The 57671-nt window shown below is 64.6% G+C and carries 37 protein-coding genes and 1 pseudogene (2 of these 38 cut by a window edge); 22 read left to right on the top strand and 16 right to left on the bottom strand.

The genetic code is table 11. The annotated features are described in order from the left end of the window. Positions 1 to 853 carry the 5' portion of an MFS transporter gene (locus ON00_RS00345; RefSeq protein ID WP_010402337.1) on the bottom strand. The gene continues 659 nt to the left of window position 1, outside the view, so the window shows 853 of its 1512 coding nt (coding positions 1-853); it begins with the start codon at positions 851 to 853; its stop codon lies beyond the left edge, outside the window. A 225-nt stretch (positions 854 to 1078) separates the two neighbouring features. On the opposite strand from ON00_RS00345, the gene ON00_RS00340 reads away from it, so the two are divergent. Further along, positions 1079 to 3979, top strand: a complete 2901-nt coding sequence (locus ON00_RS00340; RefSeq protein ID WP_010402335.1) for a TonB-dependent receptor domain-containing protein — start codon at positions 1079 to 1081, stop codon at positions 3977 to 3979. A 128-nt stretch (positions 3980 to 4107) separates the two neighbouring features. On the opposite strand, the gene ON00_RS00335 is transcribed toward ON00_RS00340, so the two are convergent. Next, on the bottom strand, positions 4108 to 4380 hold the full coding sequence (locus ON00_RS00335) for a helix-turn-helix domain-containing protein (RefSeq protein ID WP_010402334.1): 273 nt from the start codon (positions 4378 to 4380) through the stop codon (positions 4108 to 4110). 322 nt (positions 4381 to 4702) lie between these two features. Between ON00_RS00335 and ON00_RS00330 the strand changes: the two genes are divergently transcribed. Continuing rightward, a complete protein-coding gene (locus ON00_RS00330) occupies positions 4703 to 6049 on the top strand; it encodes a GntP family permease (RefSeq protein ID WP_010402331.1) in 1347 nt (448 codons plus the stop codon). Positions 6050 to 6085: 36 nt separating this feature from the next. After that, on the top strand, positions 6086 to 6763 hold the full coding sequence (locus tag ON00_RS00325; RefSeq protein WP_010402330.1) for a FadR/GntR family transcriptional regulator: 678 nt from the start codon (positions 6086 to 6088) through the stop codon (positions 6761 to 6763). Here the strand turns inward: ON00_RS00325 and ON00_RS00320 are convergent. Then, the gene (locus ON00_RS00320; RefSeq protein WP_010402329.1) at positions 6760 to 7680 is read right to left on the bottom strand and encodes an alpha/beta hydrolase; all 921 of its coding nucleotides are present in this window, start codon (positions 7678 to 7680) and stop codon (positions 6760 to 6762) included. The genes ON00_RS00325 and ON00_RS00320 overlap by 4 nt on opposite strands. Next, the gene (locus ON00_RS00315; RefSeq protein ID WP_245535610.1) at positions 7677 to 8204 is read right to left on the bottom strand and encodes a gluconokinase; all 528 of its coding nucleotides are present in this window, start codon (positions 8202 to 8204) and stop codon (positions 7677 to 7679) included. The genes ON00_RS00320 and ON00_RS00315 overlap by 4 nt, the downstream gene beginning before the upstream one ends. 245 nt (positions 8205 to 8449) lie before the next feature. Between ON00_RS00315 and ON00_RS00310 the strand changes: the two genes are divergently transcribed. The 3 genes from ON00_RS00310 (at position 8450) to ON00_RS00300 (ending at position 17694) form a co-directional block, all read left to right on the top strand. Continuing rightward, on the top strand, positions 8450 to 11488 hold the full coding sequence (locus tag ON00_RS00310) for a glycosyl hydrolase family 28-related protein (protein ID WP_010402327.1): 3039 nt from the start codon (positions 8450 to 8452) through the stop codon (positions 11486 to 11488). A gap of 49 nt (positions 11489 to 11537) precedes the next feature. Further along, entirely contained in the window at positions 11538 to 14564 is a 3027-nt protein-coding gene (locus ON00_RS00305; protein WP_245535609.1) for a TonB-dependent receptor plug domain-containing protein, read from the top strand. 82 nt (positions 14565 to 14646) lie between these two features. Continuing rightward, positions 14647 to 17694 (top strand): glycosyl hydrolase family 28-related protein, encoded by a 3048-nt coding sequence (locus ON00_RS00300; RefSeq protein ID WP_010402323.1) that lies wholly within the window; start codon positions 14647 to 14649, stop codon positions 17692 to 17694. Between the two features lie 90 nt (positions 17695 to 17784). Here the strand turns inward: ON00_RS00300 and ON00_RS00295 are convergent, their stop codons facing one another. Next, positions 17785 to 18210, bottom strand: coding sequence for a TetR family transcriptional regulator C-terminal domain-containing protein (locus tag ON00_RS00295; RefSeq protein WP_245535608.1), 426 nt, complete (start codon positions 18208 to 18210; stop codon positions 17785 to 17787). 12 nt (positions 18211 to 18222) lie between these two features. Next, positions 18223 to 18393 (bottom strand): annotated as a pseudogene (locus tag ON00_RS21115) (TetR/AcrR family transcriptional regulator); the annotation flags it as partial. A 134-nt stretch (positions 18394 to 18527) separates the two neighbouring features. Here ON00_RS21115 and ON00_RS00290 point away from each other — a divergent pair. From ON00_RS00290 to ON00_RS00275, 4 genes are all read left to right on the top strand, one after another. After that, entirely contained in the window at positions 18528 to 19682 is a 1155-nt protein-coding gene (locus ON00_RS00290; RefSeq protein WP_029622298.1) for an efflux RND transporter periplasmic adaptor subunit, read from the top strand. Positions 19683 to 19687: 5 nt separating this feature from the next. After that, positions 19688 to 22891: an efflux RND transporter permease subunit gene (locus ON00_RS00285; RefSeq protein ID WP_010402317.1), complete on the top strand. Its 3204-nt coding sequence runs from the start codon at positions 19688 to 19690 to the stop codon at positions 22889 to 22891. 2 nt (positions 22892 to 22893) lie between these two features. Then, positions 22894 to 24327, top strand: a complete 1434-nt coding sequence (locus tag ON00_RS00280; protein ID WP_010402316.1) for an efflux transporter outer membrane subunit — start codon at positions 22894 to 22896, stop codon at positions 24325 to 24327. Between the two features lie 152 nt (positions 24328 to 24479). Next, positions 24480 to 25871: an MFS transporter gene (locus ON00_RS00275; RefSeq protein ID WP_050810883.1), complete on the top strand. Its 1392-nt coding sequence runs from the start codon at positions 24480 to 24482 to the stop codon at positions 25869 to 25871. Here ON00_RS00275 and ON00_RS00270 read toward each other — a convergent pair. Continuing rightward, positions 25868 to 28162 carry a glycoside hydrolase family 3 N-terminal domain-containing protein gene (locus tag ON00_RS00270; RefSeq protein ID WP_010402314.1) on the bottom strand — a complete coding sequence of 765 codons (2295 nt, stop codon included), beginning with the start codon at positions 28160 to 28162 and terminating at the stop codon, positions 25868 to 25870. The genes ON00_RS00275 and ON00_RS00270 overlap by 4 nt on opposite strands. Before the next feature lie 180 nt (positions 28163 to 28342). Here ON00_RS00270 and ON00_RS00265 point away from each other — a divergent pair, with 180 nt between their 5' ends. The 8 genes from ON00_RS00265 (at position 28343) to ON00_RS00230 (ending at position 42297) form a co-directional block, all read left to right on the top strand. Then, positions 28343 to 29365, top strand: a complete 1023-nt coding sequence (locus ON00_RS00265) for a LacI family DNA-binding transcriptional regulator (protein ID WP_010402313.1) — start codon at positions 28343 to 28345, stop codon at positions 29363 to 29365. Further along, positions 29362 to 32307: a TonB-dependent receptor gene (locus tag ON00_RS00260; protein WP_010402312.1), complete on the top strand. Its 2946-nt coding sequence runs from the start codon at positions 29362 to 29364 to the stop codon at positions 32305 to 32307. The genes ON00_RS00265 and ON00_RS00260 overlap by 4 nt, the downstream gene beginning before the upstream one ends. Positions 32308 to 32382: 75 nt before the next feature. Continuing rightward, positions 32383 to 33786 carry a glucoamylase family protein gene (locus ON00_RS00255; RefSeq protein WP_010402310.1) on the top strand — a complete coding sequence of 468 codons (1404 nt, stop codon included), beginning with the start codon at positions 32383 to 32385 and terminating at the stop codon, positions 33784 to 33786. Beyond that, complete coding sequence (locus tag ON00_RS00250) at positions 33783 to 36863, top strand: discoidin domain-containing protein (protein WP_010402309.1); 3081 nt, start codon at positions 33783 to 33785, stop codon at positions 36861 to 36863. Before ON00_RS00255 ends, ON00_RS00250 begins: the two co-directional genes overlap by 4 nt. A gap of 65 nt (positions 36864 to 36928) precedes the next feature. After that, positions 36929 to 37609: a response regulator transcription factor gene (locus ON00_RS00245; protein WP_010402306.1), complete on the top strand. Its 681-nt coding sequence runs from the start codon at positions 36929 to 36931 to the stop codon at positions 37607 to 37609. Then, positions 37590 to 38933 carry a sensor histidine kinase gene (locus ON00_RS00240; protein ID WP_010402304.1) on the top strand — a complete coding sequence of 448 codons (1344 nt, stop codon included), beginning with the start codon at positions 37590 to 37592 and terminating at the stop codon, positions 38931 to 38933. Before ON00_RS00245 ends, ON00_RS00240 begins: the two co-directional genes overlap by 20 nt. A gap of 182 nt (positions 38934 to 39115) precedes the next feature. Next, positions 39116 to 41566, top strand: coding sequence for a TonB-dependent receptor (locus ON00_RS00235; RefSeq protein WP_010402303.1), 2451 nt, complete (start codon positions 39116 to 39118; stop codon positions 41564 to 41566). Positions 41567 to 41589: 23 nt separating this feature from the next. After that, entirely contained in the window at positions 41590 to 42297 is a 708-nt protein-coding gene (locus ON00_RS00230; protein WP_010402301.1) for an acid phosphatase, read from the top strand. A 27-nt stretch (positions 42298 to 42324) separates the two neighbouring features. On the opposite strand, the gene ON00_RS00225 is transcribed toward ON00_RS00230, so the two are convergent. From ON00_RS00225 to ON00_RS00215, 3 genes are all read right to left on the bottom strand, one after another. Continuing rightward, positions 42325 to 44058: an alpha-amylase family glycosyl hydrolase gene (locus ON00_RS00225; RefSeq protein WP_010402299.1), complete on the bottom strand. Its 1734-nt coding sequence runs from the start codon at positions 44056 to 44058 to the stop codon at positions 42325 to 42327. After that, complete coding sequence (locus ON00_RS00220) at positions 44055 to 45029, bottom strand: alpha/beta hydrolase (protein WP_245535508.1); 975 nt, start codon at positions 45027 to 45029, stop codon at positions 44055 to 44057. The genes ON00_RS00225 and ON00_RS00220 overlap by 4 nt, the downstream gene beginning before the upstream one ends. Positions 45030 to 45106: 77 nt before the next feature. Further along, a complete protein-coding gene (locus ON00_RS00215; protein WP_010402297.1) occupies positions 45107 to 47578 on the bottom strand; it encodes a TonB-dependent siderophore receptor in 2472 nt (823 codons plus the stop codon). Between the two features lie 158 nt (positions 47579 to 47736). Between ON00_RS00215 and ON00_RS00210 the strand changes: the two genes are divergently transcribed. After that, a complete protein-coding gene (locus tag ON00_RS00210; protein WP_010402296.1) occupies positions 47737 to 49095 on the top strand; it encodes an MFS transporter in 1359 nt (452 codons plus the stop codon). 2 nt (positions 49096 to 49097) lie between these two features. Here the strand turns inward: ON00_RS00210 and ON00_RS00205 are convergent, their stop codons facing one another. Then, positions 49098 to 50141, bottom strand: a complete 1044-nt coding sequence (locus ON00_RS00205) for a LacI family DNA-binding transcriptional regulator (protein ID WP_010402295.1) — start codon at positions 50139 to 50141, stop codon at positions 49098 to 49100. 176 nt (positions 50142 to 50317) lie between these two features. Next, positions 50318 to 51214, bottom strand: coding sequence for a LysR family transcriptional regulator (locus ON00_RS00200; protein ID WP_010402293.1), 897 nt, complete (start codon positions 51212 to 51214; stop codon positions 50318 to 50320). Between the two features lie 91 nt (positions 51215 to 51305). Between ON00_RS00200 and ON00_RS00195 the strand changes: the two genes are divergently transcribed. Then, a complete protein-coding gene (locus tag ON00_RS00195) occupies positions 51306 to 52163 on the top strand; it encodes an aldo/keto reductase family oxidoreductase (RefSeq protein ID WP_010402292.1) in 858 nt (285 codons plus the stop codon). A gap of 37 nt (positions 52164 to 52200) precedes the next feature. Here ON00_RS00195 and ON00_RS00190 read toward each other — a convergent pair whose 3' ends face one another. From ON00_RS00190 to ON00_RS00180, 3 genes are all read right to left on the bottom strand, one after another. Beyond that, positions 52201 to 52917, bottom strand: coding sequence for an ATP-binding cassette domain-containing protein (locus ON00_RS00190; protein WP_010402289.1), 717 nt, complete (start codon positions 52915 to 52917; stop codon positions 52201 to 52203). Further along, a complete protein-coding gene (locus tag ON00_RS00185) occupies positions 52914 to 53915 on the bottom strand; it encodes a hypothetical protein (protein WP_083834039.1) in 1002 nt (333 codons plus the stop codon). Before ON00_RS00185 ends, ON00_RS00190 begins: the two co-directional genes overlap by 4 nt. A 103-nt stretch (positions 53916 to 54018) precedes the next feature. After that, complete coding sequence (locus ON00_RS00180; RefSeq protein WP_010402285.1) at positions 54019 to 54930, bottom strand: AraC family transcriptional regulator; 912 nt, start codon at positions 54928 to 54930, stop codon at positions 54019 to 54021. A gap of 117 nt (positions 54931 to 55047) precedes the next feature. Here ON00_RS00180 and ON00_RS00175 point away from each other — a divergent pair, with 117 nt between their 5' ends. Both ON00_RS00175 and ON00_RS00170 read left to right on the top strand, forming a co-directional pair. Then, positions 55048 to 56166: a zinc-binding alcohol dehydrogenase family protein gene (locus ON00_RS00175; RefSeq protein WP_010402284.1), complete on the top strand. Its 1119-nt coding sequence runs from the start codon at positions 55048 to 55050 to the stop codon at positions 56164 to 56166. Then, the gene (locus ON00_RS00170) at positions 56163 to 56594 is read left to right on the top strand and encodes an antibiotic biosynthesis monooxygenase (protein WP_010402283.1); all 432 of its coding nucleotides are present in this window, start codon (positions 56163 to 56165) and stop codon (positions 56592 to 56594) included. The genes ON00_RS00175 and ON00_RS00170 overlap by 4 nt, the downstream gene beginning before the upstream one ends. Positions 56595 to 56736: 142 nt before the next feature. On the opposite strand, the gene ON00_RS00165 is transcribed toward ON00_RS00170, so the two are convergent. Then, positions 56737 to 57671: the 3' portion of a glycoside hydrolase family 27 protein gene (locus ON00_RS00165; RefSeq protein WP_029622296.1), read on the bottom strand. Its footprint extends 613 nt past the window's final position; the window shows 935 of its 1548 coding nt (coding positions 614-1548); its start codon lies beyond the right edge, outside the window; the stop codon is at positions 56737 to 56739.

Genomic DNA, 57671 nt, shown 5'->3' with positions numbered 1-57671 from the left:
GCAGCAACGCCGCCATGATCAAGAAGGGCAGCAGGCACAGCACCAACACCGTGGTCGTGGCGTCGGTTTTGGCGCTGATCCCGATAGCCGCCGCCGCGCGCAACACCAGCGCCCCCACCCCCGCCGCGAGGAGCAGCGACAGGCCCAGGATCACCGCGCTGGCCCCGAGCCCGGTTGCCAGCGCTACGCCCCGCGCGCGCCCCGCCCTCGCCTGCGGGCGCATCGTGGCGAGGATCGGCAGCGGCGCGAAAGCCCCCGCCGCGATCACCAGATAGGCCCAGGCCCAGTTGGCATGGTCCGCCACGATCAGCGCGCCGCTGCCCGCTGCGACCATCGCACTGCGATAGCCCCACAGATTGGCGGCCGTCAGCGGCCCCTGCGTTTCGGGCGTGGGGGCTAGCTCGATCCGCCAGGCGTCGGCCGAGACTTCCAGCGTCGTCGTCCAGAACGCCAGCAGCACCGCGAACAGCGCGGTCAGCGGCAGGCTGGCATCGCTCGAGGTGAACGCCATCGCCACCATCGCGGCGAAGATGCCCAATTGCGAGAGCATGATCCACCCCAGCCGCGGTCCGAAAAAGCGCCCGAAACCGGGCACCGAAAAGCGATCCAGCAACGGAGCCCACAGGAACTTGAGCGTCGGCAACAACTGCACCCAGCCGAAAAAGCCGATCAGCACCAGATCCACGCCGTGCTTCGCCAGCCGCGCCGACAGGATCGTCGAAAACATGTAATACGGCAGCCCGGCAGAGAAGCCGAGCAACAGATATAACGCAAACCGACTGCGCGCGGAGTCGAGCCCCGTGGCAACGCTCGGCGTTTCCGGCAGTGACGCGCCGGATATCACCGCCGACATCGCAATCCCCTTTTTGCGGCCGCACTACCGCGACCGGGGCATGCTCGTCTGCGCTTGGCCCAGCGTCAATGCTGCACTGGTGCGCGCACGCAACACTTTTGGTCAAATCCGTCGCAAGAGATGCCCATAGGCTATGGCACTCGCAAGAGAAACTATGGCGCGATGCAACATTCCTGTTACCTAATGTCCAGGGTTGCGCGGGGGCGCAAAAAGGGGGTTCAGACTATGACGTCGCTCAAGACTTTGCTCATTTCCGGCACGGCGTTCACCGCCTTGACGTGTCTTTTCGCCGGGACCGGGTTCGCCCAGACGACGCAGGAAGCAGCAACCCCGACCGGGGCGGCCACGCCCTTGATCGGCGCGGGAGAGAGTTCGGCAAAGACCGACTCAGCCGATATTCTCGTCACCGGTTCGCGCATCAAGCAGAACCCGAATGACAGCGCGCTCCCCTTGCAGGTCATCACCGTCAAGGAACTGCAACGCAACAGCATCAGCAGCCCCGAACAGCTGATTGCGTTCCTTACCGACAATGGCAGCTCGGCCGACAACCTCGCCAGCAACTCCGACGTCGTGACCTCGGAACGGCGCGGCAATAACGGCGCGTCCTTCGCTAATTTGCGCGGACAGGGCTCGGCGGCGACCTTGGTCCTGCTCAACGGGCGCCGGGTCGCGGCGCAAGGCACGACCGGCTCGGCCGTCGACGTCAATCAGATCCCGTTTGCCGCGCTCGACCGCGTCGAAGTGCTGAAGGACGGCGCATCGGCAATCTACGGCACCGACGCGGTCGGCGGCGTCATCAACTTCATCACCAAGAAGAACTATCGCGGCTTCGGCGCGACCGCCTTCACCGACGTAACCGAAAAAGGCGACGCGCCGATCTACCGCCTGTCGGCGATCGCCGGTTTTGGCGATCTGGACAAGCAGGGCTTCAACGTGATGGGGACGGTCAGCTATAGCTGGATTTCCCCGCTCGAGGCGCATTCGCGCAGCTTCGTCAACACCTTCCAGCATGACCGCGGGCTTGGCGTCGATACGCGCGGCACGCCGTTTGCGACAATCGTCAACCTGGCGGGCACCAGCTTCGCCACATCGTCCGCGTTTCCACTGATCCCGGGAACAACGGTGCGCGCCACCGGCGGCATTAACGCCTTGCGTCTGCCCGGCCAGGCGGGCTGTAATGCAGTGCCGGACCAGGATATTTACGATACTGACGTATGGGGCGCACCGGGCAACGGCCTCGCTTGCTCCTACGACACCGGCAAGAACGTCTATCTCCAGCAACAGCTCAACACGCTGACCTATCTCGGGCGCGCGGTGAAGCGGTTCGGCGAGCATGAGATCGCGCTCGAAATCACGGGATCAAGCGCGGACTCGGTCAAGCGCTTCTCCCCAGTGCAGATCACGCCCAACACCACCACCCAAAACTACAAATATGCACGGATCGCGGGCGTCAACGATGTCGCCTTCGACAACCTCGTCAGCCGCATCAACAGCGTGTTTCCGGGGCTGCTGAACTCCAACTCTACCTTCTCCTATCGCTGGCGCTGCGTCGAATGCGGTGAGCGCGAGATTTCGACCACCACCACCACCTTCCGCGCCGCGCTGAATGCGACCGGGCCCTTGTTCAAGGGCTGGGACTACAGTGCCGGCATTTCCTATGCCGACAGCATCTCGGCCTCGACGCTTGGCACCGGATATTATTATCAGGACGCGCTGGTCGCCGCGCTCAATAGCGGCGCGGTCAACCCGTTCCTGTTCCCCGGCCAGACGCAAAGCGCCGCCGGGATGGCGGCGATCCAATCGGCGTCGGCGCAAGGCGTCGTGCTGTATGGCGGCAAATATTCGGTCAAGCAGGGCGATGCGTCGGTCTCGGGGTCCTTGTTCGACATCTGGGGCGGCACGGTAAAGCTGGCGACCGGCGTCGATTTCCGGCGGGAGGAATATAAGTTCAACGGCGATCAGCGCGCTGTGCAGCGGACGATCATCGCGGCTCCGTTCGACAATGGCAACGCGCTCAACGGCGTCCACCGCGACATCAAGGCGGTCTATGCCGAGTTGCTCGTGCCGATCTTCAAGGGCTTCGAGCTTACGCTCGCCGGCCGCCTCGACGATTATTCGGGCTTCGGAACGACGACAAACCCCAAGATCTCGCTCAAATATCGGCCGTTCAAGCCGATCATGTTCCGTGGATCCTACAACACCGCCTTCCGCGTGCCGTCGTTCAACCAGATTTTCAATCCCGACACGGATTCGGTCTACACTGGGTCTGATTTCGCAGACCCCAAAAACTGCCCGAACGGCACCGTCAATGCGGCAAACGGCTGTCCGTCGCTCAACAACAACGTCAACATCCGCAACGGCGGCAATTTGGCGCTGGGGCCGGAGACCGCGACGATGTTCAGCGGCGGCGTGGTGTTTGAGCCATCACGGCACTTCAGTGCGACCGCCGATTTCTGGTCGATCAACCGCAACAACACCATCCAGGTGTTGCCGCTGCAATATCTGTTTGCCAATTATTCGATCTTCCAGGATCGCTTCATCCGCGACTCCTCGGGCAAGCTGACCGTCATCGACCAGACCTATGCCAATGCGGGGAACACCAAGACCCAGGCCGTCGACTTCACGGTGCGCGGCAGCATCGACGCGCTTGGCGGCAGCTTCGGCGCGGGGCTGGACGGCACGCTGCTGCTCAAGAAGGAGGAGAAGGTCAACGCCAGCGCCGCGACCATCCAGCAGCTTGGCGTCTACTCGCTCGCGTCCGATCTTGGCCTGCGCTGGAAGCACAATGCGTTCGTGAGCTATTCGAACGATGATTTCAGCGTGTCGCTGACGCAGATCTTCCGCTCAGGCTATAAGAATCAGGTGCTGCCAGGCGTGCTGGCGGGTACCTTCAACCCGTCAAACGACATCACCGATGTCGCGGACTATATCTATTACAACCTCTCCGCTTCTTATAACGGGATCAAAGGGTTCAAGCTGACCTTCGGTGTGCGCAACCTGTTTGACACCAACCCGCCCTTCGCCATCTCCTATGACAGCAACAACGGCAGCGGCAGCTCGTGGGAGCCGCGCGTTGCCGATCCACGCGGGCGTTCGTTCACCATGCAGGCGGAGGTGAAGTTCTAAACGGACGGCCACGAGCGGCCATCAAACCAATAACGCACGCCCGGTTGCAATAGCGGCATCGACTGCAACCGGGCGCACCACGTCACAAATGCCGCATCGCGCATTTCAGTGGCGCGCAGGCCGCGCTCTCAATGCGCCAGCGCGCTCTTGTTCCAGCCAAGCGCCTGCGCCGTCACCGCCAACTGCGTGCGGTTGTGGACCTTGAGTTTGCGCATCAGCGCGGTCATGTGGGCTTTGACGGTCGCCTCGGCTATGCCAAGGTCATAGGCAATCTGCTTGTTGAGCTGGCCGCAATAGACCCCGTCGAGGACCTTGCGCTGCGTCGGGGTCAGGCGAGCGAACGGAGCCGAGGCATCTCGGTCCAGCGTGACCTCGCTCACCGCTATGTGCTGCCTCGTCATCTCAGCCCTCTCCCCCCTTTACGCCGCAACGGGACATGCCACGTCCGACTGTCGGCTTCTGCCGATCGAACGAAACCCGATGCGAGTCTCGATGGCTTGATCCTATTCAAATTGGTTGGACAGATTCAAGCGCATATTACAATTTTTGCTGATTTGACGTGAATAATCTTGGAATATTGCGCATTGTTGTCGTACAGATACACCCACGCAGCCCGCATATTGCGAGAGACTGCGGCGGAGAAGGGGGTCCGATGGTCCATTCGCAATCGCTGGCGCATGGCCACACCGTGCCCGCCACCGCGTCGATCGCGGCCCACACGCGATGAGGCCCGAGGATTACCGCCTGATCGTGGCGGCCATGCTCGGCATCGGCTTGTCGATCGTCCTGATCGTTCGCGGGCGCTTGCATCCGTTTGTCGCGTTGCTGTCGGGCGCGTTCGTCGTCGGGATCATCGCCGGCCTGCCGATTGCCGATACCGCAAAGGCCATCCAGAAAGGCGCGGGAGATATTCTGGGCGGCACCGGGCTGGTGGTCGCGCTCGGGCTGGCGCTTGGCGCGATGCTGCAATTGTCGGATGCCGCCGCCGGCCTCGCCCGCACCGCGTTGCGATGGGCCGGCGTACGCGGCGCGCCTTGGGCGAGCGTGGCGACGGGCCTCCTCATTGGCTTGCCGCTGTTCTTCGAAACCGGGCTGGTGCTGCTGCTGCCGATCGTCGCGGCGGCGGCGGCGGCGCTCCCGGCGGGTGCAAACCAGGATTCGGCAAAGCTGCGGCTGATGCTGTCGGCGTTGGCCGGGCTGTCGGTGGTGCACGCGCTGGTGCCGCCGCATCCGGGCCCGTTGCTCGCGGTCGAGGCGCTCCATGCCGATTTGCTGCGCACGCTCGGTTATGGCTTGCTCATCGGCATCCCGACCGCAATCGTCGCCGGGCCGGTACTGGCGAAATTCACCGCACGCGGCGTGAAACTCGCACCACCCTTGCTCGCCCCGACGGTGCTGAACATGCCTGCCCCCGCGAACTGGCGTGCGCTGCTGGTCGTGCTGATGCCCGTGGTGCTGATCGCAGCGGGGCAAGCGGTCGCGTTGCTGCCGCCGCCGGTCGCCGCCCGCTTTGGCGTGCTCGCGGTGGCCAGCAATCCGGTGCTCGCCTTGCTGATCGCGTGCCTGGCGGCGCTGCCGCTGCTATTTGGTCGACGCATCGGCGATGCCAAGGTGCAGGAGGCGATCTGGACCGAGACGATGCAGCCGGCGGGCGCGATCCTGCTGGCGATTGGTGCGGGCGGCGCGCTGAAGCAAGTGCTCGTCACGGCTGGCTTGTCCGATTTGCTGGCGCGGGTCGCGACCGGCGGGCCGCTGTCACCGATCGTGCTGGCGTGGTTGGTCGCGGTCTGTATCCGCCTCGCCACCGGGTCGGCGACGGTCGCGACGATCACCACCGCCGGGATCATGCCCGCGTTCGTCGCCGCCTCGGGCGCGTCGCCCGAATGGATCGTGCTGGCGATCGGCGCGGGATCGCTATTCTTCAGCCATGTCAACGATCCCGGATTTTGGCTGGTGAAAAGCTATCTCGGCATCGATACGCCCGCGACGTTTCGCACCTGGTCGGTGATGGAGACCGTCGTCTCCGTGCTCGGACTGGCGTTGATCCTTATCGCCAGTCACCTATTCTGACGGCACGCGCCCGACGCGGTGACCAAGGAACGACCGATGAATGAAGGCCGCTTAGCCGACCGGGCCTATGCCGGGATCGTCGAGATCATCAATGGCGATGGGCTGGCGGTGGGTGATCGGCTGCCATCCGAGGCGCGCCTGGCAGAAATGTTCGGCATGTCGCGCACGATCGTGCGGGAAGCGCTCGTCCGTCTGGCCGCAGACGGCATTACCGAGGCGCGGCGCGGCGCGGGCTCGTTCGTCAAGGGCCGCCCATCGGACCGGCTGATCGCGTTTCTGCCGATGGACCATATGTCGGCGACCTTCGGCACCTATGAGGTGCGCTTCGTGCTCGAAGCCGAGGCGGCGCGGCTGGCGGCCACGCGCCGCTCGAGCGCGGAAATGGCGGCGATCGAGGCGGCGTTGCACGCGCTCCGCACCGCTTTGCTGTCGAGTGCACCGGCGCATGACGAGGATATGGCGTTGCACCGGCAAATCGTGCTGGCGACCGCCAACCCCGCCTTCCTGGTCGCGTTTGATGCGCTGTTCGGCGATGTCGACCGGATCATGCGCGCCGGTGTCGACATCTCGCGATCGCGCCCGCCCGAGGTGATCGGCGCGATGCTAAGGGAACATGAAATGCTGGTCGACGCGATCCGGGTGCAAGACGGCGACGGCGCGGCGCTGGCGATGCGCTGGCATTTGTCTGAAGGCCGCAAGCGGCTGCTGCCCTAATTGCGCAACAATTCGGTCGTGCTGCTGGGCGTCGCGCGCTTGCCGCCGCCGGGCACAAGCCAGCCGCCATCGCTCAACCAGTCGGCGAGCCGGTCGGGCCAATGCTGCAGCGAAACGCGTTCGGCATGGGCCGCGACGTTGAAGCCATGGTCGGTATCGGCAAACAGGTGCAGTTCCGCCGAGACATGCGCGGCGCGCAGTTGCTGGTAGAGCGTGAGCGTGGGCTCGGCGCAACAGGCGTCCAGCGTCCCGGCGGCCAGGAACGCTGGCGGCGCTCCTGCAACCGCGCGCGCGGGCACGCCGAGCGGACCCGGATAGATGAAAATCTGGAAGTCAGGCCGCGCATCGACTTGGTCGATCGCATCGCCCAAAGGCTCGGCCGGTGCCGGGTTGTCGGCGACAAGCGACACAAGTTCGCCGCCTGCCGAAAATCCCATCAGACCGATGCGACGGGGATCGACGCCATAGTCGGCGGCATGCGCTCGCACGAAGCGCACCGCCCGCCGTGCATCGGCCGCCGCGTCGCGCTCGATGCGATAGTTTGAGCCCGTTTCCCGGGCGAGACGATATTTGAGGACGAACACCGTGACGCCAAAGCGGTTGAGCGCACGGGCGGGCATCACCCCTTCATTGGCCCACACCAGCATGCGGTGGCCACCGCCGGGCGCGATAATGATCGCCGCGCCATTGGCGTGCGCCGGGTCGGCGCGCAACAACGTGAGCGAGGGGCGATGTACGCTGCGGACATAGGTGTTTTCGACGATCTCGGGCGTGTCGCGCAGCGGATCGACGCCCGGGGGACCATCCGGCCAAAGCGGAAGCTCGATCGGTGCGACAACAGGCACAAGCGCCGGGGTCTGCGCCATAACGGCGCCAGCCAGCAGGCATAGCACGGCAAGCCCGACACACCCTTTCATCGTTTCTGCTCCTCCGCAGGGGGCCCACCACTGTCCAACCACGCAATCGCTTCCGCACAGAGCCGATCGGGCGAGGCGGCGGCGTCGAGCGTGGTCGCCGCCTCGTCCGGGGCAACCCGCTCCAGCGTGCAGAGCTGGCTCGCCAGCAGGCTGCTCGGCATATAGTGCCCAGCGCGATTGGCGAGCCGTTGGCGGAGTTCCTCCGGGCTGCCGTCCAGCAGGATGAACCGCGTCGGCGCGGCGATCGCCGCCACCAGCCGGTCGCGATAGCTCCGCCGCAGCGCCGAACAGGCCGCCACCACCAGCCCGTTGACGCGCACCTCGGCATCGATCGCGGCTCCCAAACGGTCGAGCCACGGCCAGCGGTCGGCGTCGTTCAGCGGCTGGCCACTGCGCATCTTGGCCACCGCCGCCGCGTCGTGAAAGGAGTCTCCCTCAAGGAACGTCGCACCCAGCGCGGATGCGAGCAGGGCACCGAGCGTGGACTTGCCACTGCCGCTGACGCCCATCACGATTACCGCCATCGGCGCGACCACGCTGTGACTGACTGCCCGTTGCAAAATGCTGTCCCCAAAACCGGACTGGGCCCCGACGCGCCGCGTCGGCCCCGGGCCTTTCATAAGCCCTGATACTGCAGGGCGCATCGGCCTGGGAACTACGACCATCGTCGCGGATGGCACGCGCATGATGGTCGCTTATGCACAGCATCGGCCAGACGCGCAGGCGTCGGTTGGGGGAGAGGCAAAGCACCGTGAAAAGACGAGCAGCCATGCTGGCGACGACTGCGGTGGCGCTGCTGGCCCCGGTCGCGACGTGCGCGGCCCCGGCCCGGTCGGTGCTTGCAACGGCCCCAAATGAGCCGCGCGCGGTAACGGTTAGCGGCGCGAAGGACGGACGTTTCGATGCGACCGCAGCGATCCAGCGCGCGATCGACGCGGCGCGCATCACCGACGGCAATGGCATCGTCTTCCTGCCCTCCGGCCGTTATCGGCTGTCGCACAGCATCCTGGTGCCGCCCGGCGTACGGATCCTGGGTGTGGGCCCCACCCGCCCGGTGCTGGTGCTGGCCGATGCGACACCGGGCTTTCAAAGCGGCGTCGTGACGATGGTGGTGTTCACCGGCGGCGACCAATATGCCGTCGGCAAGGTTGCCGTGCCCGTGCCGACCGTGGTGCCGCCCAGTGGCAAGGGTGGCGACGACGTGCGCGACGCCAATTCGGCGACCTTCTATTCGGCGATGAGCAATATCGACGTCGAGATCGGCGCCGGCAATCCGGCCGCAACGGCGGTGCGCTTCCGCGTCGCGCAACACGCCTTTCTCAGCCATATGGACTTTCGCCTGGGCTCGGCTTTGGCCGGCGTCTATCAGGCGGGCAACGTGATGGAAGACGTCCACTTCCATGGCGGGCGCTATGGCATCCTCACCGAAAAGACCTCGCCCGCCTGGCAGTTCACGCTGATCGATTCGAGCTTCGACCATCAGCGCGACGCCGCGATCCGCGAGCATGAAGTCGACCTCACGCTCGTAAACGTCGCTATCCGCGACACGCCGGTGGGGGTCGATATCGACCCCGGCTATAGCGACTCGCTGTGGGGTAAGAATGTGCGGTTCGAGCGCGTGTCGCGCGCCGGGGTGATCATCAGCCGCGAGGGCAGCGTCTTTACCCAGATCGGCTTCGACAATGCCGTCGCGACCGACACGCCGGTGTTTGCGCGGTTTCGCGAGAGCGGCAAGACCGTCGCGTCGCCAACGCGCGCATATCGCGTGGCGCGCTTTTCGCACGGCCTCGCGGTGCCGATGCTCGGCGCGACCGGCCAGATCGCAACCGACGTGCAGATGACGCCGCTCGCCGCCCTGCCCCCGCCGCGCCCGAACGCCATCCGCGCGCTGCCCGCCGTGGCGGAGTGGCACAACGTCCGCGATCTCGGCGCGCGCGGCGATGCCACGACCGACGACACCGCCGCGCTGCAGCGTGCGATCGATACGCAGCGCGTGCTCTATTTCCCGGTCGGTTTCTACCGCGTCACCAATACGCTCAAGCTGCGGCCCGATACGGTGCTGCTGGGCCTGCACCCGGCGCTGACCCAGCTCGTCCTGCCCGACAATAACCCCGCTCATGCAGGCGTCGGCGGCGTGGTGCCGATCCTCGAAAGCTCCAAGGGCGGCAGCAACATCCTGTCGGGCCTCGGCCTGTTCACCGGCCGCATCAATCCGCGCGCCTCGGCGTTGCTATGGAAAGCGGGTGCGGATTCGCTGGTCGACGACGTCAAGATCATGGGCGGCGGCGGGACCCCGACCGCGGACCGCCTGCCGCTCGGCGCGCGCAACGCGCATAGCGGCGATCCGGTCGCCGACAATCGCTGGGACGCGCAATATCCGAGCATCTGGGTGACCGATGGCGGGGGCGGCACCTTTGCCGACGTGTGGACGCCCAACACCTTCGCCCAGGCTGGTTTCACCGTGTCTGACACCAAGACGCCGGGGCATGTCTATCAGCTTTCGGCCGAGCATCATGTCCGCAACGAGATCGTGCTCGATGGGGTCGAAAATTGGGAATTTCTCGCACCGCAGACCGAACAGGAAGTCGGCGAGGGAATGGATGCGACCTCGCTCGATATCCGCAACTCGCGCAACCTGCTGTTCGCCAATTATCACAGCTACCGGGTAACGCGGACCTTCCACCCGGCAGTGTCGGCGGTGAAGCTGACCAATGCGTCGGACATTCGCTTCCGCAACGTCCATATCAACGCCGAGAGCGGCTTTGCCACTTGCCAGGCCGACGGCTGCGGCACCTATTTGCGGGTCAGCAAATTCCCGTTCGAAAATGCGATACAGGACAGGACGCAGCACCTTGAGGTGCGCGAGCGCGAGTTCGCCACCCTCGACATTCCCGCCAAGCCGGTGCTGGCGGAGGCCCCCGCTCCGGTGCCGGGGGCCGGGCCGGTACGCAAACTCGAAAGCGGCTTCTTCTCGATCTCGGGTGCGGCAGTCGATGCTGCGGGCGCGCTCTATTTCGTCGAGCATCGCTTCCAGCGAATCTATCGCTGGAGCACGGCGGCGGGGCTCGAGATTGTCCGCGACGCTGCGCTCGATCCGGTCAACCTGGCGATCGAGCGTTCGGGCAAGGTGCTGGTGCTATCCTCGCTCGGTGCGGAAGGCAGTGTCTATGCCTTCGACCCTGCTGCGTCGAAAACCGACGTCACGGTCATCACGGCAACACCGGTCGCCGCGCACCGCGATGCGGAGACGCTGCTCCCCGGCAATTGGTGGAACAATGGCGAATTCCGCGATCACTATGACGCCAGGACCGACCATTTCACCACGCTCGGGGAAATGTTCGCGCGCGACGCCGGGACGCCGAAACCCCGCGAATATGTCTCGCCCGACGGCAGCCTCGTGCTCCCCGCCTTTCGCGTGTGGCAACAGGGCACACCCGACCATGTCGGCTGGCGCTTCTCCGACACGCTCGACGCCTATAGCCTGATCCACGGGCGCGTTGGCACCCGCATCTATGCCAGCAACGAATCCGAGGGCCGCACGTACAGCGCACGTGTCGGCGCGGGCGGAACGCTTTCCGAGCTCAAGCCTTTTGCCGAGCGCGCCGGCGAAAGCGTCGCGGTCGACGGCCAGGGTCGCGTGTTCATCGCGAACGGGCAAATCTTCGCCTACGCGCCCGATGGCAGCGAGATCGGCCGGATCGACGTGCCCGAACGCCCCCTCCAGTTGATCTTCGGGGGCACCGATCACGCGACGCTCTTCATTCTTACGCATCACGCGCTTTACGCCGTCGCCATGGGCGGCGGATGACCCAGATCAGAACGACAACAAAAAACAGGTGAGGATCCCCATGACCAACATGATCACAGACCGTACTCCCGGTTCCAGCAGCAGGCGCACCGCGCTCCTGACCGCCAGCTTCGCGTCGCTAATGGCAATCGCGATCGCGGCACCGGCCCAGGCGCAAACCACGCCTGCAGCCCCGCCGCCCCCGGCAACGCTACCGGCCGACACCGCCGATAATACCGCGCAGGACATTGTCGTCACCGGCTCGCGCATCACCACCGGCGGCTTCACCGCGCCGACCCCGACCCAGACGATCGGCGCGGTCGATATCGCGCGCAACGCCGAACCCAACGTCTTCACGACGATCGCGCAATTGCCCTCGCTGCAGGGGTCGACTGGCGTCACCACCGGCACAAACAGCACGTCGAGCGGACAGCAGGGCTTGAGCTCCTTCTCCCTGCGCGGGCTCGGCACGATCCGGACGCTGACGCTGCTCGACGGCCAGCGCGTCGTCGGCGCGAACGTGACGGGCGTGCCCGATATCAGCCTGTTCCCGCAATTGCTGATCAAGCGCGTCGATGTGGTGACGGGCGGCGCATCGGCTTCTTATGGTTCGGATGCGGTCGGCGGCGTCGTCAACTTCATCACCGAGAAGCACTTTGTCGGGTTCAAGGCGAACGTCCAGGGCGGCATCACCACTTACGGCGACAACAAACAGTATCTGTTCCAGGCGGCGGCCGGAAAGTCGTTCTTCAACGATCGCCTGCATGTCGAAGTCAGTGGGGAATATGACCATGAAGATGGCGTTCCGGCCGGCGGCTTTGGCGAGCAGCTCGCCAACGGACGCAGCTGGTACCGTACCTCGACCTTCATCAACCGCAACGTGACCAATGACGGATCGCCGCAATATCTCGTGCGCGACCATGCGCAGGCTTATCAATATACCAAATATGGGCTGATCACGGGCGGGCCGTTGCAGGGCACGGCGTTCGACGTGAACGGCGTTCCGTTCCAGTTCCAATATGGCTCGAACGGCGTTCCGTCCAAGGCCCTACCGGGCACGCCACAGTTCGGGCTCGTCTCGGGCTGCTACCCGCAAGGCGGCTTCTGTTTGGGCGGCGACCTGTCGGGCAATGTCGGCATTGGCACCACGCTGCAATCGCGGCTGGATCGTTACAATGGCTATGGCCGCATCGGCTTCGACCTCGACGCGAACAACGAGATCTATGCGACCGTCAACGTCGCGCAGGTCGACACGATGAACCAGCCCAACCCCGGCGCGACCAAATCGAGCCTGACGCTGCAATGCTCAAACCCGTTCGTCCCCGCCTCGATCCAGGCGGCTTGCGCGACCGCGGGCATCACCAGCTTCCAGTTCGGCAGCAGCAATGGCGAGTTGCCCGCGAACATCACGGTCTATCCGACGCGCAAGCAATATCGCTTCGTCGGCGGCGCGACGGGCAAGGTGCCGGTGTTCGGCACGACGTGGCATTACGACTTCTCGTATGAGCATGGCGAGAACATCACCGACATCCACGTCAAGAACATCACGCTGACCCCGCGCTATAATGCGGCGATCCAGGCGATCAGCTTGAACGGCCAGATCGTCTGCGCCGACCCGGTCGCGCGCGCCAATGGCTGCGTGCCGATCAACATCATCGGCGGCACACCGCCGAGCGCGGCGGCGCTCGCTTATATCGAACCCACCAACGGCCCGTTCCAGCACACCCGCCAGACGCAGGATGCGCTCGCCTTCAGCTTCAGCGGCTCACCGCTTAGCCTGTGGGCAGGGCCGGTGTCGTTTGCTGCGGGTGCCGAATATCGCAATGAATTCTACCATGTCGTGGGCGATCCGTACGGCAACGGCGTTTCGGCCGAGACACCCTATACCAGCACCTATCCCGCTGATCCGGTGCTCAATACCGCGGGTAACAACTGGTACGCCGGCAATTATCACGCCGGTCGCGGCAGCTATCACGTCGCTGAAGGTTTCCTCGAACTCAACCTGCCCTTCCTCAAATCGGATGCGCTGGGCAGCGCGAACCTGAACGTCGCCGGACGCGTCACCAATTACAGCACGTCGGGCACGATCTATACCTGGAAGGTCGGCGGCACCTGGGACACGCCGATCGACGGCGTGCGGTTGCGCGCAGTCACCTCGCGCGACGTGCGTGCGCCAAACCTGTCGGAACTGTTCGCAGCCCCGATCACCACGACCGTGCCGAACTTCAGCAACCCCAATCCCAACCGCGCACCGGGCGACCCGGCTACGTTGACCATCCTGCAAAACGCGATCGGCAACACCGCGCTCAAGCCCGAAATCGCGCGTAACACGACGGCTGGCATCGTGCTGTCGCGCCCGCACTGGCTGCCCGGCTTCAGCGCGTCGTTCGATTATTACCGCATCAAGATCAACGGCGTGATCTCGACGCTCAATTCGCAGCAGGAAGTCAATCTGTGCTACCTCAATAACATCACAACGCTGTGTGGCGCGTTCAACCTCACGCCACCGGCGGGGACCGCGCCCTATGTCAATCTGCAGGCGTTCAACCTCGCGTCGATCTTCACCGACGGGTTCGACATTGAGGCGAGCTATCAATTCGACGTCGCCAAGATCGGCCTGCCGGGCCGCGTCGTGCTGCGCGGGCTCGCCACCAATGTGAAGAACTTCATCACCGATCCGGGCGTTCCCGGCACGATCCCGACACAGGGCGCGGGCGTGAACGCTGGCAACACCCCATCGTGGAAATTGCTCACGACCGAAAGCTGGACCACCGATCGGTTCAGCCTCAGCGTGCAGCAGCGTTGGTTCAGCGATGGTGTGTACAGCAACGAATATGTCGTTTGCAGCAGCGGCTGCCCGGTCTCGACCACACAGCACCCGACGATCGACAACAACACGATGCCCGGCGCTTTCTATCTCGACGTGGGCGGATCGTTCAACATCACCAAGAAATTGAACGCTTATTTCAAGATCGACAATCTGCTCGATCATGATCCGGCACCGTCGCCGCAGACCAATACCGGCATCGACGTCAATCAGGCGCTTTACGATACGCTCGGGCGTTTGTTCCGGGTTGGCGTACGCTACAATTTCTAGCACCACGGTCCCCTGCCCCGACCCGGTGGGTCGGGCTCCTCGTCCCGGCCGGTGGCCGGGACGTTTCTTTTGAGGATATGAGATGCCCGGCTGGCCGCTTCCGTTTCGCGTAACGCTTCTCGCCACGCTGATGGCAAGCGCAATGCCCGTTGCCGCCTCCCCCTCTTATTACGCCACCGCTCCCGACGATCCCCGCGCCATCACCGTCGCTGGGACGCGCGACGGGCACGCCGACGACACCACCGCCCTGCAAAGCGCGATCGACGCCGCCGCAGCGAAGGGCGGCGGTGGTATCGTGTTTGTCCCCTCGGGCCGCTATCGCATCAGCCGCACGCTGTTTGTATGGCCCGGCGTGCGCGTGTTTGGCGTCGGCAAGACCCGGCCCATCCTGGTGCTCGGCGATGCGACCCCCGGCTTTCAGCAGGGTCTCGCCACCATGGTGATGTTCGCCGGGGCCAAGCCCGGAGCCACCGATACTGCCAAGGCCTATCGCACCCCGTTTCCGCCACCGGGCAGCGTGCCGTTCAATCCCGATATCGCCGATGCCAATCCCGGCACCTTCTACCCTGCGCTATCGAACATCGATTTCGCGATCGGCAAGGACAACGCCGCCGCCACCGCAATCCGCTTTCACGCCGCACAGCATGCCTATCTGGCGCATATCGACTTCGACATCGGCTCGGGCCTCGCCGGGCTCTATCACGTCGCCAATCAGGCGCAGGATCTCCATTTTCACGGCGGGCGCTATGGCATCCTCACCGAGAAACCGTCCCCGGCGTGGCAATTTACCCTGCTCGATTCCTCTTTCGATGGACAGCGCGAGTCCGCGATCCGCGAACATGAGGCGAGCCTCACCCTGGTCAATGTCGCCTTTCGCAACGTGCCAACCGCGATCGACATCGATCGCGGTTATGGCGACTGGCTGTGGGGCAAGGATGTCCGCTTCGAGAACGTCCGTAATGCCGCCGTCGTGATCAGCAACGAGAACGACGTCTATACGCAGATCGGCTTTCAGAACGCCGTGGCCAGCGCCACGCCGACCTTCGCGCGCTTTCGCGACAGCGGCCGGACGGTGGCCGGGGCGGGCCGCGCCTATCGCGTGACATCGTTCGGCTATGGTCTGATGGTCCCCGCCTTGGGTCAGACCGGCAGCTATCGCACCGTGATGGACGCCGCACCAATCCCCCGGCTGCCCGCCCCGCCCCCGCGCGCGATCCGGCCGCTCCCTCCCACCACGTCCTGGGCCAATGTCCAGCAGCAGGGCGCGCGCGGGGATGACAAGACCGATGACACCGCCGCCATCCAGCGCGCGATCGACACGCACCGTACCGTCTATTTTCCTGCGGGCCGCTACCACGTCACCGACACGCTGCGGCTGAGGCCGGACAGCGTGCTCGTCGCCTTGCACCCGAGCCTGACGCAACTCATCCTGCCCGACGGGACGCCCCCCTTCCAAGGGGTGGGCTCGGCCAAGGCGCTGATCGAGAGTGCACGCGGTGGGGACGCGATCGTCTCGGGTCTTGGGCTTTTCACCGGCGGGATCAATCCGCGCGCAACCGCGCTGCTCTGGCACGCTGGCGCGCAATCTTTGGTCGAAGACGTCAAGTTCCAGGGCGGCCACGGCACCGATCTGGCCGATGGCAGTCGCTTTGACCCGTATAACGCCAACCATACCGGCGACCCCGACCCGGCCAAACGCTGGGACGCCCAATATCCGAGCCTATGGGTGCGTGGCGGCGGCGGCACCTTCGCCAATCTCTGGAGCCCCAATACCTATGCGCAAGCTGGGATGTTGGTCTCCGACAGCGACACGCCGGGCCATGTCTATCAGATGTCGAGCGAGCACCATGTCCGCGCGGAATTTGTGCTCGATCATGTCGCCCATTGGGAATTTCTGGCTCCGCAGACCGAGGAGGAAGCGGGCGAGAGCCAGGATGCGGTCTCGTTCGACATTCGCCACAGCCACGACATTCTGATCGCCAATTACCACGCCTATCGCGTGACGCGCTCGCTCAAGCCCGCGCCGACCGTCGTGCGGCTGACCGACACGCGCGACCTTCATTTCCGCAATATCCACGTCAATGCCGAAAGTGGCTTTGGCACATGCGACGAGAATGGCTGCGCGACCTATTTGCGCGCGAGCAAATTCCCCTATGAGAACGCCATTCAGGATGTCACGCACGGTCTCGAAGTCCGCGAGCGGGAATTTGCCGCGCTCGATGTGGCGGTGGCTGCGGCTGCACCAGCGGCAAACGGCACTTTCGCGAATGCCAAGGTCGAGAAACTGGCGAGCGGCTTCTATGCCGCCGCCGGAGCGGCCATCGCCGCTGACGGAACGCTGTATTTCGTCGATCATCACCAGCAGCGCATCTATGCCTGGTCGCGCGCCGAGGGCCTGCGCGTGGTCAGCGACGCACCGCTGGATCCGGTCAATCTCGCGGTCGACCGCTCGGGCAGCCTGCTGGTGCTGTCTTCGGAAGGCCGGAACGGCACGGTCTATAGTCTCACGCCCAACGGCGACGCGGACGTTCGCGTGATCCCGTCGACGCCCGCCGTCGATCATCCGGGCGCAAGAACCGTGCTGCCGGTCGATTATTGGGTGAATGGCGAATTCAAGGACCAGCTCGACACCAGGACCTATACCTATCCAACGCTGGCCGACATGTTCGACCGCGACATGCGCCTGCCCAAGGCGCGGGAATATGTGTCGCCCGACGGCAGCCTTGTCCTGCCCGCCTATCGAACGTTCCAGCAGGGGCCTTCGAACTTTCTCGGCTGGCGGTTCTCCGACGCGCTTGACAGTTATGGGTTCACCACCGCCGAAATTGGCGGATCGGTGTTCGTCACCAACGCTTCGGAAAACAAGACCTATCGCGCGCGCCTGGCGGCGCATGGCGCACTGACCGACCTCGCCCCCTTCGCCAATCGCGGCGGAGAAAGCGTGGTGAGTGATGCGCAAGGCCGCGTGTACATCGCCAACGGGCAAGTCTTCGTTTTCGCAGCAGACGGTGCCGAGATCGGCCGGATTGATATCCCCGAGCGCCCGCTCCAACTGCTTGTTGACAACCGCGCGCGCAAAACGCTCTTCGTGGTGACGCATCACGCCATTTACAGCGTCGCCATTCCCTGAGGTAGAGGACGCTTTGGCGGGCAGACCTAGCCGGCAGTGGACCGCAAAGGATCCTCTCAAACCCAAAGCACCGCGCTCAGCGCGTCGGCTTCACCGGGGATCCTGCATAATTTTGGCCAATTCGCTGTCGATCAGCTGCCCGATATAGCGGGAAAGCTCCGCATGATGGACGTCGGGATCGGAAATTCTGCGAAACAGCACGCCGTGGCCGATGGCGAGGATGAAATCCGCCAACTCGCTGCGCCGCGCCGCCCGCTCCTCGCCCGGTGCCAAAGCACCGAGAGCGCTCAAAATATTGTCGCGGACAAGCGCGTCGATCCCGCGCAGGATGTCGCCGACACGGTCGTTGCGCGTTGCTTCGGCAAACATTTCCGCGAACAGCGCGTATGAGCCCGGATCGTTCGGATCCTCTTCGAGGAACCGGGCAATCCACGCACGGACCAAAGCGAAATCACGCGCCTCGACCGCCGCGCGCAGCGCCGGCTCATCCAAAAACTCGACGACATCGGCACGCACCAGCTCGGCGACAATATCCTCCTTGCTGGCAAAATCGCGATAGAGCTGTCCAACCTTCACCCCCGAATCGGCGGCAATGCGCGCCACGCCAGAGGCGTGGAAGCCATATTGAATGAACAGCTGGCGCGCCGCAGACAAGATTCGCGCACGCCGATCTTCCGCGCGAGAATCCCGCTTTTTCATCAATTTATCGGCGGATTTTTGGGGGGTGGGCATAATCCTCCTATGATTAGGCTTGTCATTTCAAATCCGCAAAGCTACCGGCTCGGCAGAAATGTGAGTGATCGATCGCTCACACTTATACATTGGAAGAAAGCGTGCGCAAACCCTGCTCCGTCGCGGTCCTCACCGTAGCTCTTCTGGCCGGCTGCTCAAGCGGCCAGCCCCAGGCACCAGCCGCTGGCCCGCCCCAAGTCGGCTTTGTCACGGTGGAGCCGCAGTCGGTGACGCTGAGCACCGAACTCGCCGGGCGCACTGCCGCCTATGAGACGTCGGACGTCCGCCCGCAGGTCAACGGGCTGATCACCGCGCGCTTGTTTACCGAGGGCGACGAAGTCCGCGCGGGCCAGCCGCTCTATCGGATCGATGCGCAGCCTTATCAGGCAAGCGTCGCAAGTGCGCGCGCGGCGCTGGCAAAGGCGCGCGCGGCGATCGCCTCGAACGACGCGCTGGCGCGCCGTTATGGCGAGCTGGTCAAGATCAACGCGATTGCCAAGCAGGATTACGACAATGCCGTCACCAGCGCGCAGCAGGCACGCGCCGATGTCGCCGCGCAGGAAGCCGCGCTCCGCACCGCCGAAATCGACCTTGCGCGAACGACGGTAAAAGCCCCGATCGCAGGCCGCATCGGCCGCTCGGCGGTCACCACCGGCGGCCTCGTCACCGCGTCGCAGGCCACCGCGCTCAGCACGATCCAGCGGCTCGACCCGATCTATGTCGACATCACGCAATCGAGCGCCGATCAACTCCGGCTGCGCCAGAAATTGCTGGCGGGCAGCCTTACGCGCGGTACCGCGCGGCTGCGGCTGAAGCTTGAGGACGGCACGACCTATCCGGTCGAGGGCGTCGTAAAATTCGCCGATGTCACGGTCGATCCGGCCACGGGCAGCCAGACGATCCGTGCCGAATTCGCCAATCCCAACCGGCTGCTGCTCCCGGGCATGTATGTCACGGCGCAGTTCGTCGAAGGCACGCAAGCGAATGCGCTGCTTGTCCCGCAGCGCGCCGTCTCCCGCGATGAAAAGGGCAATGCCGTGGTGATGGTGGTCGGTGCGGGGGACAAGATCCAGCCGCGCATGCTGACTGCCCCGCGCACCATCGGCGAGAACTGGCTGGTCACCGCCGGGCTTGCGCGCGGCGATCGGGTGATCGTCGAGGGCGCGCAAAACCTGCAGCCAGGAACGCCCGTCAAGCCGGTCCGCTGGACTCCAAAAGCGGCGGCAAACGCTCCCGCTGCTGGCAAGGGACAGTAACCCTCATGTCGCGTTTCTTTATCGATCGGCCCATCTTCGCGTGGGTCATCGCGATCATTTTGATGGTCGCTGGCCTGATCGGCATCCGTAGCTTGCCGATCGCGCAATTTCCCTCGATCGCGCCACCGTCGGTCAGCATCAGCGCCACCTATCCCGGTGCCGACGCGCAGACGCTCGAAAATACGACGACCCAGATCATCGAACAGCAGATGAAGGGGATCGATCACCTTCGCTATTTTTCGTCCTCGTCGAGTTCGGCCGGAACGGTCCAGATCACGCTGACGTTCGAGCAAGGCACCGACCCCGACATCGCGCAGGTGCAGGTGCAGAACAAGCTGCAGGCCGCGACCCCGCTTCTGCCGCAGGAGGTCCAGCAGCAAGGCATTCAGGTCGCCAAGGCAACCTCCAACTTTCTGCTCATTCTCGGCATCTATTCGGAGGGCGGTCGCCATAGTGCGTCCGATCTTGCCGATATCCTTGCCTCACGCGTTCAGGATCCGCTCAGCCGCGTCAACGGCGTCGGGGATACGCAATTGTTCGGCGCACAATATGCGATGCGCGTCTGGATCGATCCGCTCAAGCTCAACGGCTATCAGCTGACCGTCGCCGACGTCACCGCCGCCTTGCAGGCCCAGAACGCACAGGTTTCCGCCGGGCAATTGGGTGCCCAGCCCGCCCCCGCCAGCCAGATGCTCAACGCAACGGTGTCGATCCAGTCGCGCTTGCAGACGCCGGAGCAGTTCGGTGCCATTCGCCTGAAAACCGATTCGGCAGGCGCGGTGGTGCGCTTGCGCGATGTCGCACGGGTCGAACTCGGCGCGGCTGATTATGGCTTCAACACGCGGTACAATGGCGAGCCGGCCTCGGGCATCGGGATCAAGCTCGCTCCGGGTGCGAACGCGCTGGCGACCGTGACTGCGATCAAGGCCCGCGTCGCGGAGCTGTCCAAGACCTTCCCATCCGATGTGAAGGTTATCTATCCTTACGACTCCACGCCGTTCGTCCGCCTGTCGATCGAACAGGTCATCCATACGCTGATCGAGGCGGTCGTCCTCGTCTTCTTCGTGATGTTCCTGTTCCTGCAAAACTGGCGCGCAACGCTGATCCCGACGATCGCGGTGCCGGTGGTTTTGCTGGGCACCTTCGGGGTGCTCGCGGTTGCGGGCTATTCGATCAACACGCTGACGCTCTTCGGCATGGTGCTCGCGATCGGTTTGCTGGTCGACGACGCGATCGTCGTGGTCGAGAATGTCGAGCGGCTCATTACCACCGAGCATTTGTCGCCGAAGGAAGCCGCGCGCAAATCGATGGACGAAATCAGCAGCGCGCTGGTCGGCATCGCGCTGGTCCTGTCCGCCGTGTTCCTGCCAATGGCATTCTTTGGCGGATCGACCGGGGTGATTTACCGCCAGTTTTCGATCACCATCGTGTCCGCCATGGTCCTGTCGGTCCTGGTCGCGTTGATCCTGACCCCCGCTTTGTGCGCGACGATCCTCAAGCCGCACGATCCGACCAAATTGGATGGAAACGGGCTCCTCTCGCGCTTTTTCCGCTGGTTCAACACGACGTTCGACCGTGGCGCTGCCCGCTATGAAAGCGGCACCCGGAGCACAGCACGCCGGTGGGGCCGGTCGCTGATCGTTTTCGGCTTGATCGCGGTCGGGATGTGTCTGTTGTTCGTGCGCTTGCCAACCGGCTTCCTTCCCGACGAGGATCAAGGCTCGGTGATCGCGCTGGTGCAAGGCCCGTCGGGCGCAACCACAGCGCGCACCAACGATGCGCTGGAGCAAGTCCGCGACTATTTCCTCACCAAGGAAAAAGCGGATGTCGAGGGCGTCTTCACCATCAGCGGCTTCAGCTTTGCCGGACAGGGGCAGAATGCCGGTCTCGCCTTCGTCAAATTGAAGGATTGGGACGCGCGTTCCGGTGCCGCCAACAAGGCGCAGGCGATCGCCGGGCGCGCGATGGGTGCATTCTCGCAATTCCACGACGCGATGATTTTTGCGATCGTCCCGCCCGCCGTGCAGGAACTGGGCAATGCGACCGGGTTCGATCTGCAACTGGTCGACCAGGTCGGCATGGGACATGAGAAGCTCGTGCAAATGCGCAACATGCTGCTCGGCATGGCGATGCAGGACAAGCGGCTGGCACAGGTGCGACCGATGTCTCTGGAGGATGCGCCGCAGCTCAAGATCAATGTCGATCAGGACAAGGCGCGTGCGCTCGGGCTGGATCTCTCGCAGGTCAATTCCACGATCTCGACCGCCTGGGGCAGCGCCTATGTCAACGATTTCATCGATCGCGGGCGCGTCAAACGGGTGTTTGTCCAGGCCGACGCCCCCTTCCGCCTCAAGCCCGAGGATCTCGACAAATATTACATCCGTGGCGGCAATGGCGATATGGTGCCCTATAGCGCCTTCACCACGCTGTCCTGGACCCAGGCACCCGTGCAGTTGACCCGGTATAACGGCCAGCCCGCTATGGAATTGCAAGGCGGCTCGGCCCCCGGGCTCAGCACCGGTGCCGCACTGGCGGCGATGCAGGAGCTTCATGCCAAGCTGCCGCCGGGTACGTCGCTCGAGTGGACCGGCTTGTCCTATGAGGAAAAGCTGTCGGGCGGTCAGGCACCGGCGCTCTATGGCTTGTCGCTGCTGATCGTGTTCCTCTGCCTTGCCGCGCTGTACGAAAGCTGGTCGGTGCCGATCTCGGTGCTGCTGGTCGTGCCGCTGGGCGTGGTCGGCGCGTTGCTGGCGGCGATGCTGACCGGGCTCAACAACGACATCTATCTGCAGGTCGGCTTGATCACCACGATCGGCGTGTCGGCAAAGAATGCGATCCTGATCGTTGAATTCGCCGAAGAACGGATGCGCGAGGGGATGACGGCGTTCGATGCGGCCATTGCGGCAGCGAAGATGCGGTTGCGTCCGATCCTGATGACCAGCCTCGCTTTCATCTTCGGGGTGATGCCGCTCGCCGTCTCGACCGGTGCCGGTGCTGGTGGGCAGAACGCCATCGGTCGTGCGGTGGTCGGCGGTATGTTGAGCGCCACCGTCCTCGGTATCTTCTTCATCCCGATGTTCTTTGTGGTGGTCCGCAGCCTGTTTGCCCGAGGCAAAGCGGGCTCGCGTGACGATCAACACGGCATTGCAGGGGAGGCCGCACCCACGCCCACCGATCCATCCGCCCCCACCGCGCCGCAAGGAGCCTGAACATGACCCGCACGATCCGCACCGCAGCCGCGCTGTTGGCCAGTGTCGCGCTCGCCGGATGCAATCTTGCGCCGGGCTATGTCCGGCCGCAGGGTGCGGTGCCCGCCGCCTTGCCGAGCGGAGCGCCCTATCCTGCCGCGCCAAGCGATGCCGCCGATATCTCCAAGATCGGCTGGCAGACCTTCTTTACCGACGCCAAGCTGCGCGACGTCATCGCGCTTGGCCTTGCCAACAACCGCGACTTGCGGCTTGCGGCGGCAAATGTCCTGCAAGCCCGGGCCCAATATCGGGTACAGCGCGCGGACCAATTGCCTACGGTCAACCTCGGGGCGTCGGCGACGATTTCCAACGGTACCGCCGCAGCGGCCTCGGCCGGTGGATCGGGCTCGAGTGCGGCCTCCAATTCAACCGTTGAAGTCTATTCGGGCAGTGTCGGCGTTTCGTCGTTCGAGCTCGATCTCTGGGGTCGTTTGCGCAATCTGAGCGAAAACGCATTGCAAAGCTATTTCGCGACCGAAGAGGCGCAGCGCGCCACGCGGATCAGCCTGATTTCCGAAATCGCATCGGCCTATCTGACGCTCGCGTCGGACCAGGATCTGCTCGCCGTCGCACAGGAAACGCTGGCGAGCTACGACCAGTCGCTGCAACTCACGCGTGCACAGTTCCGCATCGGCACCCAGTCCGAACTGGCCGCACGCCAGGCCGAGACCAATTACGAATCCGCCGCCAACGACATCGCCACGCTGCAGGCGCAAATCGCGCAGGATCGCAACGCGCTCGACCTGCTGGTCGGCACGCCCACGCCCGAGGCGCTGTTGCCGCACGGCCTGGGGGATACCGACCGCACGTTGAACACGCTGCCGGGCGACCTCCAATCCTCGGTGTTGCTGCGCCGTCCCGACGTGTTGCAGGCCGAGCATCAACTGATTGCGCAAAACGCCAATATCGGCGCAGCGCGGGCGGCGATGTTCCCGACGATTTCACTGACCACCAGCTTCGGCACGGTAAGTTCAGCGCTCAGCGGGCTGTTCGGGGCGAACAGCCAGAGCTGGTCGGTCGCACCCGGCGCAACCTTGCCGATCTTTGATTTCGGCCGGCGCAAGGGCAATCTCGATCTGGCCCGAGCACAGCAGCAAGGCGCGGTCGCCACCTACGAAAAGACGCTGCAAACCGCATTCCGCGAGGTTGCCGATGCGCTGGCCACGCGCGGGACGATCGACGCCCAGATCGGGGCCCGGACGCGGCGCGCAACCGCTGCGGACGTGTCGGCACGGCTGTCGGAGGCGCGCTATCGCGCCGGGGTCGATTCCTTCCTGACCTCGCTCGACGCGCAGCGCACGGCGTACAGCGCCCGGCGCGACCTGGTCACGACCCGGCTTGCGCGCGCCACCAACCTCGTCACCTTGTACCGCGTTCTGGGCGGAGGCTTGAGCTGAACCGGACGCCGCCCAATTACGGCTAGGAGTGTAGGCACCTAGCCGTCCTCGCGGGTAATGCGAGGGAGACCCCTTGACCAATGCGCAGACCGCATCCAGTCCCGTTTGATCTTAACGGGCCAAGCGTACGCATCGGCCACAGCGGAACGTCCATGGCTCCCTCGATACGCCGCGCAGTCCGCCTTGCACCGCCCCCACGCACCCGCCCGGGCGTGGCGCAGTTCACGCTGTTCGGCGCAGGCGATTTTGCGTGCAATCTGTATTGGCAGAGCGTCACGCTCTATCTGCTGTTCTTTTACACCGACGTCCTGCTGCTCCCCACAGCACTCGCCGGGACGCTCTACATGGCCGGTGCGCTGTGGGACGGCATTGCCGATCTGCTGGTAGGCATCGCCGCCCAGCGCAGGCCGAGCCACTACCGGCATTTCATTGCGATCGGCGCGATCCCGCTCGGCGGTGCCTTCATCCTGCTGTACAGCACGCCGCCCCTCGCGGGCGTGGGGTTGGCGCTGGCGATCGGCACCACGCAGATCCTGTTCCGGACGCTGTATGCGCTGGTCAATGTGCCTTACGCCGCCTGGAGTGCGCGCTTCAGCCCGGACAGCCGCGACCGCACCACCCTCGCAGGCGTGCGCATGCTCTTCGGCACCGCCGCCGCGCTGGTCGTGACGATGGGAACCCCGTGGATCGCCGCCCGCCTGTCCGGGGTGCCAACCAGCGCGTCGGGCTATGTCGGCGCGGCAGCGGTCTATGCAATGGTTGGCACCGCGTTGCTGCTGGCTTTGGCCTTTGGCGCGCGCGGGGCACGGGCCGAAGATACCGCACTCGCCGCCGTGCCGATGCTGCTATGTCTGCGCCTGCTGTTCGGCAACCGCGCCTTTGTCACGCTCAATCTCGCCGCGATGGCCGCCGGGTTGGCGGCGGCCTTGCTGACCCAATCGGTACTTTATTACTTCAAACATGTCGTCGGTACGCCCACCCAAGGTCCCCAGGCATTGGCGCTGATGGCCGTGGCGGGGACAATCGCGGTGCCGCTATGGATGCTGGCGACCCGCTGGCTTGGGTTGCGCGCGGTCTGGCTGATGGCGGCGGCGGCGGCGCTCGTCTGTCTTGGGCTGTTTGCCGTGGCCAATCCCCGCAATGGCGGGGAAGCCGAGATTTTGCTGCTTCTGGCGATGCTCCAGGGCAGTTTTACCGGCTTTAACCTCGTCTTCTGGGCGATGTTGCCCAATACGGTCGAATATGGCGAGGTCCGTCACGGTACGCGGGTCGAGGCGCTTGCCTTTGGCGTGGCCGCGTTGTTGCAGAAGATCGGGCTGGCGGCGGCGGCGGGGGTGCTGGGCCTGTTCTATCACCATATCGGCTATGCCGCAGGCACCCCCCAGCCCCCCGCCGCCCTCGCTGGCATTCGCAACCTCATGCTCTATGCCTGTTCCGCCGGAGTGGCGATGTCGGCGCTGGTCATGCTGTTCAATCCACTCAAGCGCGGCGTCCATGCCGCGCTGGTGCAGGAACTGGGCATGACCGCGCCGCGCGCAGACTAAGCCCCGATTAGTTCGAACGTGCCGCCCACGCCCTCCGCCTCGGCCGAGGGCGCGACCCAGACGCGAAAGCGCCCCGGCTCCACCGTCGGCGTCAGTGCGACGCCAAGGAAGGTCAGATCGGTGCGCTGCAGGGTAAACGTCACCTCCTGCTGCGCGCCGGGAGCCAGCCGGATTTTGCGGAAGGCCTTCAGCACGCGCACCGGTTGGGTGATGCTTGCCGCAATATCCTGGACATATAGCTGGACGACCTCCTCGGCAACGTGATCACCGCTGTTGGTGATGGTGGCCGCGACCGATAGTGTGCCATCCCATGCCAGGCGGCCATCGCCCACGTTCAAAGCGCTATATCCGATCCGGCCATAGGTCAGCCCGTGACCGAATGCGAACCGCGCGCCATTGGGAGCCTCCCGATAATGCGCCTTATATTCAAGCGGCGCGCCCGGTGGATTGGGGCGGCCGGTGCTCTTATGCGCATAATAATAGGGCTCCTGCCCGGTCGCGAAGGGAAAGCTGACCGGCAGCCGCGCCGATGGCCCTTCCACCCCGAACAGAATGTCGGCGATGGCCGGTCCCGACTGCGATCCCAGGAACCACGTCACCAGGATCGCCGGCGCATCGAGCACCGCGCCCGACAGCGCCAACGCGCGCCCATTGCGCAAGGCGACCACCACCGGCTTGCCTGTCGCCGCGACGGCTGCGGCCAGGGCCAATTGCGGCGCAGGAATGACGATATCGTCGCGCGACTGCGCTTCGCCCGACATGCGCTGCCCCTCCCCGATTGCGAGAACGACGATATCGGCCGCGGTCGCGGCAGCCACCGCCGCCGCAATCCCGCCCGGCAGCGCTTCTTCAATCCCCGATCCCGCCGTCGCTGTAACCAGCGACGGATCGGCTACGGCCGCGCGCACGCCGGTCACCAGATCGACCGATTCAGCATCCGAGCCATAGACATTCCAAGGGCCGATCAAATCCTGCTGCCCCTGGGCGAACGGGCCGATCAGCGCGATCCGCTTGCCACTGCGCGGCAGCGGCAACAGCTCGCCGTCATTCTTGAGCAATACGATCGAGCGCCGCGCCGATTCGCGCGCCACCGCCAGATTGGCCTTGGTGCGCACGCGCGTTTTCTCGCGTTTGGGATCAATCCGGCGGAACGGATCGTCGAACAGCCCGAGCGCCAGTTTGACGCGCAGCACGCGCCGTACCGCCTGATCCAGCCGGGCCATCGGCACCGCGCCACTGGCCACCAGATCGGGCAGATGATCGCGATAGAAACCGCTCTGCATGCTCATGTCGACGCCCGCCAGAAAGGCCAGCCGCGTCGCCTCGCGCGCGTCCGCAGCATAGCCGTGCGCGATCAATTCCTCGTCCCCGGTATAATCCGAGACAACCAGCCCGCCAAAACCCCATTCCTTGCGCAGCACCTGGTCGAGCAGCCAGGGGTTGGCTGTGGCGGGAATGCCGGACAAGTCGTTGAACGCCGCCATCGTCGTCAGCGCGCCCGCATCGAACGCCGCCTGGAAGGGCGGGAAATAGACGCTGCGCAGCGTGCGTTCGGAAATATCGACCGAATTATAGTCGAGCCCGCCTTCCGCCGCGCCATAAGCGACGAAGTGCTTGGCGCAGGCGAGCACGGCATCATCGGCGGCAAGCCCGCGCGTGCCCTGAAAGCCGCGCACCCGCGCCGCCGCCATCATCCGGCCGAGCAAGACGTCTTCGCCCGCCCCCTCCACGCCGCGCCCCCAGCGCTGGTCGCGGGAAATGTCGACCATCGGCGCGAAGGTCCAGTCGATCCCCGCAGCCGCCGCTTCGATCGCTGCCACACGCGCGGTCCGCTCGGCCAAATCAGGTTCGAAACTGCCCGCTTCCGCCAACGGCACGGGGAACACCGTGCGGAAACCGTGGATGACGTCGGCGGCGAACAGAAGCGGAATTTTCAACCGCGCCTCCTTCATCGCCACCGTCTGCATCCGGCGCGCCATTTCGGCCCCATTCCCGTTGAACACGCCGGTCAACCGTCCATTGCGCACGTCGGCGAGTTGCGACTCGAAGGTCGCGCCCGCCGTGATGGGATTGAGCGCGTTGGCCGCGCCCCCCGCCCAGGCGGCCGCCATCAGCGTGAGCTGCCCGGCTTTCTCCGCCACCGTCATTTTCGCAAGCAGCGACTCGAGCATTGGTGAGCTCGCAACGCCATCAGCGGCGGCCATCAGTGCCCGCGCCGGGCTTGCGAGCCAGGCGGTCACGGCACCCGCCCCCAACAACGCCGCCCGGCGCGAAATTCCCGTAAATTCCATCAGTCACACTCCCCGCGATCTCGCGCTCGCCTATGCCATCCTGTGCCGGAAGGCACGGTCTTGAACACTGCTTTTGATTGATGTAACCGGTTACATCAAGCAGCGAGATCGGCAGAGCGGATTTGCTCAACCGGCGTTGAGGCGTTTTCGGCAACGCCAACGGGGAGGATGAAGACAGAAATGGCGAATGCCACGATCCGCGATGTTGCGCGCGAAGCGGCGGTTTCCGTCGCGTCGGTGTCACGCGTGTTGAACGGCCACAGCAATGTTCGCCCCGAGACGCGCCGCAAGATCGAAGACGTTGCCGCCAGGCTCGGCTACTTCCCGCATGCCGGCGCGCGCAATCTCAGCACATCGCGCGCGCATGCCATCGGGGTGGTGCTGCCGGACCTGCACGGTGAGTTCTTCTCAGAAGCGTTGCGCGGCATGGATCGTGCCGCGTCCGAGCGTGGTCTGCATCTGCTGCTGTCGAACCTTCATGATGGGGAGCGGGCCGTCGAGATGCTCCACACCATGCGTGGTCGCGTCGACGGGCTCGTCATCATGGCGCCACATATCGATCCCGACCGACTGCTGGCCGGTCTCCCCCCCAGCATCCCCTCCATCCTCGTCAATTGCGCGACGTCGCGCGACGATTGCCCGACCTTGCGCGTCGACAATTTCGGCGGCGCGGCGGCGATGGTGCGGCATCTGGTGTCGCGCGGAAGACGCGGCATCGTCCATGTCAGTGGGCCGACCAGTAACGTCGAAGCACGCGCGCGTATCGACGGCTATGAAGCGGCGATGGTCGAGGCGGGCTTAACCCCGCGCGTCCTCATCGGCGACTTTATGGAAGAGGCAGGTGCTGCCGCCGCTGCCGAGATCCTGCGCGCGCCAGACGGCGTGGATGCCATCTTTGCCGCCAACGACATGATGGCAATCGGCGCGCTGATCGCGCTGCGCGACGCTGGCGTTGCGATACCCGACCAGATCGCGGTCGCGGGCTTCGACGATATTCCACTGGCTCGGCTGATTTCGCCATCGCTCACCACGATGCGCGTCGACATCGCCGACATCGGCGCACGGGCGATCGCTCGGCTGGCCGATGCCATTGCCGGCACACCAGATCACCGCCTCGAGCTGTCCACGCCCGAGTTGATGATACGCGACACAACCAAAACAAGCCCGCGTCAGTCGGGTGAAAAGCAGGGAAAAGCACGATGACCAAAACCCCCTTCCTCCGGCTGCTCCTGAGCAGCGCTGCCGTGGTTTCCGCCAGCGGCTTGGCGATCGCGCCTGCCTATGCGCAGACGTCGACCGCGGCGATCCGCGGCGTGGTGACCGACGCCGCTGGCGCACCCTCTGCCAATGCGAGCGTAACCGCCGTCAGCAGCGACACCAACCAGACCTTCCGCGCCACCACCGACGCGACCGGCAATTACACGCTCAACGGCTTGCGCCCCGGCTCCTATCAAGTGACCGTGACGGCCGCCAATGGCGAGACTTTCAAACAGCTCGTTACCGTCGGCATCGGCCAGACGGCGTCGCTCGATGCGACCGTCGCCGCGCCAGGCGCGGAACCGGTCGACACCGGCAAGGACATCATCGTTACAGGCAGCCGCCTGGTCGAAACCAAGACCAGCGAAGTCGCCACCAACGTCACCCAGCAGCAGATCCGCTCGCTGCCGCAGACCGACCGCAACTTCCTGTCCTTCGCAGCGCTTGCCCCCGGCGTCCGGTATAATGACAGCGAGACCGACAAGAGCTTCCAATCGGGTGCCTCGACCGCCAGCCAGGTCAACGTCTTTATCGACGGCGTCAGCCTCAAGAACCAGGCGCGCGAGGGCGGCGTTGCCGGCCAGCAGAACAGCCGCGGCAACCCGTTCGGCCAGTCGGCTGTGCAGGAGTTCCGCGTGCTCACGCAAAACTACAAGGCGGAATATGAGCAAGCCGGTGCTGCGATCATCACCGCCATCACCAAGTCGGGCACCAACGAATTCCACGGCGAAGTGTTCGGTCAGTACACCGACAAGGGCCTGAGCGAGAAAGCGTATCTCGACAAGCTCAACAATAATCCGAAGCCCGCCTTCACGCGCAAGCAATATGGCATCTCGCTTGGCGGCCCGATCATCAAGGATAAACTGTTCTTCTTCGGATCGTTCGAAGGCAACGACCAGGACCGCGCCTTCAACGTCGTCGCTGGTGGCACGCCCGCCGCGCGGGCGCAGGTCGAGGCCGCGTCGGGTCGCAAACTTTCGGATTTGACGGGATCGTTCGTCAGCCCCTTCCGCGGCAAATTCTATTTCGGCAAGCTGACCTTCACGCCGGATTCGCATCAGACGTTTGACCTGTCGTTTAGCCGTCGTGAAGAAACCGATATTCAGGGCTTCGGCAGCAATCTCGCCTATGAAAGCGCCGAGAACAAGCGCAACCAGGTAGACACCTATCTGTTCAAATGGACGTACAACGGCGACCGGTTTGTCAATGAGTTCAACACCAACTACATCAATTATCAATATAATCCGACAGCCCTCAACCCCAATCTTCCAACGCAGGAATATGTTGGCGTAATCTCCTTTGGTGGTAAAAATTCCACGCGAAATGAAGTTCAATCGAACTACACCATCCGCGACGATTTCACTTACAGTGGATTCGACAAACACACGATCAAGATTGGCGGACGAGTCGACGTCGTGGATTTCACCTTCGATGACCGCAACTATGTGCAGCCTGATTTCGTGTATCGGGTCGATCCGGCCAACAACACCGATTACAGTTTCCCAGCAGAAGCGCGGCTTGGTCTCACCAATGGGCGAATCCAGTCCTCGGACACCGAAATCGGTCTCTATGCGCAGGATGATTGGCAGGTCACCAAGAAGCTGACGCTGAACCTCGGCGTGCGTTGGGATTATGAAACCAACGGCTTCAACAATGACTATATCACGCCTGCCAAGGCTGCGGCGGCGCTGCGCGCCTTGCCCAAGACCTATTATTTCGATCCCGAGAACTACATTTCCACGGGCCACAACCGCAAGCCGTTCGCCGGTGCGATCGCGCCACGTTTCGGCTTTTCCTATGACCTGAGCGGCAATCAAAGCACCGTCATCTTCGGCGGTGTCGGACGCTATTACGATCGCAACAACTTCAACAATACCATCGACGAATTGTCCCGGTCGCTGAACCAGATTGGCGTGTTCCGCTTCTCGCGTGACGGACAGCCGCGATCCGGCTTGCCAACTGTGGTGTGGAACCCCTCCTACGGAACGCGCGAGGGCTTGCTGGCGCTGATTGCGAGCTCAACGACCGAAGGTCTGCCCGAACTGTTCGCGGTGAAGAACAACGCCAAGCCACCCGTCAACGATCAAGCGAGCATCGGCATCCGGCAGAAGCTTGGCCACTGGCAAGTGGCCGTCACCGGCTCGTACATCAAGGGACGCAACGGCTACACCAACCTGTTCGCGACACGCCAGAACAACGGTCTGGGCAATTGCTGCAACGTCGCCCCGGTTCAGGCGTTCGGCTATGCCAACGCCTTGATCGGCTATGACGGACTGAAGACGCGCTACAAGGCGCTGTATGTCACCGTAGACAAGAACTACACCAAGGCATCGGGCTACGGCATCAACATCGCGTACACGCTGTCAAAAGGCGAGCAGAACGGCAACGACCTGTTCAGCCTCGATGGGACCACGCCGGACGCCTATGGCTTCCGCCCCCGCCCGGGTGACGAACGCCACCGGTTGGTCGTTTCCGGCATCCTGGACTTGCCCTTCGGTCTGCAATTCTCGACGCTCAGCACGTTCGGCAGCGGCCAGGCCTATGCCGTTACCGATGCCACCAACGGCTTCGACAATGGCAAGCTGAAGATCACCTCAGCCTATCCGGTCAAGAACTGCATCAAGGGGCTGTTCGCGTTCTGCGAAGTCAATCTCAGCCTCGAAAAGCATATCGACTTCCGCGGCCTCGGCAAGGATCAGATCAGCGTCGCAATCGATGTGCTGAACGCCTTCAACAACAAGAACTTCAAAGACTTCGACGGCTTTGTAAACAACGCGATTGATCCAAACACGGGGCAGATTTCCGACCCGCTGCTTCCCGGCCTGATCGGCAACAATACGCTGACCCTGCCGCGGCGCGTCCAGTTCCGTGTGGGCTACCGCTTCTAAGCTTCCTCCCCTGGCGGGCGGCCTTCCCTGGGCCGCCCGTCGTCTTTTTGTACCGTGTATCCAAAGGTTCTTGGCATGATCGACCGGCGTCATTTCCTCGGCACCGGCGGCCTGGCGCTCGCCGGGCTGGCAAGCAACGGCCTTGCTGCCGCTCCCCGCGCGCTACGGGGCGAGGCGTTGATCGCGGACATCCAGTACCGCACCTTCCGCTATTTCTGGGATACGACCGATCCCGCAACCGGCCTCGCGCCCGATCGCTGGCCGACCCCATCCTTCGCCAGCATCGCTGCCGTCGGTTTTGCGCTGACGTCTTATCCGATCGGCGTGATGCAGGGCTGGATCAGCCGCCCGCAAGCGCGCGCCCGCACGCTCGCCACCTTGCGGTTCTTCGCCGAGGCCCCGCAAGGCCCCGCCGCCACCGGCACTGCCGGGCATAAGGGCTTTTTCTACCACTTTCTCGACAGGAAGACGGGCACGCGCTTTGGCCGTACCGAATTGTCGACGATCGACACCGCACTGCTGCTCGGCGGCGTGTTGTTCGCGCAAAGCTGTTACAACAGCGATCATCCCGACGAGCGCCGCATCCGCCAGCTCGCCGAGCAGATTTACAGCGCGGTCGACTGGAGCTGGTTCACGCCGCGCGCGCCGTTCCTGTCGATGGGCTGGCATCCCGAAAGCGGCTATATCCCGCACGACTGGGACAGTTATAACGAAGCGCTGCTCCTCTATCTGCTCGCACTCGGATCGCCGACGCATCCGTTGCCGCGCGAGACCTGGGATGCCTGGACCGCGCGCTTCGCCCCCGCATGGAGCGATCGCTGGGGCAAGCCGCATCTCGCGTTTCCACCCTTGTTCGGTCACCAATACAGCCAGACCTGGGTCGATTTCCGCGGCATTCGCGACCGTTTCATTGCGGCCAAAGGCATCGATTATTTCGAGAACAGCAGGCGCGCCACCTATGCGCAGCGCGCTTATGCGATCGCCAATCCCGGCCATTTCGCAGCCTATGGGGCCGATTGCTGGGGCCTGACCGCGTGCGACGGACCGGGCGATTTTACCGCGACGCTGGACGGGCGGTCGCGCGCATTCTTCAGTTACTCGGCGCGCGGCCCCGGCGACCGCGACGATGGCACGATTGCCCCCACCGCCGCGCTCGGCTCGATCGCCTTTGCCCCCGAAATCGTCGTGCCTACCGCAGAGGCGCTGCACCGGCGCTATGGCCACGCGATCTACCGGAAATTCGGCTTCGCCGACTCGTTCAATCCGACCCTGACCACCGCTTCGCCTGCGGTGCACGAAGGGGCCGTGGTGCCCGGTGTCGGTTGGGTCGCGCACGATCATCTCGGCATCGACCAGGGGCCGATTGTCGCGATGATCGAAAACCGTCGCTCCGGCCTGATCTGGCGCACGATGTGCGGCAATCCCCACCTCCGCCGCGGTCTTACGCGCGCCGGATTTTCGGGCGGCTGGTTGGCATGATGCAGGCGGCATTGCTGCTGGCCGGCGCGGCGCAGATTGCGCCACTCGATACCTTCGAAACGGTCCAGCCGTGGAAGGCCGACGCCTCGAACGGCGTCGGTGCCGAAATCGATTCGGTGCCGGGCGCAACCGGCAACGGCTTGCGGTTGCGCTATGATTTTCATGATGTCGCGGGCTACGCCTTTGCGCGCCGCGCTTTGCCGATCGACTGGCCAGCCAATTATGCGATCCGGCTGAAGGTGCGTGGCACCGGTGGTGTCAACGACTTGCAGCTCAAGTTCACCGACGCGAGCGGTGCCAATGTCTGGTGGTATCAGCGCCGAAACTTCCGCCCATCCGCGACCTGGCAAACGCTGGTGCTGCGCCCGCGCGACCTCAGTTTTGCCTGGGGCCCAAGCAGCGACACCAGCCTGCGGCACACAGCCGCCATGGAGGTCGTTCTGGTGCGCGGGCGCGACGGCGGCGCGGGCGAGATCGCGTTTGATGATCTGACCCTCGAACCGCTGGCAATTTCAGGCCCCCTCCCCACCCCGCGCGCGAGCGACCCTGCGGTGCTGGACGGTGACCGGGCAACCGCTTGGCACGGCCATGGCGGAGACGCCGTAACGATCGATTTTGGCGGAGCGAAAGCCCTCGGCGGTGTCGTGCTGCGGTGGCTCCCCGACGCTGGCGCGACGCGCTATGCGATTGAGGGATCGGATACCGGGAGCGACTGGCGCATACTGCGCCGGGTCGATGCGGGCGACGGCGGCGACGATCCGATTGCCCTGCCCGACACCGAAACGCGCTATCTCCGTGTCTCCCTACCCATCGGAGCGCCACCCGCCGCGCTCGCCGAAATCGAGACCCGCCCACCAGAATGGGCCGCTACGCCCAACGCGCTTTTCGCCAGTCTTGCAAAGGCGGCACCGCGCGGCACTTTCCCGCGCGGCTTTTCGGACGAACAACCCTATTGGACGCTGGTCGGCTCAGCGGAGGGCGGCCCGGCCGGGCTGATCGGCGAGGATGGCGCGATCGAAGTCGGCAAGGGGGGCTTTTCGATCGAACCGTTCGTCATCGCTGACGGTCACACCTTCAGCTGGGCCAATGTCACCGCGACACAATCGCTGGAAGACGGCGCATTGCCGATGCCGCATGTGCGGTGGCAAGGGACCGGTTGGCAGCTCGACACCAGCCTGTTTGTCGACAGCGCGGCACCACGCCTGCTCGCGAAGTGGCGGCTGACCAACACCGGCACCACCCGCCGCACCTTGCATTTGCTGCTCGCGGTGCGCCCGCTCCAGGTCAATGCACCTACGCAATTCCTCGGTCGGCCCGGCGGGGTGAGCCCGATTTCCCGGATTGCGTGGCACAATGGCGCGCTGAGCGTCACTGCGCCGCCCGCGATCGAAGGCGATGCCGCCATCACGCGAACGCTGCTGCCGCTCACCGCCCCGGCGTGGGCGGCGGCGCGCGCCTTCGACCAGGGCGCGCTTGCCGTGCCCGTCACAGGTGGCGCACCCGCGGTCGACGATCCGACCGGTCTCGCCACCGCAGCGCTCGGTTATGACGTGACGTTGGCCCCCGGTGAGAGCACTGACGTGCCAATGGCGATCCCCTTTGAAGGCCCGCCAGCCGCGCTCGACCGCCCCGGCTTTGACCGCGCGCATGCCGCAACGGTCGCGTCGTGGCGCAGCACGCTTGGGGCGGTTACGCTTACCGTTCCGCCGTCGAGACAGGCCGTCGCAGATAGCGTGCGCACCGCGCTGGCGCAGATTCTGATGAGCCGCACTGGCCCTGCCCTGCAACCTGGCACGCGCTCCTACGATCGAAGCTGGATTCGCGATGGGACGATGATGTCAGACACGCTGCTGCGCCTCGGCGTCACTGCACCGGCGCGCAGCTTCGCCGACTGGTACGGGACCAAGCTGTTCGCCGACGGCAAGGTGCCGTGCTGCGTCGATCCGCGCGGAGCCGATCCGGTGCCCGAAAATGACGCGAACGGCGAATATATCCATCTCGTCACCCAGCTCTATCGCTTCACCGGAGATCGCGCCGCGCTCGCCCGCGACTGGCCAAAGATCGACGCCGCGCGCCGCTATATGGACGGCCAGCGCGCCAGCGAACGCACTGCTGCCAGCCCGGCGTTCAGCTTCGGCCTGATGCCGCGCTCGATCAGCCACGAAGCCTATTCGGCCGAACCGCAATACAGCCTGTGGGACGATTTCTGGGCGCTGACCGGCTATAAGGATGCCCATTTTGCGGCCACCGTGCTCGGTCGTCCCGAGGCCAGCGCGATCGCAGCCGCCCGCGACCAGTTCGCAGGCGACCTCCATGCCGCGATTAAGGCTTCGACCGCCAAATTCGGGATCGATTTCCTTCCGGGCGCAACCAGCCTTGGCGATTTCGACGCGACCTCCACCACGATCGCGCTCGACCCGGCGGGCGAACAGTCCGCGCTCGATGCCACCTTGCTGCGCAATACCTTCGCCAGACAATGGGCCCGCGTCGAAGGGCGCACTGCGCCCAACGCAAAGTGGGCGGACTATACGCCTTATGAGTGGCGCAACGTCTCGGCCTTTGTCCGGATCGGCTGGGCGGAGCGCGCGAACCGGTTGCTCGATTTTTATATGAGCGGGCAGCGTCCGGCGGCGTGGAACGGCTGGGCCGAAGTCGTCGGCCGCCTGACGCGTGAGCAGCGCTTCATCGGGGACATGCCGCATGCGTGGGTCGCTTCCGATTTCATCCGTGCGGCACTCGATCTGTTCGCGTTTGAACGCTTTTCAGACCATGCGCTGGTGCTCGGGGCCGGATTGACCGAGCCGTGGCTGCGCGGCGCGGGAAGTTCGATCAACGGGCTGCGCACGGCCTATGGCACGCTCAACCTCTCGCTGCGTCGATCGGGCAAAGCGATGGTCGTGAACATCAGCGGGACCGCGCATCCCCCGGGCGGCTTCGTGCTCGCGCTGCCGTCGTCAACGCAGCGTCTTGTTGCGACGATTAACGGCCGTCGGGCGCGGCCTGCCAAGGACGGCCTCCATATCTCGGCCAACGGCAGAGCAGCACGCATCGTCGTCGCTCCGGCAGCCCCCAAATAGCCTCTGTCACGTAGCCTTCACATTTCGGACCGAAAGGAGTCGCTTTCCGATCAAAGGTACAGCGTATGGCGAAGGTCCTCGTGATAGAGGACGATCCGAAGTCGGCGGATGCGATCTGCGCGATCCTAACCGATGAAGGCCTGGCGGTGGTTGCGGTGCAAACGGGCGCGGATGCGTTTTTAAAGGCCAAGGAGACCGCCTTCGACGCCATCGTGCTCGATCGGATGTTGCCTGGCGGAATCGACGGGATCGGCGCGCTGGCGATGATGCGAAGCGGCGGCATCGGGACGCCGGTGCTGATCCTCAGCGCGCTATCGGCGGTCGAGGAGCGCGTGCGCGGGCTGCGGGCCGGCGGCGACGATTATCTCACCAAGCCGTTCGAGCCGGTCGAACTTGCCGCCCGCGTCAATGCACTGATCCGGCGCCGCGTCGCGGAAACCTCGACGATCACGCTCGAACATGGCCGCGTCCGTATCGATCTCATCGCGCGCGAAGCGTGGATCGATGGCGCGCGCGTCGACCTGCAGGCGCGCGAACTGCAGCTGCTCGAATATCTGCTGCGCCATCACGATCGCACCGTCACCCGCGCGATGATCTTCGAGGACGTGTGGGGCTATCGCTACGACCAGCGCACCAACGTCATCGACGTCCACATCACCCGGCTGCGGCGCAAGATCGAACATGCCGACCGGCCGCCGCTGATCGAGACCGTGAGAGGAACGGGCTATGTCCTTCGCTGCGATTAAGCGCTGGCGGCGCAGTTCCAGCGCGCGCTTTGCGATGATCTTCCTGCTGCTGTTCGGCACGGCCTCGATCAGCCTGTTCGCCTTCGTCCATGATCGCGCGATTACGCATTTCAACGCGCAGACCGACGAATGGCTGGGGCGCGAAACCACGAAGGTCCCGACGGACTCGTCGCGGGCCGAAGCGATCGAGCGGGCAGCGCGCCACAACAGCTCGGACGTGCATCACCTGCGCCCGTTCGGCGTGTTCGACGCAGCGGGGCGGCATCTGGCCGGGGCACCGGAGGCGCTCCCCGAAGGCCACGCCGACGGCATTCCCTTTGAAATGGCGAGCATCACGCCGCGGGGCGAAGTGGATCTGCGGGCCATGACGCTGCGGCTTGCCAATGGCGACCGTTTCCTGGTCGCGCAGGATCTGCAGGAATCGCGCGCCTTCGCAACCGATCTGGTTTTTGCGATCATCTGGGGCGGACTCGGGCTGCTGGTGCTGGGTCTTTCGGGCTCGGTGCTGTTGGCGGTGGCGCAGGAACGCCGCGTCCGGTCGCTGACGCAGCGCCTGCACGACATCATGGCTGGGCGGCTCGACGCGCGCCTGCCGGCATCGGCGCGCCACGATGAACTCGACGACCTGACCGGGGAAGTGAACCGGATGTTGGACGAAGTGCAGCGCCTGATGCTCGAGGTGAAGGCCGCTGGCGACAATATCGCGCATGACATGCGCACGCCGCTCACGCGCTTGCTGGCCAATCTGCGGCAGGCCGACCATCCGCAGACGAGCGCGCCTGCGATGGCGGCGGTGATCAGCGACGCGGTCGAGGAAGTGACCGGCATGATCGCCATGTTCAACGCGCTGTTGCGGATCTCCGAAATGGACGAAGGCGCGCGCCGCGAAGGCTTTCACCTGCTCGATTTCGCAAAAGTGGTCGAGGATGCGACCGACTTTCACGAAGCGGCAGCGCTCGAACGCGGGATCAACATCCGGCGGGAGATGCGGCCCGATATCCGGTTCGATGGGGATGCGGATCTCCTGTTCGAGGCGGTCGGCAATCTGGTCGACAATGCCATCAAATACACCCCCGCCGGTGGCGAGATCGTGATCGGCCTGCAGGCGGGACCGACCCTGACCGTGTCCGACAATGGTCCAGGCATTCCGGCCGGAGAACGCGACAAGGTGCTCGCGCGCTTCCACCGCGTCGAGGCCAGCCGCAGCCAGCCGGGCAACGGCCTTGGCCTGGCGCTGGTCGCCGCGATCGCGCGGATCCACCGGCTCGAACTCCGCATCGGTGACGGCGCGCCTGGGTGCGTCGCCACGCTCAGCGCGGCATGAGCGCTTTCGCATTAACTCGAATTTACCTTCCCGACCTTGGTTGGCAACAGAACAGCCACGGGACGGTAACGGCCACACCCTAAAGGCGAGGCAGCGCGGGGGCCGGACGGTCCACCGCGGATCGCTCGGTTGCAGCGTCAGAAGCGCGCGCCGAGCACCTGCTCTTTATTGGGGACATTTTCATGCGTGCGACCTTCCGCCAGACCCTGCTCGCCGGGGTCGCTCTGTGCGTAGCCTTGCCGGCCCATGCGATGACGTCCGACGCACCTGCACCGGCACCCGCCGCAGCACCGCAAGACGGGCAGACCGCAACCAGCGCCAACAGCGCGGGTCAGGCGAACGATAAGCAGTCGCTGACCTCGTCCGACATTATCGTCACCGGATCGAAGACCGCGCAGAGCGCGCCAGTCACCGTTTCGCTCGCCACCACGCAGCCGCAAGCCGCCGTCAGCCGCGACTACATCGCCAACACCACCGCCTCGGCCGATTTCAACGAGTTGATCGCCCTGACGCCGAGCGTGTCGATCTCGGGCGCGGGCAATGGCTATGGCCTGAGTGAGACCAAAGCGACGATCCGCGGCTTCCAGGACGGCGAATATAACGTCACCTACGATTCGATCCCCTTTGCCGACACCAACAACCCGACGCACCATTCGACATCGTTCTTCCCATCCAACACGATCGAGACGATCGTCGTCGATCGCGGCCCCGGCAATGCCAGTCAGCTCGGCCAGGCGACCTATGGCGGCAACATCAACCTGTATTCGCGCGCCGCGAGCGAGCAGCAGAGCGCGCAGGTCGAAGGGCTCATCGGGAATTGGAGCACCTTTATCGGGCGCGCCGAATATCAGTCGGGCAGCATCGAAAAGCTCGGCGGCGCACGGATCGTGCTGACCGGCCAGTATCTCCAGTCCGACGGCGCGCTGACCTACTCACCGGTCGGCTCGAAGAACCTCTACGGCAAGATCGTCGCGCCGATCGGCAGCCACAACACGCTGACGATCATGAGCACGTGGAACCGCAACCATTATTACCAGTCGGACGTGCTGAAAGGCGCGACCTGCGGCAGCGCCAGCGTTGGCGCGAACGGCACCACCGCGCTCGGCACCGATGGCCAACCGCTGACGCAGCTGACCGGCAACAATTGCGCGGCGACTTCGAACGTCGGGATCTACGGCCGCAATTACGCGCTCGGCAACAACCCGGCGCAGCAGGATTATTGGAAGTATAACCGCACCGACAAAACCACCGATTTCTCCTATGTCCGCCTGCAGAGCGATCTCGGCTCGGGCTTCTCGCTCGACAATCGCGGGTATATGTACGGTTACACCAACAATACGCTGTCGGGGAACACCGGCTCGGTTGTGACGGGGTTTAGCGGTGCTGGGACAGCGGCGTCGCCCTATAAAGCGGTGCCGGGTCCGGCGACCGATATCCTGGGCTATAACAAGCTCAACAAATATCGCGTCTTCGGCTATATCGGCCAGGTCAATTACGACTTCGCGCTCGGCAAGATCCGCGTCGGCGGCTGGTATGAACATGCCGTAACCGACCGCCATACGGTCGATCTCGACCGCACCACCAACACCTTCAGCTACAGCGAGAAGCTGTTCAACAACGGCAACGGCACCGCCGCACAGCTTGCCCTGCCCTCGATCGACCAGGCCAATCTCAGCTACGTCCAGCATTCGAACTGGAACCAGTATCAGCTGTTCGGCGAGTTTGAATTCCACCCGGTCGAAGGCCTGTCGATCACGCCCGGCGTGAAATACGTCCATTTCGAGCGCGGCATCGCCGCCCCGGTCAACCAGAAGACGCGTTTGCCGCTCTATACCAGCCAGACCTGGACCAAGACGCTGCCCTTCGCGACGATCAACTATATGGCGATGAGCAATTGGTCGTTCTACGGCCAATATGCGCAGGGCATGTACGTCCCCGATCTGTCGAGCTTCTACTCGGCCTCGGGCACGCTCTCGACCGCGCTTGATGCGCTCAAGCCGCAGACCTCGACCAATTACCAGGTCGGCTCGGTGTGGCACGGCAACAAGGTCTCGGTCGACGTCGATGGCTATGTCATCAACATCGATAACAAGATCGGCAGCTGCACCACGACCGGGTGCGACCAGACCCTGCTCATCAACATCGGGAAGGTGCGCTATAAGGGCGTCGAGGGCTCGCTCAGCTATATGCCGGTGCACGGGCTGACGCTGTTCACCAACGGATCGTACAATTACGCGCATAGCGTGACGACCGGCGCGCAGCTCGCCAAGGCCCCGTTCTCGACCGCAGCGGGCGGCTTCATCTATCATAACGGCGGCTTCCGCCTGTCGTTCGACCAGAAGTTCACCGGCCCGCAATATGCCAGCGAATATAATGGCAGCCCCGGCTACCGCCTGTACCGCATCCGCCCCTACAGCATCGGCGAATTCGCCATCAGCCAGGAAATTGAGGGCGGCTTGCGGCTCGGCGTGACGGTGAACAACGTGTTCAACAGCCGTGCCGTCACCGCGATCTCGAACAGCGCATCGGGCGCGCCGGTCGTGGGCGGCTATCAAAGCGGCTACGGCCAACAGGACCAGTTCAGCTACCTGCCGCCGCGCTCGTTCCTGGCTTCGGCCCGGATCAAGTTCTAACCTTCACACGCCGGGAGACGCCCATGCAACGCTATCTTGGAACAGCGCTCCTTGCTGCGGCGCTGGTGCTTGGCGGATCGCCAAGCATCGCCGCCCCGCACCTCCTCCACTATCTCACGGTGGACGAGCTGCGGCCGACGCTGGTGCTTCCGGCACCGCCCGCGCCGGGGTCGCTTGAAGAGCGTGGCGAGCTCGCCGAAATCCACGCGCTGATCGCCGCTGCGCCCCCCGCGCGGCTCGATCAGGCGCGCTGGGACGACGCGCATGAGACCCCCGCCCTGTTCGACCGCACGCTCGGGGTCACGCTCGAGACCTTGCCTTTGACCTGGGCGTTGCTGCGCGAGGTTCAGGAAGAGGGCGACGCTGCGGCCGATGTCGCCAAGCTCTATTTCCACCGCACCCGCCCGTTCGGCATCGATCCCTCCATCCCGAACTGCGCAAAGACCGGGAAGCCGTTGAAATCCTACCCGAGCGGCCATGCGACGCTTGGCTATTCGACCGGGTTCGTGCTCGCGCACCTGCTGCCGGGGCGGTCTGCCGAAATCCTCGACCGCGCCGCCGATTACGCGACCAGCCGCGAATATTGCGGCGTCCACTTTCCGACCGACGTGGAGGCCAGCCATGTCCTTGGCACGCTGGTCGCCAGCAAGCTGATGGCGATCCCCGCCTTTCGCGTAAAATTCGATGCGGCGCGGCAGGAACTGATCGCAGCGCATGTTGCCGGTGTCTGACCGCGGCTGACCACGGCCAGCAGCCGTTCAAACGCAGCGCGTCGCCCAGAGCACGGTCCCTGGCGCGACCACGCGCTCTATCGGACGGTCCTCAATCGCATCTTGCCATCGGCCCTCAAAGGGGAACACCTGCGGCACCGCACCGAAATTCGCGATAAGGACGACCGTATCGCCGCCAGAGCCGCGCGACACGACCAGCAGGCCCGGCACTTCGCCGTGCACCTTTGTAGCGGCCTTGGCGTCGAACGCGGGCAGCGTGGCCCGCACCGCGAGCAGCCATTTGGTCAGCGCCAGCCATGCCGCGCCAGCGCCCTCGCCCTCCTCCGCGCCATCGGCGCGTAACCAGTCCATTGGCGGCCGATGCAGCCAGCGCGCATCGTCCGGCGCGGCGGGATCGACATGGTTGGGCAGCCCGATTTCGTCGCCCATATACAGCATCGGCATGCCCGGCAGCGCCAGCATGGTGGCCAGCAGCAAGCGGTAGCGGCCCAGCGCTTCCGGGCCCTCAGTGCCAACCAGCGAGGCGAGCATCCCGACCGTACTGGCGGCCGCGCCAGGTCGGGCCTGAAAACGGCGGCCATCGCCGAACCCGCCCGCGCCGGTGTAGAAATCCGAAATGCGATCCAGCGCGTCGGCAGGCACCCGCCCATTAAGCGCGGACCAGATGATGTCGTCGTGACAGCGTAGATAAGTGAGCCACGCGGTATCGGGCCGGATCAGCACGGTATCGCGCACCAGATCACCGACGATCGCCGCATCGCCCGTCGCCAACGCCACCCATAAAGCCGCCATCACGCCATTGTGATAGGCAAGCTGCGCCGCGCGTGTGCCGTCCTGGGGCTCGATATAGGGCAATACGTCGGCGGTGCGCTCAATCGCCTCCGCCAGCAGCGCGACACCGGGTGCAGCGATGTCGAGACCGGCGCGGAGCGCGGCAACCAGCCTGTGCGTTTCCGGCAGGTTGCGCGATACGCTTCCGCGCCGCTTCCACAGATAGGGCGCGCTATCGAGGCGAAAGGCATCCACGCCGATGTTCGACCAGAACAGCAACACATCGAGCATTTCGCGGAAGACTGCGGGGTTCGACCAGTCGAGATCCCATTGGAACGGATAGAAACTCGTCCAAACCCACCCGCCGAGCGCGGGCTCATGCGTGAAATTGCCCGGCGCGGTATCAGGGAACACCTCGTCCAGATCGCGCTCCCAGGCGGCGACGTCGTCGGCGGCGTCGAAAATGCGGTAATAGCCGCGCATCTCGCGATCGCCCGCCAGTGCGGCCTGCGCCCAGGGATGATCCCGCGCGGTGTGGTTCAACACACAGTCCATCGCCAGCGCCATGCCGCGATCATGCAAATCGGCGGCCAGCGCCCGCACGTCGTCCAGGCTGCCAAGCGCGGGCTCGATCGCGCGATAGTCTGCAACCGCAAAACCGCCATCGCTGTGCTCCGACTGGCCCAATGTCATGGGCAAGGGATGGAGCAAGCGGATGCCCAGCGCTTCGAGCCAGGGCAATCTCTGTCGCAACCCCGCGAGGGTCCCGGCGAACCGATCGACATAGAAGCTGTAGCCGACCATTTCGGGCGCACCGAACCAGGCGGGATGCGCCGCCCGGTCGGCGTCCAGCGCGCGCAAGGTCGGCGATCTGGCCTCGGCGGCGGCGGACACCGCCGCCGCGATACGGTCGCGCTCCACCGGCCAGGCGGGATGGCCTTGGTAGAGTGGTTCCAGCAGGTCGAACACCGACTGTAACGTCTCGGTCATCGGGCCAGCATTTGGCGGAAGAAGGCCGCAGCTTCGCCGTACACTTCGCGCGATTCCAGCAAATCCGGATCGCGTTCGAAATCGCCGTGCGACAAGCCCTCATAAACGTTCAAGTCGCTGACGACCCCCGCCTGCTTCAGCTTGCGATGAACCCTGATGGTGTTGGACAGGAAGAGATCGCGCGTGCCCGTCGTCAGCAAAGTCGGCGGAAAGCCGGCGAAATCGGCATTGACGGGCGACAGCTCCGGGTCGGCCATGTCATGACCGTTGGCATAGAGCCGTGCGGCCGCGCCCAGCAGCCCGTCATAGGATACCAGCGCATTGTCGACATGGTCATTGGTGAAATAGCTGTCCCCGATCTTGTCGAGTTGCGCCCACGGCGTGCCCGCCCAAAGCGCACCGGGCAGTGGCAAGTGATGCGCCTTCGCACGCACCACCAGCGCCAGTGTCATCGCCCCGCCGGTCGACGATCCGAACACGCCGACACGCTTTGCGGGATATCGGGCGACGACCGCCTTCCACACCGCCTCGGCATCATCGATCGCGGCCGGATACGGCGCGTCCGGGGCCATGCGGTAATCGACGCTCAGCACTCTAAAGCCACGCCCGGCGAGCAAGATGGCATCGCGTAGCCCGGCTTTGCCGGGTGCGAAAACATACGCGCCGCCGTGAAAGTTGAGCAGAATGCGGCCCCGATTCTCGGACGGCACGGTTTCTGGCTCGACCCAGAAAACCGGCACGCCGTTCATCCGGTCGGCGCGGATCGTGACCTTTTCGCGGGCCATCAGCGCCGGCAACACCGTTTCAATGTCGGCCGCATAGGTCTTGACCAAAGCGCGCCACGCCTCCGCCGATGCCGGGTGCTGGTCCCAGCTCGGGTTCATGGGCGATCCGATCAGCCGCTGTAATTCAGGGCTGACCGTTTTCGGGACGGGCAAAGGCCGCGGCGGAACGACGACGGTCTCGTCCATCGCTGCCGCCCTGGCCGTCGCCCCAACCGACACAAGCACCGTGGCCATCGCCGCCACCGCAAACGCTCGCCCGCGCATCAAAAACGCAGCGTCGCGGTAGCGCTGATGTTGCGCCCGGGGAAGGCGCGCGCGGTATTGATGCCGTCGGTCGGCACGCTGTCCGGCACCTGGCCGACCTCGGTAATCGCGATCACGTCGAACAGGTTCTGGACGTTCACCGAAAGCCGGATCGCTGGCGTTATCGCATAAGAGGCGAAGGCATTGGTCATGACATACCCCGGCATTTTCAGCGTGTTGACGTCGGCCGCGTAGGACGAGGTGGTGCCGGTGACATTTGCGCCGATGTCGAACCGGTCGGTCCGGATCGACGGCGTTGCCTGGAAGATCAAGGCCGCCTGGCGATACGGGATGTTGCCGTTCAGCGCCGGGGTCACCTGGCTCTCGGTAATGCGGGCATGGGTATAGGTGGCACCGGCCGTAAGGTGGAAAATACCGCGATCGACCCCGCCTTCGAATTCCACGCCATAAGACCGATATTTGTTGTTGATGATGGCTTGCTGCGGGATGACGATTTCATTGGCTTCAGCCGTGGTCGCGCGGAACGCCGTCAGGTTGACATAGGCCCCGCCCCGTCGGAACTTTATGCCCGCTTCCTGCTGATTGACGAAATTGACCGCGACTTCGTCCGCGACGCTGCCATCGGCCCTGACGCCGCCACCGAAGAGAATACGGTCCGCGTTAAACCGGGCACCGCGGCTTACGCGTGCGAAGAGCGCCAGACTCGGCATGACCTCATAGTTCGCACCGACCGAGTAGGTGAAATAGTTCTTCCGATAGTTGACGGGTGACGATGCCTGGGGATTGACCACGGGCACACTGCGCTCCGGCGTCTGAATAATGCCGTCCTGGTTCACATCGACCACGCTCAGTCCGTTATTGGACGCGTAGTATCCGCTCGCCCTGGAACTGTTGAAACGGACGCTCCCGTCGAGATTCAATTTCCCTATTTTGTACGACACCGCCAGATAGGGGGCATCGATATTGTAATCGACATTGTAATAACGCTGGCAGCAATTGCCGAACACCGGTTCGCCATAAGCGATGAGCCCGTTTTGCGTAACCGACTGACCGGCCGCATTATAGACGTTCAGCAGCGCCGCATCGCGCCCCTTCACTTCCTGAAGATAGCTGTTCCAGTGCCAATCCATCTGGATCGCCTGGTAGGATTTGAAATAGCCGGCCGTCACATTGCCGGTGCCGCCACCGGCGCTGAAGTCACGGTTCAGCGTCAGGATGTTGGTGGCGTTGGTGAAATCGTTCAGCGTCACCCCGAAGGTCAGCGCGTTGATGCCAAGGCCGTTGCCATTGAGACCCGCCGGGTTGGCGATGACCTGCCCCGCATTTGGCCCGTTCGCATAGCGCAAGGTGGCCCCTACGCCGCCGATTTCGCTCATCAAGGTGGTCAGCGGCGCGACCCGGCCCGGATAGGAGGTGGCGAAGCTGCCCGAATTGCTCGCAACGTTGAACTTGTCCTCGATATGCCAGCCGCCGCCCAGATCGAACGACGCATCGGCACCGCCGCCGCGCGTCTTGACGCGGTAGCCGTCGCCCAGATCGGAGACGATCCGCTGCCCGCCACTGCCAATCGCAATGTCCGAGCGGAAATAGGGCGACAGCGACGTTCCCGACCGCACGTCAAAACCGGGGAAGGACGCATAGGTCGGGTTCGCAGCGGTGCCGGTCACCCGAATGGGCGTCGGGACATAGATAGGCGAGCGATCGTCGAGATATTTGAAGTTCAGCCGGATGAAGCCGTTGGCGAATGTCTTGGTGACGTTGCCCTTGATTTGGCCGCCGCGCTCCGACGTATAATCGGCGTTCCGGACGCCATTGCCGACGCGGTAGAACCCGCCAACATGAAACCGCCACCCTTCACCAAGGGGCGCGCCATAATCGGCGTCGATCCGGGTACGGTTGAAATCAAGCCCCTTGGTGATGCCGACCGTTCCGCCAGCCACGTCACCGGTTTTGCTGATGAAATTGATGATCGCGCCCGGCGCGTTGCTGGTGAAGGTCGAGGCGGAACCGCCGCGCACCACTTCGACGCGCGAGACGCTATAGTCGGGGCGGACGAAGGTGTCGGCGGTCGCGAAGGCGATATCGCCGAAATCCAGCACCGGCAGGCCGTCTTCCTGAAATTGGACGAACTTGCCGCCACCGCTTGCCGCCGGCAAACCGCGGACCGCGATGTTGGCGTTGCTTTCGCCGCCTGAAGATTCCGCGCGCAAGCCCGGAATGTTGCGCAACAGGTCGGCGCTGCCCATTGGCGCGAGCTTGGCGATTTCCTGAGAGTCGACCGCGCTGATGGAGATGCTGGTCGTCAAACGGCGCTCGGGCCGAGCGGTGCCTGTCACAATGATATCGGCAGCATCGGTCTTGCCCTCGGGCTCGACGGCCGCTTCCGGCGCTGGCACGGAACTCTGCGCGAGTGCGACCCGCGGCAGACACGCCAAAGCCGTACCGGCGAGCAAAAGCGTTGCAAGCTTCATGATAACCCCTCCTAGTGTCCGCTGTATTGCGGCTTGAGGGATGCTCATAATCGCTTCGCAATCGATTGCAATAATTTTTCGCAATCGTTTGTGAAAAGTTTGGATCGATGGTAGCGACCGCCGAAAGACAGGCTGTCACGAACAGGTTGGAGAGGGCGATGCACCAGAAGGCGGATGACAGCACGGGCAACGCGTCCGCAGGGGCGCGCAAGCCGCGCCTTTCCTTGGCGCGCATCTTCCAAATGAATATCGGCTTTTTCGGGCTCCAGTTCAGCTTCGGCCTGCAGCAAAGCAATATGGGGCCGATCTACAGTTACCTCGGGGCCAGCGAGGCGGCGATGCCGTTGCTGTGGCTGGCAGGCCCGATGACCGGGCTGCTGGTGCAGCCGCTCATCGGCGCGCTCAGCGACCGGACCATCAGCCGCTTCGGGCGACGCACACCCTATTTCCTGATCGGCGCAATCCTGTGCAGCCTAGGGCTTCTCGCCATGCCGTACAGCCCGACGCTGTGGGTGGCCGCCGCGTTGCTGTGGGTGTTGGACGCGGCCAACAATGTGACGATGGAACCTTACCGCGCCTATGTCGGCGACCGGCTCGATGCAAAGCAGCGACCGATCGGGTTCTTGACCCAGAGCGCCTTTACCGGCCTTGCGCAAACGCTGGCCTACCTCGCGCCTTCCATCCTGGTATATGCGGGAATGAGCCGCGATGCCGTCGACCTGAACGGCATTCCGCACATCACGAAAGCCGCCTTTCTGATCGGTGCGGTGCTGTCCCTTTCGACGATCCTGTGGTCGGTTCTGTCGGTCCGCGAGCTTCCCCTGACGCCGGCCCAGATTGCCGAGTTGCGCCGTACCCCGCTATCGGCCCGAAACACGCTGCGCGAGATTGGCGACGCGATCCGGGAAATGCCGCCGACGATGCGACAATTGGCCGTGGCGATGCTGTTCCAATGGTATGCGATGTTCTGTTACTGGCAGTACATCACCTTTTCGCTGGCGCGCTCGCTCCACGGCACGAGCGACCCCGCCTCCCCCGGCTTCCGCGCCGCCGCGCTGGCGACCGGCCAGCTTGGCGGATTTTACAATTTCATCGCCTTTGTCGGTGCCTTTGCGCTGGTGCCGGTGACGCGGGCGTGGGGCGCGCGCAATATCCATGCGCTGTGTATGCTGGCGGCGGGCGCTGCGATGCTGACGATCCCCGGAATCACCACACAAAACTGGCTGTTCTTGCCGATGATCGGCATCGGTCTGGGTTGGGCGAGCCTGATGGGGAACCCGTACATCATGCTCGCAGATTCGATCCCACCGGCGCGAACGGGCGTATATATGGGCATCTTCAACATGTTCATCGTTGTGCCGATGATGATCCAGAGCCTGACGCTGCCCTTGCTGTACAATGGCGTGCTGCGGGGCGACCCGCGCAACGTGCTGTATCTCAGCGGCGCGCTGATGCTCGCCGCCGCGCTGGCGACGATGCGGGTCACGCCCGCGCGAACGGTCACGCCAGCCGCCTGACGTCAGGCCACGCTCGACCCGCGCACAATCAGTTGCGGGTCCAGTTGCAGCGATTGCGCCGGCTCGCCCGCAATCCGGCGGAACAGGATCTCGATCAGCGCTTTGGCACCGACCACCAGATCCTGGCGGATGGTCGTCAATGCCGGGGCGGTGTGCGCCGCCAGCGTCACATCATCATAGCCGACCACGGCGACGTCCTGTGGCACGCTCAGACCGCGCTCGCGCAACGCCCGCAAGGCGCTCATCGCGACCACATCGGATGCCGCGAAAATCGCATCGGGTGCGGGATGGCCGGTGAGATATTTGGCGATCGCAAGATGGGCTGCGTCGGGCGTCATGTGCAGGTCCAGCGCCGCTGCTGCCACGCCGGGGCCGGCCCGCGACACCGCATCCTGAAATCCGGCGAGCCGCTCCGCGAACTCGGGCGCGCTCGCATTGCCAAGATACAGGAGTCGGCGGCGGCCAATCGCAATCAGATGCTCGGCTGCGCGTGCTCCGCCCAGTCGATTGTCCGATCCGACCGTCAGATAGCGTTGTCCCGGAAGGCGCGCGCCCCACACCACGATCGGGGCATAGCGTGCCGCGACTTTGTCGATCACGGCGCTCTGGTCGGACTGGCCGATCAGGATCAGTCCATCGATCCGTCCGCTATCGACCAGCCGGTCAAGCCAGGTGCCATCATGCGGGATCACCCGCGAGAGAACCAAATCGTAGCCCCGCTCCGTCAGCCCATCCGCCAGATGACCCAGCAGCGACAGGAAAAACGGGTCGGACAGGTGCTGCCCCGCCTCATGCCCGAGCGGCAGCACCAGACCGATCGATTGCGTACGCTGCAACCGCAAGTTGCGGGCGAGCCGGTTGGGTTGAAAGCCGTGCGCGTCGGCGAGTTTTTGGATGCGCAGGCGGGTCTTTTCATTGACCGACGAATGGCCCGACAGCGCGCGCGATGCGGTCGAGACCGAGGTACCAGCGGCCTGCGCCAGATCGACAAGGCTTGCGATCGTCGTCACGTCGCCGGACGAGGGTGGCAGGGGCGGAGCTATCATGGGATGCGCCTAATGATGCGGGACGTACGAGCACTGCGTCTAGGCTAGCGTATCGAAACGATCAAATACCCTATGCTGTTGTAAGCAGACACGCGTCCGCGCCAAACGCGCGTGCAAGTCGATTGAGAACGGGTTTCCAGCATGTACGCCGCAACCAGTCTCTCGGCACCGGCTTGCTAACGGCGGATGAAGTCGAGAAAAGCGCGGAGTGGCGGCGGCACCAAGCGACGGCCCGAATAATAGAGAAACGGACCGGAGAAGGACTGCCACCAGTCCGGCAACACCGGCTGCAACGCGCCGCGCTCGATCGACGGTCGTAGCCAATCCTCAAACAGCGACACGATCCCGCTGCCCGCGACCGCCATGTCGACCAGCAAATCGGCCGCACCGGCGACGCTCGCGATGAGCGGGCCCTGCGGCTCGATCCGCACGATCTCCCCGTCGCGCTCGAATTCCCACGGGCTGGTCAGCGCGCCGCTGGTAAAGCGGCCACGCAGGCAGGCATGGTTCAGCAAGTCGCGCGGGTGGCCGGGGCGGCCATGCGCGTCGAGATAGGCGGGGGCGGCAGCGGTTGCGAAACGCTGCACGCGTGGGCCAATCGGCACCGCGATCATGTCCTGCTCCAGCCGCTCGTCATAGCGGATGCCGGCGTCGCATCCCGATGCCACCATGTCGACAAACCCGTCCTCGGCGACGATCTCGACCTGAATGTCGGGATAGGCGGCAAGGAAGCCGGGCAGGATCGTCGGCAGCACCAGCCGCGCCGCGCTGACGGGCACGTTGAGGCGCAGCGTGCCCGCCGGACGATCGCGAAACAGATTCACGACGTCCAGCGCCGCCTCCACTTCGCCGAGCGCGGGGGCCAGCCGCTCGATCAGCCGTTGCCCCGCCTCGGTCGGGGTGACGCTGCGCGTGGTGCGATGGAGCAGCCGTACGCCGAGCCGCTCTTCGAGGCGACGCACCGCCTCGCTGAGCGTGGAGGCGCTGCCCCCGGCAGCACGCGCGGCATCGCGAAAGCCGCGCGCCCGCGCGACCGCCAGGAAGGCATTGAGATCGGCAAGGTCGGCTTTCATTGTTCGGTTTTCCGTACAGCCCGTGCGAATACCTTCAGCTTATCGTGATGATCCGCAAGGTCTATCTCGCCATCAGCATTGGAGACAGACGATGACCGACCCAACCGACACCTATTCCTTCGCCGGCCTCACCGTGCAGCGGCTCGGCTATGGCGCGATGCAACTCGCTGGCCCGGGTGTGTTCGGTCCACCCCGCGATCATCAACAGGCGCTGGCCGTGCTCCGCGCTGCAGTGGAAGCTGGCGTCAACCACATCGACACCAGCGACTTTTACGGCCCGCACATCACCAACCGGCTGCTTCGCGAGGCGCTGGCACCCTATCCGGACGACTTGCTAATCGTGACCAAGGTCGGCGCGCGCCGCAGCGACGATGCCGCATGGCACCCGGCGCTCGAACCCGGCGAATTGGCGCGCGCGGTGGAGGACAATCTCGAAAATCTCGGGCTGGAGGCGCTCGATGTCGTGAACCTGCGGCTGATGTTCGACATCCACGGCCCGGCGGAAGGCTCGCTCGCGCGGCCGCTGGAGGCGCTCGCGGATCTGCAACGCCAGGGCCTGGTCAAGCATATCGGGCTCAGCAATGTGACGCCGACCCAATATGCGCAAGCGCGGGGCATCGCCGAGATCGTCTGCGTCCAGAACCAGTACAATCTCGCGCACCGCACGGACGACGCCTTTATCGACGCACTCGCTGCCGAGGGCATCGCCTATGTCCCCTTCTTCCCGCTCGGCGGTTTCAACCCGCTCCAATCGACGGCGCTATCGGACGTGGCGGCGCAACTGGGCTGGACGGTCATGCAAGTCGCGCTCGCCTGGCTGCTGCAGCGGTCACCCAACATCCTGCTGATCCCCGGCACATCGTCGGTGGCGCATCTGCACGAGAACCTCGCCGTGGCGTCGCTGACGTTGCCCGCCGACGCTATCGCCAAACTGGACGGCATCGGGTGAGGCACGACGACGCTGGGTCTTGGCGGTCAAAATAGCCTCACGATCGCAGCAGGTCGATTGTCCGCCGCTCGAATGCCAGCGGATCGCGCGCAGCGGCTTGAAGCATGTCCTCGTCCAGCGTCATCGCCACTTGCCCATCGGCGAGCATGAGCCCGGCATTGCAGGCCGTGGCCAGGGTCGCAAGGTCATGCAGCGCGGTTACCAGCGTCAGACCGTTATCGACCATGCCGCGTAACGTCTCGCGCAGGTCGAACATTGCCACCGGGTCGAGCCAGTTGAACGGCTCGTCCAGGATCACCAGCGCGTGTCCGCCCGCGAACGCGGCAGCGATCGCAATGCGCTGCCGCATTCCGGCTGAACAGTCGCCGATCCAGCGGTCGAGCAGCGGGGCGAGGCCCAATGCGGCCTGCAACGCGCCCAAACGCGCGCGGACGGCATCAAGATCGCCCCCGATCAGCTCGAGCACATCGCGCGCCCGCAACGCCTCCGGCAGCGCGTCGGCCGGAGGAGAAAAGCCGAAGCGCTGCGCCCGCCCGGCCCGATCTGCGGACAGGTCTTCATCCTCGACCAGACACGATCCGGCAGCGAACGGTAGTCGGCCGGCCAGCGCCCGCAACAGGCTCGTCTTGCCCGAGCCATTGGCACCGATGACACCGAACCACGACCCACGCGTCACGGTCAGATCGACCTCCTGGACGACACGCTGCCCGTTCCGATCGACGGCTGCCCCGGCGAGAAGAACGGCCGGGTTCATACCAGCAGCCACGTCTTCGCGGCCGCCCGGTGCTGCAAATGCCAAAACACGGCGAGGGCGATGACCGGCAACGCAAACGGAATGGCATAGCCGACCAGCAGGAGCAGCCCGGCGAGAACAAGCACCAGAACATCCGCGAACCGCTTGCCATGAAGGCGATAGGCAAGCACGCGCATTGCCATAAGCCCGAACATCAGGGCCGAAGCGGCGGCGACAATACCGGCTGGGGCTGCCCCCAATATCAACCAGCACCCCGGCACCGCCACCGCGACGAACGACACCAGCGTCCGCGACAGGCGAAGCACGATCCGTCCCGATCCGTATCCGGCAATCGTCATGAAGCGGACGGCGCTCTCATCGACATCGGTCAGCGCCAGGGTAAGCACCACGGTGCCAACGCCAGCATATGCCAGCGCCACGTTGGGGCCAAGCGTCCGTGCCTGCAGCAACACGAGCAGCAGGATGATAGCCGCTGCCACCCCAGCGCTTGGATGGCGCAACCAGGCACGGACAGACCAATTCGGCCGTGTGGCATCGAGGATGCGCAGCGGCATGGCAACGGCAGCGGTCAGCCCGGCCATCAGCGCGCCGACAAGGTAAGCGGGCACACTGACGATCAGCAGCGAGGGCCTGACGATCAGCGTGATCCCCGACAGCATCACAATCCCAATGCCGTGCCAGGCACCGATATACCGGCGGCGAAAGGGCAGTTGCAGAGCGTCTGCCGCGAGCAACCCGTCAAAAGCATGGAATGCGAGCCGCGCCAGGACAAGGCGACCCGCCGCCATGCCAACGCCAAGGCTGACCGCGCCCCCCGCCCAGAGTGCGGTCAACCAGGGCAGATCGGCGAACCCGTTTCGCAAGCCAGCCACGGCCATCAGCAGCAGGATCGCCGCGACCAGACGATCCTGCCAGGCCGCGAAGGTGGCGCGCACTGCATTGGTCGCAATCTTCCAGTCGTGACGAAATAGACGATGTGTGCGCTCAGAGGCTCCCATGCGAAAGTTCTAGCGTGTTACAGGCGGGCCGCAATCGGGATCGCCCCTTCCCGGTGTGAAGCGGCACAACGCCTGGATCCGCATGCGGGCGTTTCGCGAGACCTCACGGCGCGGCAGCCCTCGCAAACTGCCTGGGCGAATAGCCCATAACGCGTTTGAAGGCGGCACCGAACGCGCTTTCCGACTCATAGCCGACGGTCGGCGCGACCAGCGCGATCGGCATCCCGCCATTGGCGAGTCGATCGGACGCGATCATCATCCGCCAGCGGGTGAGATAATCCATCGCCGGCTCGCCCACGGTCGCCTTGAACCGCACAGCGAAGCTCGATCGTGACAGGCCCGCCACTTTTGCCAGCGACTCCAAGGTCCATTTGCGCCCCGGCTCGGCGTGCATCGCCCCAATCACCGCGCTCATCTGTCGGTCGGCCAGCGCGAACAACCAGCCGCTGCGGTGGCGCGAATGCTCGGCCAAATGCAGCCGCAGCGCTTCGATCAGGAGCGCCTGGACAAGGTGCTCGGCAAGCAAAGCACTGCCTGGCTTAGGCTCCCTGAGTTCGCCCATCAGCCGATCGATCGATGAGCGCAACGCCGCCTTATTGGCTTCGGCACGAACATGGACGATCGACGGCAGCATGCCGAGCAGCAGTTCGGCGTGCATGCCCTCGAAGCCGAAATACCCGCCCACACCCAGGACGCCGCCGCCGCCATTCAGGACTGCGGTCTCACCCGCAGGCACCGCCGGAAAGAAGCGGAAGGCATCTGTGACCGGTGCCTCGGCCGTGCTGTACAGCCGGTACCCCTTTCCCCCGGGCAGCAGCACGAAATCGCCGGCCGCGAGCCGGACAGGCTCGGCCGTGCCGTCGAGCGCAAGCCAGCATGCCCCCGACTGGACCGCATAGCACCGGATGCTGTCGTCCGCCCCGAACGAAAGCGCCCAAGCTCCCCCCGCATCGAGCCCGCGGAACCCGTAACTGTTCGGCTTGAGCAAGGAGAGGATGTCGGAAAGAGGATCCATAGCTACTCCTGGACGATCACGATGAAATTGGCGACGCTGCAGCATGGATAGTACAACATCGCTCTCATATTTCCAGTGGCGGCAGCAACGCCCAGCACCGCATCAGGAGGTATCGTCATGGTCGAGAATGAAGCCCTATGGCTCAACGCGAAGCGCGCGCCGTTCACGGTTGGTGCCGCCCCCTATACCGCCGCCGAGGCCGGTGAAATCGTCGTCCGGGTCCGGGCCGTCGCCGTCAATCCGATGGATCGGCTGCAGCAGACGCTGGGCGACCTCTTCACACCGTGGACCGCCTACCCTTTCATTGTCGGTTCCGACATCGCTGGCGACGTTGTCGAGGTCGGCAGCGGCGTAACGCGCTTTGCAGTCGGAGACCGTGTGGTCGGTTACGCTGCGGGCTCCGATCAGCAGCGCAATCGCGCCGCTGAGGGCGGCTTTCAGGCGTTTGTCGTGGTGCTCGCCCACATGGCGGCACCGATCCCTGCGGCAATGACGTATGAGGAAGCCGCCGTCCTTCCGCTCGGCATCTCCACGGCTGCCTGCGGGATGTTTCAGAAAGACTTCCTGGCGATGAACCCACCATCGGGGGCGGCCACACCTGCGCGCAAAACGCTGCTCGTCTGGGGCGGATCGACCAGTGTTGGCAGCAATGCAATCCAGCTTGCGGTCGCGGCCGGATATGATGTGGTGACGACCGCCTCGCCGCGGAATTTCGACTATGTAAAGCGGTTGGGCGCGCGCCAGGTCTTTGATTATCGCTCCAAGACCGTCCTCGCCGATATTGTCAGCGCCTTGCGCGGGCGGGAAATCGTCGGTGCGCTGGCGATCGGGCCGGGCTCCGCCGCCGCGTGCATCGAGATTGTCGGTGCCTGCAAGGGCAATCGGTTCGTGGCGATGGCAACGCCGCCGACGTCGTGGGACAACGTGCCCCGCGGCCGCAGCCGGTTGCTCCATCTCGTGCCTGCGCTCGTGCGGATGCTGATCGGCACCCTCGCCCTGGCCCGTAAAGCGCGTCGCCGCAAAGTCCGCACCAAGATGATCTGGGGCAGCGCGCTGATCGCCAACGAAGTGGGTCCGATAATCTTCGAGGCGTTCCTGCCCGCCGCGTTGGCCGAGGGCCGGTTCGTGGCCGCGCCTGCACCGACGGTGGTCGGCACTGGCCTTGCACAGATTCCCGTCGCGCTCGAACGCCAGCGCCAGGGCGTTTCGGCGACCAAGCTGGTGGTGACCCTGTGACCGCCGCCACGACCTTGGTCAGCGTGACCCGCTTTCGCCTGCGCTCGGTGCGGTTCCTCCCGTTCTTCATGCTCCATGCGAACCGGACGATTGCACAGATCCGCAAGGCTGACGGGTTCCTCGCCGGTGCCGTCCAGCGGGATTCGGATCATGCGTTCTGGACCCTGTCGGTCTGGCGCGACGAACCGGCAATGCGCGCTTATGGCGGGAGCGGCGCACACCGGAAGGCCGCGCCGCTGCTGGCCGAATGGGGCGACGAGGCGAGCGTGGCGCATTGGACGCAGCCGGGCAGCGCGCTACCCGATTGGCCGGACGCTGTGCACCGCCTGCGCGACGAAGGACGCGCCTTGTCGCTCAACCATCCGCGCCCGAGCCGAACCGACCACAGCTTTCCCGAACCGCGGATGATCAACGGGATGCGGCTCTGAACTCCCCGTGATTTCAATCATGTGGTTCTCAAAGGCTCGTTTCTCGTCGCGCCTTTCCTGGGGGCGACGCGGCGCTGGCGGTGCTCTGCGCGCCCGCGCGGTACTGGTCAACAATGTCGGCCTCTGCCCGGTCTAACGCTGGCTATCCACGAACGTGCAGCAGTACCACATCGTTGGCGGGAACTGTGAAGGTCGAGACCTGCGGATCGAGCGCACCCCCCTTCCACACGTCGCGCATCGCCGTGAACGAATCCAACCCGATGTCGGCCGGGCGTAGCGTCAGGGTCACGGGCGCATCGGCACGATTGAACACGGCGATCGCATATGCCCCCCCGGCCAGCGGTTTGAGCCAGATTTCCGAAGTGCCTTGCTTGCGCACCGGCTTGCCCTGCACGCCCCTGGCATCCTGATCGATGGCGATTACGGCGCGGTCTTCGAGCAGGCGTTTCGCCGCCGCGCTCGTCGTGCGGACATCGTGGCCCATCATCAGCGGGGCAGCCGACATCGCCCATAGGGTCATATGCGAGCGATAGGCGGCTTCGGACATGCCGCCATTGCCGATTTCGAGCATGTCGGGGTCGTTCCACTCGCCCGGCCCGGCGTCGCTTGGATTGCCATTCTTCTCGAACCCGATCCGTGCCATCGTCGCATAATCGTCGGTGATGTCGCCCGTCGTGCGCCACAGATGACCGCCGACCGCCCTGCCCCAGCTGCCCACGCGGAACCGGCCATATTCGCACAGCGAATAGACGATCGGCCGCCCGGTCGCGCGGAGCGCAGCGCCCATCTCATAATAGCTGCGCTGGACGGTGTCGGCATCGGCGTAGAAATATTCGCCGGAGCACAGATCGTATTTGAGATAGTCGACGCCCCAGTCGGCGAAGGTCTGCGCGTCCTGCCGGACATGCCCGTAACTGCCCTCATAGCCGGCACAGGTGCGTGGCCCGGGCGACGAATAGAGGCCAAACTTCAACCCACGCGCGTGAACATAATCGGCGAGCGCTTTCATGTCGGGGAATTTGGCGTTGGGCCGGATCTGGCCGTCGGCCCCGCGCACGCCCTGCCAGCCATCGTCGA

The sequence above is a fragment of the Sphingomonas echinoides ATCC 14820 genome (assembly GCF_000241465.1).
In the GTDB taxonomy this organism is placed as follows: domain Bacteria; phylum Pseudomonadota; class Alphaproteobacteria; order Sphingomonadales; family Sphingomonadaceae; genus Sphingomonas; species Sphingomonas echinoides.
This window is presented reverse-complemented; position numbering and strand designations above follow the sequence as displayed.

What these genes read in the sequence shown, in the direction of transcription:
- ON00_RS00340 (WP_010402335.1), top strand. Translation starts at nt 1,079, where the DNA reads ATGACGTCGCTCAAGACTTTGCTCATTTCCGGCACGGCGTTCACCGCC.
- ON00_RS00335 (WP_010402334.1), bottom strand. Translation starts at nt 4,380, where the DNA reads ATGACGAGGCAGCACATAGCGGTGAGCGAGGTCACGCTGGACCGAGAT.
- ON00_RS00330 (WP_010402331.1), top strand. Translation starts at nt 4,703, where the DNA reads ATGAGGCCCGAGGATTACCGCCTGATCGTGGCGGCCATGCTCGGCATC.
- ON00_RS00325 (WP_010402330.1), top strand. Translation starts at nt 6,086, where the DNA reads ATGAATGAAGGCCGCTTAGCCGACCGGGCCTATGCCGGGATCGTCGAG.
- ON00_RS00320 (WP_010402329.1), bottom strand. Translation starts at nt 7,680, where the DNA reads ATGAAAGGGTGTGTCGGGCTTGCCGTGCTATGCCTGCTGGCTGGCGCC.
- ON00_RS00315 (WP_245535610.1), bottom strand. Translation starts at nt 8,204, where the DNA reads ATGGCGGTAATCGTGATGGGCGTCAGCGGCAGTGGCAAGTCCACGCTC.
- ON00_RS00310 (WP_010402327.1), top strand. Translation starts at nt 8,450, where the DNA reads ATGCTGGCGACGACTGCGGTGGCGCTGCTGGCCCCGGTCGCGACGTGC.
- ON00_RS00305 (WP_245535609.1), top strand. Translation starts at nt 11,538, where the DNA reads ATGATCACAGACCGTACTCCCGGTTCCAGCAGCAGGCGCACCGCGCTC.
- ON00_RS00300 (WP_010402323.1), top strand. Translation starts at nt 14,647, where the DNA reads ATGCCCGGCTGGCCGCTTCCGTTTCGCGTAACGCTTCTCGCCACGCTG.
- ON00_RS00285 (WP_010402317.1), top strand. Translation starts at nt 19,688, where the DNA reads ATGTCGCGTTTCTTTATCGATCGGCCCATCTTCGCGTGGGTCATCGCG.
- ON00_RS00280 (WP_010402316.1), top strand. Translation starts at nt 22,894, where the DNA reads ATGACCCGCACGATCCGCACCGCAGCCGCGCTGTTGGCCAGTGTCGCG.
- ON00_RS00275 (WP_050810883.1), top strand. Translation starts at nt 24,480, where the DNA reads ATGGCTCCCTCGATACGCCGCGCAGTCCGCCTTGCACCGCCCCCACGC.
- ON00_RS00270 (WP_010402314.1), bottom strand. Translation starts at nt 28,162, where the DNA reads ATGGAATTTACGGGAATTTCGCGCCGGGCGGCGTTGTTGGGGGCGGGT.
- ON00_RS00265 (WP_010402313.1), top strand. Translation starts at nt 28,343, where the DNA reads ATGGCGAATGCCACGATCCGCGATGTTGCGCGCGAAGCGGCGGTTTCC.
- ON00_RS00260 (WP_010402312.1), top strand. Translation starts at nt 29,362, where the DNA reads ATGACCAAAACCCCCTTCCTCCGGCTGCTCCTGAGCAGCGCTGCCGTG.
- ON00_RS00255 (WP_010402310.1), top strand. Translation starts at nt 32,383, where the DNA reads ATGATCGACCGGCGTCATTTCCTCGGCACCGGCGGCCTGGCGCTCGCC.
- ON00_RS00250 (WP_010402309.1), top strand. Translation starts at nt 33,783, where the DNA reads ATGATGCAGGCGGCATTGCTGCTGGCCGGCGCGGCGCAGATTGCGCCA.
- ON00_RS00245 (WP_010402306.1), top strand. Translation starts at nt 36,929, where the DNA reads ATGGCGAAGGTCCTCGTGATAGAGGACGATCCGAAGTCGGCGGATGCG.
- ON00_RS00240 (WP_010402304.1), top strand. Translation starts at nt 37,590, where the DNA reads ATGTCCTTCGCTGCGATTAAGCGCTGGCGGCGCAGTTCCAGCGCGCGC.
- ON00_RS00235 (WP_010402303.1), top strand. Translation starts at nt 39,116, where the DNA reads ATGCGTGCGACCTTCCGCCAGACCCTGCTCGCCGGGGTCGCTCTGTGC.
- ON00_RS00230 (WP_010402301.1), top strand. Translation starts at nt 41,590, where the DNA reads ATGCAACGCTATCTTGGAACAGCGCTCCTTGCTGCGGCGCTGGTGCTT.
- ON00_RS00225 (WP_010402299.1), bottom strand. Translation starts at nt 44,058, where the DNA reads ATGACCGAGACGTTACAGTCGGTGTTCGACCTGCTGGAACCACTCTAC.
- ON00_RS00220 (WP_245535508.1), bottom strand. Translation starts at nt 45,029, where the DNA reads ATGGACGAGACCGTCGTCGTTCCGCCGCGGCCTTTGCCCGTCCCGAAA.
- ON00_RS00215 (WP_010402297.1), bottom strand. Translation starts at nt 47,578, where the DNA reads ATGAAGCTTGCAACGCTTTTGCTCGCCGGTACGGCTTTGGCGTGTCTG.
- ON00_RS00210 (WP_010402296.1), top strand. Translation starts at nt 47,737, where the DNA reads ATGCACCAGAAGGCGGATGACAGCACGGGCAACGCGTCCGCAGGGGCG.
- ON00_RS00205 (WP_010402295.1), bottom strand. Translation starts at nt 50,141, where the DNA reads ATGATAGCTCCGCCCCTGCCACCCTCGTCCGGCGACGTGACGACGATC.
- ON00_RS00200 (WP_010402293.1), bottom strand. Translation starts at nt 51,214, where the DNA reads ATGAAAGCCGACCTTGCCGATCTCAATGCCTTCCTGGCGGTCGCGCGG.
- ON00_RS00195 (WP_010402292.1), top strand. Translation starts at nt 51,306, where the DNA reads ATGACCGACCCAACCGACACCTATTCCTTCGCCGGCCTCACCGTGCAG.
- ON00_RS00190 (WP_010402289.1), bottom strand. Translation starts at nt 52,917, where the DNA reads ATGAACCCGGCCGTTCTTCTCGCCGGGGCAGCCGTCGATCGGAACGGG.
- ON00_RS00185 (WP_083834039.1), bottom strand. Translation starts at nt 53,915, where the DNA reads ATGGGAGCCTCTGAGCGCACACATCGTCTATTTCGTCACGACTGGAAG.
- ON00_RS00180 (WP_010402285.1), bottom strand. Translation starts at nt 54,930, where the DNA reads ATGGATCCTCTTTCCGACATCCTCTCCTTGCTCAAGCCGAACAGTTAC.
- ON00_RS00175 (WP_010402284.1), top strand. Translation starts at nt 55,048, where the DNA reads ATGGTCGAGAATGAAGCCCTATGGCTCAACGCGAAGCGCGCGCCGTTC.